Below are 49,159 nucleotides of genomic sequence, written 5' to 3' on the forward strand. Positions count from 1 at the left end.
GGGCGACGACCCCCGTGCGCCGTCCGGCCCGGGCGGGTCCTCACTCGCCCAGGTTCGGGATGCGCCAGTCCACCGGGTCGTGGCCCTGTGCCTTGAGCGCCTCGTCGATCTGGGTGAAGGGGCGGCTGCCGAGGAAGAGCTTGGCCGACAGGGGCGAGGGGTGGGCGCCCTGGACGACCGCGTGCCGCTCGGTGTCGATCAGCGGCAGCTTCTTCTTGGCGTAGTTGCCCCACAGGACGAAGACCGCCGGCTCGGGCCGGGCGGCGACGGCCCTGATGACCGCGTCGGTGAACTTCTCCCAGCCCTTGCCCTTGTGCGAGTTGGCCTCGGCCTCGCGCACCGTCAGCACCGCGTTGAGCAGCAGCACGCCCTGCTCGGCCCACGGCATCAGGTAGCCGTTGTCCGGGATCGGGTAGCCGTACTCCTCCTTCATCTCCTTGAAGATGTTCCGCAGCGACGGCGGCGTCCTGACGCCCGGCTGCACGGAGAAGCACAGCCCGTGCCCCTGGCCCTCGCCGTGGTACGGGTCCTGGCCGAGGACCAGCACCTTCACCTTGTCGTAGGGAGTGGCCTCCAGGGCCGCGAAGACCTGCTCGCGCGGCGGGAAGACCTTGTGCTTCCCACGCTCCTCCTCGACGAACCCGGTGAGCTGGGTGAAGTAGGGCTTCTCCAGCTCCTCACCGAGGACGGCCTGCCAGGACTCGGGCAGCGTGATGGGCACGACGGGAACCTCCGGTACGCGATCCGTTACTGGGGACGAACGTACCGTCCCGCACCGACAATCCGCCCGGCCGGGTGTCAGGCGGCGTCCAGCCGGGCGCGCAGCTCCGGTGCGAGCACCAGGTCGGCCGCGGGCAGGAGTTCGTCGAGCTGGGCGACGCTGCTGACCCCGAGCACCGGCAGGACGGGCACGTCACCGCCCAGCAGCCAGGCCGGCACGACCTGGTGGGGGGTGGCCCCGGTCTCCCGAGCCACCTCCCGCAGGACGCGCAGCCGGCGCCGCGTTCCCTCGTGCCGGTACTGCTCGGGCAGTTCCTTGTCGTCCCGGGTGCAGGCGCCGTGGACGAGCGTGGAGTACGCCGTCACGTCGAGGTCGGCCGCCCCGCCCGCGTAGGCGAGGAGTCCGGCGTCGGCGTGCCGCTGCACGCCGAAGCGCGCGCCCGGCCGCGGCCGCAGGTAGGTGTGCCGCTGCTGCACCACCCGGTAGCCGGGCAGCCCGCGTCCGGCGGCGATCCGGCGGGCCTCGGCGATGCGGCGGTGGCGTGGTTGCTGACGCCGAGCGCGCCGGCCGAACCGTCGGCGACGAGGCCGGCGAAGGCCTCGACGGTCTCCTCCAGCGGCACCCGCGGGTCGTCGACGTGGGCGTAGTGGACGTCCACGCGGTCGGTGCCGAGCCGGCGCAGGCTGTCCCGCAGGCCCGCGCGGACGACGTGCCCGGCCAGACCCTCGGCGCTGCCGAGTTCGCCGTCGTCGCCGCTCCACCGCGTGCCGCGCGCGGGGTCGGGCCGGGCGCCGACCTTGGTGGCGAGCACGACCCGGTCCCTCGCCCGGCGGCTGCGCAGCCAGCGGCCGAGCAGCAGTTCGCTCTCGTCGCCGGTGGCGCCGTCCACCCAGCAGGCGTAGTTGTTCGCGGTGTCGACGAAGGTGCCGCCGGCCTCCGTGAAGCGGTCGAGGATCGCGAAGGAGGTCTCCTCGTCGACCGTGGTGCCGAAGGGCAGGGCGCCCAGGCACAGGGTGCTGACCTTCGGTCCGGCGCCGCCGGCCAGTGTGCGGTACCGCATGGTGCGCACTCCTCGGATGCGGGAAGTCCCTGGTGCCGGCCGCCTTCTCGGCGGCCGGCCCCAGGGACTGTGCACGTTGGAGTGAGGACGAGCGCAAGCCTCAGGCGCCGACGCTCGCGTTGAGGAAGATGCCGCCGTCCACGACCAGCGTCTGGCCGGTGATCCAGGCCGCCGCGTCCGAGAGCAGGAAGGCGGCGGCGCCGCCGATGTCCTCGGGCACGCCGAGCCGCCCCAGCGGGTACGCGGACGCGGCCTGCTCCTCCCGGCCCTCGTACAGGGCCGAGGCGAACCTGGTCTTGACCACGGCCGGGGCGATGGCGTTGGCGCGGACGCCGGGCGCCATCTCGGAGGCGAGCTGCAGCGTGAGGTTGACCATGGCGGCCTTGCTCATGCCGTACGCGCCGATGAACGGGGAGGCGCTGATGCCCGCCACGGAGGCGATGTTGACGATCGCGCCGCCGTTCTCCTTCATCCACGCCCGGTAGGTCTGCTGGGCGAAGCCGAGCGCGGAGATGACGTTGGTCTCGAAGACCTTGCGGGCGACACCGAGGTCGAGTTCGGCGAGGGGGCCGAAGACCGGGTTGGTGCCGGCGTTGTTGGCGAGGTAGTCGACGCGGCCGAAGGCCTCCATCGTGCGCTCGACGACCTCGGCCTGGTGCGCCTCGTCGTGGGCCTTGCCGGCCACGCCGAGGGCCCGGTCGGCGCCGAGCCGTTCGACGGCCTCCTTCAGCGCCTCCTCGTTGCGGCCGGTGATGACGACGCGGTCGCCGCGGGCGACCAGGGCCTCGGCGATGCCGTAGCCGATGCCGCGGCTGGCGCCGGTGACGATCGCGACGCGGCCGTCTTCGGGCTGGGTGCTCATGATGCGGGTCTCCTGTCGCGGGTCAGTCGAGCGGGCCGCCGGCCACGTACAGCACCTGGCCGGAGACAAAGCCCGCGGCGTCGCCGGTGAAGAAGGCGATGGCGTTGGCGACGTCGTCCGGGTTGCCGACGCGCTGCACCGGGATCTGGGTGGCGGCCGCGGCCTGGAACTCCTCGAAGCCCATGCCGATGCGGGCGGCGGTGGCGGCGGTCATGTCGGTGGCGATGAAGCCGGGGGCGACGGCGTTGGCGGTGACGCCGAACTTGCCGAGCTCGTGCGCGAGGGTCTTGGTGAAGCCCTGCAGGCCGGCCTTGGCGGCGGAGTAGTTGGCCTGGCCGCGGTTGCCGAGGGCGGAGGACGAGGACAGGTTGACCACGCGGCCGAACTTCGCGTCCACCATGTGCTTCTGGACGGCGCGGGTCATCAGGAAGGCGCCGCGCAGGTGCACGTTCATGACCGTGTCCCAGTCAGCCGCGCTCATCTTGAACAGCAGGTTGTCGCGGAGCACGCCCGCGTTGTTGACGAGGATCGTCGGCGCCCCGAGCTCCTCGGCGACGCGTGCGACCGCGGCCGCGACCTGCTCCTCGTCGGAGACGTCGGCGCCGACGGCGACGGCCCGGCCGCCCGCCTTGGTGATCTGCTCGACGGTGTCCTTGCACGCGGTCTCGTCGAGGTCCAGCACGGCCACGGCGCGGCCCTCGGCGGCCAGGCGCACTGCGGTGGCGGCGCCGATGCCGCGCGCCGCCCCCGTCACGATCGCTACGCGCTGCTCGGTGGTCGACATCTGCTCTCCTCAGCCCTGTGGGGAGCGGTCGCGCAGGTGAGCGACCGCTTAGTACGTCCCGTAGCCGAAACCGTAGGAGTGCAGTGACCCTGTGTCAACGCCCACCGCGCCGATGTGGCTCAGCGCACCAGAAGATCCAGCAGACGGTCCACCTCGGCCTCGGGGTCCTCCGTCAGCCCGGTGTGGATCGGGCCCGGCTGCACGATGGTGCTGCGCGGCGCCGTCAGCCACCGGAAGCGCCGCCCGGGATCGTCCTCCGCCGCCTGCCCGGCCCGCGCACCGCCCGCGCAGATCCCCTCGTACCCGCGCAGCGCGGCCCGTACGCCGGCGACGTCAACCTCCGGGTCGAGGCAGCGCAGCCGGGTCTCGTCCAAGTGGACCCGGGCCCCCACGAAGGACTTGGCGCGGCAGTACACGAGCACGCCCGCGTTGATCAGCTCACCGCGCTCGATCCGGGGCATCACACGCACCAGCGCGTACTCGAACACATCGCGCCCGCTCGCCGTGCTCACTTGGCGGCCTTCCCCTCGACCCAGGTGCGCAGCCACTCCGGCGGCGCCTGCTTCTCCTGCTGCTTCGGGGCCAGGACGATCCGCTCCCCCACGGTGCCGGCACGCGCCAGCAGCACCCGCTCGTACGCGCGCCGCACCTCGTCGGGGTCCGCGAAACCGGGCTCGTCCACCAGCCACTCGTCGGGGACCTGCGCGGTCACCTCGCGCAGCAGCGCCTCGTCCACCCGCGGGGCGAGGTCGCGGGCGGCGGCCTCGACGTCCGGCGCGAAGCGGGCGAGGGCGTGGTCCGCGGCGTCGTACGGCTTGTCGGCGGCCTGGTCGGCGCCCTTCCAGTTGTGGTGGAAGATCAGCGAAGCGCCGTGGTCGATCAGCCAGAGGTCCTGGTGCCAGACCAGCATGTTGGGGTTGCGCCACGAACGGTCGACGTTGCCGACGAGCGCGTCGAACCACACGATCCGCCCCGCCTCGCCGGACTCCACCTCGAAGACCAGCGGGTCGAAGCCGAGCGCGCCGGGCAGGAAGTCCATGCCGAGGTTGAGGCCGCCGCTGGCCTTCAACAGGTCCTGGATCTCCTGGTCCGGCTCACCGAGCCCGATCACCGGGTCGAACTGGAACCGCACCAGCACCGGCACCCGCAACCCCAGCCGCCGGGCCAGCTCCCCCGCGACCACCTCCGCCACCAGCGCCTTGCGGCCCTGTGCGGCACCCACGAACTTCACCACGTACGTCCCCAGGTCGTCGGCCTCGACGACACCGGGCACCGATCCGCCCTCACGCAACGGCGTGACATAGCGGATCCCGGTCACTTCCTCCATGGACGCATCCTAATGATCGGTGTCCCACGGCCATGCCACGCCGTCGCCTCCCGCCGGGAACGTGCCGACACGCCTCCGTCGACTGGAGGGTCGTCGAGGCGCCGCCTCCGTCAGCTCCGGAATCATCGGGATCCGATCGCCGATGCCGGCGACGTTCCTCTTGAGGCTCCGAGAGGTGACCGAGCCCCGGCCGTATCCGCGGGCCGGGGCTCCTCTTACGTCTGCGACGCGCTACTCCGACGCGGGCTCGCGCTCGTAGCGGACGTCGCGCTGGTGATCCCAGCGGTACGACCACTTCATCTCGCTCGTGACGCCCTTGACGCTTCCCTCCGGCAGTTGCTCCATGGCGGCCGCCACGGCTGCCTTCGCGGCGGCCTCGTACGCCGCCCGGACCCTCGGTGCTCCAACCGTCGACCCTGCGGTCTGGAGATCGAAGTCCAGTGTGATCGTCATGTGCTTGGGTACGGGCTCCTCGGCCATACGCCCCCCTAGGGTGATCGGCGGAGCCGCCAGTATCGGCCTCACTCCCGGCACACCGCCATCGTTCGGACGAAAACCCTCACGTAGGTGCTTCCAAGGATCTGTGGGCAACCTCGGCCAAAAATACCGGCCGGCCATCGTGCCGCACGCACCGCTCGCCCCGGCTCTCGGCGCTGCGCGCCGCCGCTGGCCGCGCCGGGTGATTTTCCGGGGGATGGTTGAACGGCTCACCCATCTCGTCCGTACGACTGGGCAGGGCGTGACCCACGCTCCCGGGCGCCTGTACGGCGGTCCGGAACGGACAAGGCAACAGGATGTGTGACGCATGGCCGAGACGACTGGCATCGCAGGAGCTCCGACCCGCCGCGCCGTGGTCGCGGGAGTGGGCGCGGCAGGGCTCGCGGCCGCGCTGGCCGCCTGCGGCGACTCCAACGACTCCGCGGGCGCCTACAGCCCGGCCGCGCCGCCGCAGGACGGCGGCGACCAGGGCACCGGGGGGTCGGCCCCGGCCGGCGGCGGGGCCGAGGCGGCGCTGGCCAAGACCTCGGAGATCCCGGTGGGCGGCGGCAAGATCTTCGCGGACAAGAAGGTCGTCGTCTGCCAGCCCGAGGCGGGCTCCTTCAAGGCCTTCTCCGCGATCTGCACCCACCAGGGCTGCGCCGTCAACGAGATCGCGGGCGGCACGATCAACTGCCCCTGCCACGGCAGCAAGTTCAGCATCAAGGACGGCAGCGTGGCCAACGGCCCGGCGACCCAGCCGCTGGCGGCGGCGAACATCAAGGTGGAGGGGGACTCAGTGGCCCTGGCCTGAGTCCGGACCCGGCCCGGACCGTTCCCAGCTGCCGATGACCTCGTCGGCGGTGGTGACCGTGGCGACGAGCGCGAGGGTGTGCCGCAACATGTCGGCGGTGTACGACTGCGGCACCCCCGCGATGGCGTCGCCGGGCACGACCGCCTCGTAGCCGAGGTTGACCGCGTCGAAGACGGCGTTGGGAACGGCCACGTTGGCCGACACCCCGGTGACGACGACCGTGCGCACGCCGAGGTTGCGCAGCACGGCGTCGAGGCCGGTGCCGGCGACCGGCGACAGCCCGTGCAGCCGTCGCACGACGAGGTCGCCGGCACCGACCGGTATCTCCTCGGCGAGCTCGACGGCCGGCGTGCCGGCGACCTGGAGGACGGGCAGCCGCTCGGCGGCGCGGAAGATCCGCGCGTTGCGGCTGGACCCGCGGCCGTCGGCGCGGCGTTCGGCGACCGCGTGCACCACGGTGGCGCCCGCCGCGTGGGCCGCGGCGACCAGCCGTGCGGTGGCGTCGAGCGCCCCGCCGTCGCGCACGGCGGCCGCGAGTTCCGGGAGCGCGCCGCCCGGGCCGACCACCCCGCGCTGGCACTCCACGGTGAGCACGGCGGTGGACCGCGGGGTCAGGAGCGCGTCGAGCCTCCGCTGCCGGTCGCCGTCCGCCATGCTTGCCCCCTCGCGCGCGGGTGCCCTACCGTCGTCCCGGGTGACCGTATCTGACGGAACGTCAGACTGGGAAGTGGGGGCGCGCATGACCGTCGCACAACGCCGCGGACGCCGGATCATGATGACCCCGGAGGAGGTCGACGCCTTCCTCGGCGAGCAGCGCACCTGCCGTGTCGCCACCGTCTCGCCCGACGGCCGCCCGCACGTGGGCGCGTTGTGGTTCGTCTGGGACGGGACGTCCCTGTGGCTGTACTCCATCGTCCGCAGCCGCCGCTGGGCCGACCTCCGGCGTGACCCGCGCGTCGCGGTCGTCGTCGACGACGGCACGGAGTACGGCGAACTGCGCGGCGTCGAGCTCTCCGGCACCGTCGAGTTCGTGGGCGAGGCGCCCCGCACCGGCGACCCCCACCCCGCGCTGGAGGTGCCCGAGCGGCTGTTCGCCGCCAAGAACTTCGGCCTGGAGTCCATGCCCCACGACGGCCGCCACGCCTGGCTCCGCCTGACCCCGGACTCCGTCGTCTCCTGGGACTTCCGCAAGATGCCGGGCCCCGGCTAGGGCACGCGCACGACCGCGTCCCCGAGGGCGGAACGCCGTCCTCGTGCGGCGTCGCGAAGTTCGGCGAGTGCCTGTTCACGGCCGACGACCGGGGTCGTGAAACGGCCGCCGGAGGCACGGACGTGCTCCTCCCAGCCGTCCGCCCAGAACTCGACCGTCCACCCCCGCCACCGCGAGGCCATCCGCGGCGCCCCGGCCTGGGCACCGAGCAGCCACCAGCCCACCCGCCGACGCTCCGGATCGAGGTGGATGCCCGAGTCCGCAGCGAGGACGCAGCGTCCGTGGTCGGGTGCCCGCACGAGCCGGTCGAGCAGCGCCGGGCCCTCTGCCACCGGGTGGTGGTTGGCGGAGGACAGCAGATGGCAGCGGTCGACGCCGACCGTGACGACCCGGATCATGGGATCGCGCTCGGCCAGTTCCCCGTCACCGGTCGCGAGGGCGTCGTCCGGGTACGTCGAGCCGCCGGCCTCCCGTACCGCCCCGGGATCCAGGCCGAGGTGGGTGCGCAGCGCGACGGGGCCGTCGTAGGTCCAGCGCAGCGCCCATCCCGGCCAGGCGCGCCGCAGCGCCTCCCACAGGACGGCCCGGTGCCGCAGTTCGGTGACGGGCCCCTCCCAGGCGAAGAACAGCAGCGTCCTGCGCCGCAGGTCGATCAGCGCCGCCGCCTGGCACCAGACCTCGTCGTGCCAGCCTTCGGCCTGGGGGCGGGCCCGCAGGACCCGCACCAGGACGTCGGGGCCGGCGAGCAGGTCGAGGTCGAGGCCGATCGCGCCGAAGCGCGCCTCGTACAGCTCGTGCCCGCCGTCCTCGCGCACGATGACGTACGTCGCCCAGTCAGCCATGCGGGGATGGTCTCAGACGTCTGCGGCCGCCACGTCCTCCCCCGCGCGGCGGAGGGCCTCGACGGCGGCGCGGATGGCGGGGCGGCGGTCGGCGTCGGAGCGCCAGACGGCGTAGATGTGGCGCTTCATGGTGTGGCGCACCGGGATGGCGCGGACGCCGGCCGGCAGGGGGCCGCGGCCCAGGCGCGGGACGACGGCGACGCCCAGGCCGGCGGCGACGAGGGCGAGGACCGTGGGGTGTTCCTCGGCGTGGTGGGCGATGCGGGGTTCCACGCCCTTGCCGCGCAGCGTGAACAGCAGCCACTCGTGGCAGAAGCCGCCGTCGGGCCAGGCGATCCAGTCGTCGTCGGCGAGTTCGCCGAGGTCGGCCTCGGCACGGCCGGCCAGGGGGTGGCCCTCGGGGACGACCACGTCGGCGATGTCGTCGAGCAGCGGCTCCTTGGCCAGACCGCCGGGCAGCGAGAGCGGCTTGTTGTACCAGTCGAGGACGACCGCCATGTCGATGTCGCCGCGGACGAGCCGGGCCAGCGCGTCCTGGGGCTCCATCTCGTGGACCATCGCGCGCAGCTTGGGGTGCTCGCGCCGCGTCGCGGCGAGCGCCTGCGGGAAGAGTCCGCGCACCGCGGTGGGGAAGGCCCCCATGCGCAGTTCGCCGACCGCGGCGCCGCGGTGGGCCTCCAGGTCGGAGTGGGCGAGCTCGACGAGGGAGAGGATGCGGCCCGCGTGCCCGGACAGCAGCCGGCCCGCGTCGGTGAGCCGGACCCCGCGGCCGTTCTTGGCGAGCAGGGTCTGCCCGGTCTCGCGTTCGAGCTTGCCCATCTGCTGGGAGACGGCCGAGGTCGTCACGTGCAGGACGTCCGCCGCGGCACTCACCGAGCCGTAGGTGGAGATCGCGTGCAGGACGCGCAGGCGCTCGAGGTTCAACATGTAAGCAACACTACGTGATCGCCGGGAGGTTTTCTCGCTTGTCCTAAGAGGTTCAATCCGTCATCGTGATGGCCATGAGCGCACCCAGCACCCGCCGCCCGGCCGCCGAGGCCGCCCCCTCCTCCGCCGACGCCCCACCCGCTCCCGCCGTCGTCGGCGCCGCCGCCCCGGCCACCGCCGGGCGCCGCCGTCGCGTCGTGGACTGGCGGGTCAGCTGGGCCGTGCTCGCGCTCATCTGGGGCTTCAGCTTCCTGTTCATCAAGGTGGGCACCGAGGCCTACGCCCCGCTGCAGGTCGCGCTCGGCCGCATGGCGTTCGGCACCGCGGTGCTGGCGGCGGCCTTCGCCGTGAAGCGGGAACGGCTGCCGCGCGGCGCTCGCGCCTGGGGGCACATGGCCGTGGCCGCGCTGCTGCTGAACACCCTGCCGTTCACGCTCTTCGCGTACGCGGAGCTGACCATCCCGTCGACGCTCGCGGGCATCTGCAACGCCACGACCCCGCTGTGGAGCATGGTGCTGTCGGTGGTGGCGCTCTCGGACGACAAGCCGACCCGGCAGCGGGTCGCGGGCGTGGGCATCGGCTTCGTCGGCGTGCTGACCGTGCTGGGCGCCTGGCAGGGCTTCTCCGGGACGGACCCCGCGGGCACCGCGATGGCGCTGGGCGCCTCGGCGAGCTACGCGGTGGGCTGGATATACGTGCGCCGCACGCTGAGCGGCAGCGGCAACTCGGCCCTGTCGATGTCCTCCGCGCAGCTCTTCCTCGGCACCGTCCAACTGGCCGTGCTGACCCCGCTGTTCACCTCGGCGCCCGGCTCGTTCCCGCTCTGGCCGACGCTGTCGGTGGTCGCGCTGGGCGCGCTGGGCACCGGGATCGCCTTCCTCCTCCAGTACGGGATCGTCGCGGAGAAGGGACCGACCATCGCCACGATGGTCACCTACCTGATCCCGGTCATCGCGACCGCGGCCGGTGTCGCGCTGCTGGACGAGCACCTGACGTGGAACGAGCCGGTCGGCGCCCTCGTGGTGCTCGCCGGCGCGGCGCTGACCCAGCGCCGCCCGGCGGGCTGAACCACCTTCGCCGTCAGCCGAAGCGCCCCGCGCGGTGCGGGCGGACCGCGGCGGCGACGGCGTCGGCCAGGGCCGGGACCTCGTCCGCGGTGACCGGCGAGATCGTGATGCGGATGCCCGGCGGTGACTGCAGCCGGAAGCGCGCGCCGGGCGCCACGGCCCAGCCCGCCTGCAGGAGCCGGGCCACCGCCCCGGTCTCGTCCGGCACCGGGACCCACACGTTCATGCCGCTGCGGCCGTGCGCCGCGACGCCGAGGCCGTCCAGCGCCCGCACCAGCGCGTCACGGCGCACGGCGTACGCGGCGGAGACGGCGGGGACGTCGACCGCGCCGGTGCGCCACAGGTGCGCGACGGTGCGCTGCAGGAGGTGGCTGACCCAGCCGGGCCCGAGCCGGTAGCGCCCGCGGACCCGGTCGACGGTGACCGGGTCGCCGGTGAGCACGGCCAGCCGCAGGTCGGGACCGTAGGCCTTCGCGGTGGAGCGGACCAGCATCCAGTGCGCGGTGCTGCCCGCGAGTGGGTGCAGCGGCAGTTCGGTCAGGCCGTTGACGTGGTCGTCGTCGATGACCAGCACCTGCGGGTGGCCGCCCAGGACGGCGCGCAGCGCGCCGGCGCGTGCCGCGGAGAGCGTGGCGCCGGTCGGGTTCTGGCCGCGGTCGGTGACGATCAGCGCCCGGGCGCCCTGCCGGAGGGCCGCGTCCACGTCCTGCGGCAGCGGGCCCTCGTCGTCCACGCCGACCGGGACGGCGCGCAGGCCCAGGGCCGGGACGAGGTCGAAGACGCTGCCCCAGCCGGGGTCCTCCACCGCCACGGCGTCCCCGGGCCGCAGGTGGGCGGTGAGCGCGCGCTCCATCGCGTCCAGCGAGCCGGAGGTGAGGCCGACCGGGCCGGCCGGCACGCCGTCGGCGTCGAAGGCGGCCCGCGCCAGGGCCGCGAGTTCCTCGTCGACCGGGGCGTGCCCGTACAGCATGGGCCGTTGCGCGTTCCGCGCGGCCGCCTCGGCCAGCGCCTCCCCGAGCGGGGGCAGCAGCGCGGTGTCCGGGTTGCCGGTGGACAGGTCCCGGACCCCCGGCGGCACTTCCAGGCGGAGCTCGTCCCGCGCGGTGGTCGCCGGACGCCGCCGCACCCGGCTGCCGCGCCGGCCCGCGGTCTCGATGACGCCGCGGTCGCGCAGCAGACGGTAGGCGGCGGCGACGGTGTTGGGGTTGACGCCGAGTCCGGCGGCGAGCTCCCGCAACGGCGGCAGCGCGGCACCGGGCGCGAGCGCGCCCTCCCCGATGGCCCGTTCGACGCTCGCCGCGATGTCCGCTGCGCCCCGGCCGGTGAACGTGTACTCTCCTAGCACAAAAAGCATTATGCACTAGTGCAAAGGATCGCGCCATGTCCGCCACGCCCTCCGCTGCCGATGCGTACGCTCCCACCGACCGCACCGTCCCCACCCGCAGCCGCGAGCGGGCCTCGTACGACCGCGACCTGGTGCACGCGATCCTCGACGCGGACTACCTCTGCCACCTCGGCTTCGTCCGCGACGGCGCGCCGGTCGTGCTGCCCACCCTCTACGCGCGCGTCGGCGAGCGGCTCTACGTGCACGGTTCCACCGGCTCCCGTCCGCTCCGCGGCGCCGGCGAGGACACCGGGCTCCCGGTCTGCCTGACCGTGACGCACCTGGACGGTCTCGTGCTGGCCCGGTCCGCCTTCCACCACTCGATCAACTACCGCTCGGTGGTGGTGCACGGCGTGGCCCGCCAGGTCACCGACCCCGCCGAGCGCTCCGCCGCCCTGGACGCCCTGGTCGACCACATCGTGCCCGGCCGCGCCGCCGACTCCCGCCCCGCCAACGCGAGGGAACTGGCCGCCACCGCCGTCATCGCCCTGGACCTGGACGAGGTCTCCGCCAAGGTGCGCACCGGCGGCCCCGGCGACGACCCCGAGGACCTGGCACTCCCCCACTGGACGGGCGTGCTCCCCGTCACCCGCGCCTACGGGACGCCCGAACCCGCCGACGACCTCGACCCGTCCATCGCCGTCCCCGGCTACCTCACCGCGCGCTGAAAGGAGCCCCGCACATGCTCGTCCACCCTTGGGACGCCGCCGTCGACGAGGCCGAGTGGCAGGACTGGCTCGCCGCACACGACTTCGGCCAGCTCGCCGTCAACGGCCTGGACGGCGAGCCGCCGTTCGTCCAGCCGCTGCACTTCGCCTACGACGCGGGACGGGGCGAGGCGGTCACCCACCTCGCCCGCCCCAACCCGCTGTGGCCCGCGCTGGAGGCGCACCCCCGGGTGACGCTCGGCGTCGTCGACGACTACACCTTCATCCCCGGCCCCTGGCACGCCCCGGAGGGCACCCCGCCCGAGCACGGGACGCCCACCAGCTACTACGCCGCCGTGCAACTGCGGTGCGTGGCCCACCTCGTGGACGACCCCCAGGAGAAGGCGGACCTGCTGCACCGGCAGCTCGCCCACTTCCAGCCGCGCGGCGACCACGCCCCCGTCGTCCCCGGCGAGGCGCCGTTCGGCCGGATGCTGCCCGGCATCCGCGGGATCCGGCTCGAGGTCACCGACGTCCGCGCCAAGTTCAAGTTCGGCGGGAACCGGCCGCGCGAGACGCAGTGGCGGGTCAACCGGCTGCTGGCCGAGCGGGGTGGTCCGGGCGACGAGGCCGCCCGGACCCGGCAGTCGCACCGCCTCGGGCAGCCCGGTCAGTCGTCGATCGCCGCGCCGAACCGGGCGTTCTGAGACGGCGCGCCGAGCGAACCCCCGCCGTACGTCCAGCTCCCCGGCAGCTTGAGGCCGCCGGCACCGGCCGAGAACACCCACACCACACCGTCGTCGGTGTTCTCGCCGGGGGCCGCGACGAGCAGACCGAAGTAGCCGTCGCGGTTGGGGTCGGTGAAGGAGACCTGGGCGCCGAACTTGTCCGCCTTCTCCGCGCCGCCCGGGACGCCCGTGGTGTTCTGGTTGACGTCCAGGACACCGGCGGTGGTCAGGCCCCGCGCCGAACCGCGCAGCACCCAGACGGCGCCGGCGTCGGCGACGCTGCCGATGTCCTCGCCGGAGGCGCCGATCGCGACGTCCGCGTAGCCGTCGCGGTTGACGTCGCCGACGGAGAGGTCGGAGCCGAAGCCGTCACCACGCTCGGAGACGCCCGGCACGCCGGGGTTGTCCTGGGTCCACCAGACGGGCGGGCTCCCGGGGCCCTCCTGCCCGGCCGGCCCGTCCGGGCTGCCGTAGTAGACGCCGACCATGCCGCCGGTCATCGACGCGCCGCCGTCGTCGGGGCTGTGCGGTTCGCCGGTGACCAGGTCGTCGAACCCGTCGCCGTTGACGTCGCCGGAGGCGACGACGGGGCCGCCGCGCAGGGCGGTGACGGGCAGCGGGTCGATGTCGTCGCTGAGGATGACGTACGACCAGCCGTGGCCCGGCTCGGCGCCCACGCTGCGGCCGGAGACCACGATGTCGGCCAGGCCGTTGTCGTCGTAGTCGCCGGTCGTCAGGGAGGTGGGCGCGATGCCGGGCCCTTCCGCCTGCCGGGCGAGCGGCGTGCGCCGCCGGTCCTTGAAGGGCGTGAAGGTCCCCGCGTCCCCGCCCTTGCGGGCGGCGGCCTGCGGCACGGACTCGTACTGGAAGATCGACAGCCCCACCTTGTCGATCACGGCGAGCAGGTCACCCGGGACGTAGGTGGTGAAGTGCCCGGCGGCCAGGGCGCTGCCGAACCGGTCGCCCTTCATAGCGCTGACGGACTGCAGCCAGTCGCTCGCGGCGCCGGACAGCCCCTTCGCCGACCCCCACAGGACCACGATGCCGCCCGCGTCGGCGCCGACGCCGTCCAGGTCCTCGCCGGGGATGCCGACGACGGCGTCGTCGTAACCGTCCCCGTCGAGGTCTCCGCTGGCCACGGCCTGGCCGAAGGCGTCCCCGGTCTCGGCGGCGCCGGGCACGCCGGAGGTGTTCTGGCTGAAGACCTTGGCGCTGGTGGTGACCCCCTTGGGGCCGCCGTACTGCACGGTGACGACACCGGCGCCGGAACGGCCGCCCACGGTGGCACCGGGCGCGCCGGTCAGCACGTCCTCGTACCCGTCGCCGTTGAAGTCCCGGTTGCGATCGCTCGCGTGGGTGCCGCCGGGGGTCCCGGCGAACGAGGCGGGCGCGGTGGCGACGGCCGCGCCCGTGATGAGGAGAAATGACGCCGCGGTGACCGCAGCCGAGCGGTTCTTGCGCATGAGCGGCTCCTTCGCTCAAGAACGACCGGGCGGTGCGGGGGTGTCCCGGAAAGAGCCCGTTTCCTTCTCCGGCATCGTCTTTGACACACCGTGGGAAGAAAGGGTTGTAGGGGAACGCGGGACAGGCGTCGGTCGGGTGGCGTGGTGACGGGGTGGAGGTGGGGGTGGGTGGGTGGGTGGGTGCGGGTTCGTCTCGCGCCCTGCGGGCGCACAGCGCTGGCTGCGGATGGGAGGGTGGCGGTCCGGCCTTGTTGGCAGTGCGCGGGTCGTAGGCGGCTGGGGTTCAGGCGCCGGAGCGGGTTGCCTCTCCGCTGTGTCGGTCTCGTTGCCGTCCGCGGGTATAGATGGCCGGTTGCCACGCCGACTGCCGACGGTGGGCGCGCCCGCCGTGACCCGCGACTGCGGGTGCTGCGAGGTGCTGCCGAGGAGCCGCGAGCGAGATCGGGGAAGCACCCGCAGACGCCGGTTACGGCGGGCGCGCCACCCACGAACAGTGGGCGTGGTCACCGGCCATCTGCACCCGCGGACGGCAACGAGACCCGAGCCAAAGGAACAACCCACCCCGCTCCGGCGCCTGAACCCCAGCCGCGCACCCACCCGCACACTGCGAACAAGGCGGCCCCCCACCCTCCCCTCCGCAGCCGGCGCAGTGCGCCCGAAGGGCGCGAGACGGCGCGACAGCCAAACCATCGCCCCCCGCCCCACCGGCGCAGCGCTACACCGGTTGCGTGCGGGGGTTCGTGGTGTCCGCGTCGGACGGGGTCCCGGAGGCGATGACCGTGGTCGTCCCCCGCTTCTTGGCGGTCTGGGCGACGAAGGCGCCCGCCAGCACGAGCGTGCCGCCGATGATCTGTGGGACGCCGAGGTGTTCGCCGAGCAGCACCCACGCGAACACGGTGCCGACCACCGCCTCCAGGCAGGCCACGACGCCGGCCACCTGCGGCGACAGCCGTCGCACGGCGACCACACCGGTCAGATAGGCGAGCACGGTGGCCACCAGCACGACCCAGCCCACAAGCAGGATCGCGGGCACGTCCGTCTCCCCGAGGGCCGCCTGCCGGGTGAGCACGGACCAGTCCATCGACCAGGGACGGGACACGGCGGTCAGCACGACGGCACCGATGGTCAGGCCGTACGCGATGACGGCGACCGGGTCCGGGGCGTCGTCGCCGTCGCTGCCGTGGTCGGCCAGCACGAAGTAGCTGACCTGGCAGCAGGCGGCGCCGAAGGCGAGCGCCAGGCCCAGCGGGTCGAAGGCGAGCCCGGACCACACCTCGACCACCGCCGCCATGCCCCCGACGGCCAGCACGACACCGATCGCGGCGGCCTTGCTGACGGCCTTGCGCTGGACGAAGCGCACCCAGCCGAGCAGCAGCGCCGGGCCGAGGAACTCCACGAGGATCGCGACGCCGACCGGGATCCGCGATATCGCCGCGAAGTAGAGGGTCTGGACTCCGGCGACGCCCAGCAGGCCGAAGCCGAGCAGCAGGCCGGGGCGGCGCAGCAGGAGCGCCCGGTGCCGCAGCACCACGGGGAGCATGATGAGCGTGGCGCCGGTCACCCGGAGCCACACGACGTGCAGCGGGTCGAGGCCCGCCTCGATCAGCGGCTTCGCCGCCACCCCCGAACCGCCGAACGCGAACGCGGAAACCAGCGCGAGCCAGAGCCCGGCGTTCCTCCCCTGAGAGACATGCATCGGGCCATGATGTCAGCTCGCGACAGGACCGTCATCCCGGTAGCGGCTGTCCTCCTCGCCGCTCGGCGACGGCGGGCGGACGGCCAGGACCCGCGGTTCGACCCCCGCCGACCTCAGCACCTGCGCGGCCCGGCTCCCCGCGTCGGCGACGAGCGCGGCGAGCAGGTCGGTGCCCTCCGCCCGTGACGCGCCCCGCTCCCCGGCCTGGACGGCGGCCGCGCGCAGCGCCGCGGCCGCGGCCGGGCTCCAGCCGGGCGCGGCCACGGCGGCCAGCACGGTCCCGGAGCCGGCGTCCTCCACCGTCTCCCGCCAGGCGATGCCGTAGCCGATGGTGCGTTGCGCGAGGTAGCCGAGGACGCGTGCCACCCGCCCGCCGCCGGCCGCTCCCGCCGCCCCGTCGACGGCGTCGCGCGTCCGCGGGTCGGCCTCGAGGAGGGAGTGCAGGAGGTGCGCGGTGTCGACCTGGCGGTCCCCGTCCCTCGTGGCGCGCCGCCGGGCCGCGGCGGTCACCGTGCGCAGCTCGGCCCCGAGCCGCGAGTCGTTCCAGTGCACGCCCTCCACCCCATCAGCCCGCACCGCCCCGCAGCATCGCCGCGCGGTACCGTTCCGGCGTCCTGCGCGGGTCGGGTGCGCCCGTACGCGGTGTCCTCCTCAGGGATGACGGCGGCCCCGGAACGGGTCCGGGTCCGGGCGCCGCACAAACGCTCAGTAGCGGACGTCGCTCTGCAGCAGCGGCGGGTACACCGCGGACGTCTCGCCGTCGACCGTGGTGCCCGCGAACTGCAGCATCGCCCGCATCGCCCCGTGCAGGGGCGCCGGGTAGCCCAGGACCGGGGCGGACACCTCGTCCAGGCGCCGCAGGTGCTCCGGCGCGAGGACGGTGTCGAGGCCGGCGAGGTTGTCCTCGAGGTGTTGCAGGCGCCGGGCGCCGACGATCGGCACGACGGTGCCCTCGCGGGCCCGCAGCCACGCCAGGGACACCGCGGCCGAGGTGGTACCGAGTTCGTCGGCGACGGCGGCGACCTCCTCGATGACGAGGTACTCGTCCTCCCCTGGGCCGCCCACGAACGCCGTGCGCGCGGAGTCGGCGACCGTGCCGCCGCGCCGGTACTTGCCCGACAGGAAGCCGTTCTTCAGCGGGCTCCACGGCACGAGCGCCATCCCCTGGTCGAGGGCGAGCGGGGCGAGTTCGCCCTCCACGGTGCGGGCGAGCAGCGAGTACTCGACCTGCAGCGCGATCAGCGGGGTCCAGCCCTTGAGCAGCGCGGTGGTCTGGGCCTGCGCGGTCAGCCAGGCGGGGGTGTTGGAGAAGCCGACGTAACGGATCCTGCCCGCGCGCACCAGGTCGTCGAGGGTGCGCATCGTCTCCTCGATCGGCGTGTGCCGGTCCCAGTTGTGCAGCCAGTACAGGTCCAGGTAGTCGGTCCGCAGCCGGCGCAGGGTCTCGTCGAGCTGGGCGACGATCGAACCGCGGCCCGCGCCGCCGCCGTTGGGGTCTCCGGGGAAGAGGTTGGTGAAGAACTTCGAGGCGAGCACGACGTGCTCGCGGCGTCCGGGGTGCGCGGCGAACCAGTCGCCGAGGATCCGCTCGGAGTGGCCGTTGGTGTAGAAGTTCGCGGTGTCCACGAAGTTGCCGCCGTGGTCCAGGTAGGTGGCCAGGATCTTCTCGGACTCCTCGACGCCGCACCCGGCGCCGCCGGGGTCCTCGCCGAAGGTCATCGCGCCGAGGGCGAAGGGGCTGACCCGCAGCCCGGACCGGCCGAGGGTGACGTAGTGGTCGAGCGGCATGTTCGTGCTCCCTTGTGCGTCGGATTCGGTGCTCTCCATGCAACGGGAGGCCGCTCCGCCGGGGTAGACCGATCCTCGCGGGCTCTTGCCCGATCCTGCCGACTTCGCCCGGATCGGGCTTGCCCGGCCGTGTCCGCGGGTGGTTCGGTGAGGGGGTGCGCACCCCTCCCGGACTCCTCCTGGCCGAGCTCCGCGACCTCATCGCGACGCACGCCCGGCCCTCCCTGCGGACCGCGGTCGACGGACTGCTGCTGTCCCGGGTCGCGACGGCCCCGCCGGACTACTCGCTGACCGAGCCGCTACTGGTCGTCATGGCCCGGGGTGGCAAGCGCCTGCTGCTCGGCGAGGAGGTGCACGACTACCGGGCGGGGCAGTACCTGCTGGTCACCGCTGTCCTGCCGGTCACCGGCCACTACCTGGACGTGAGCGCGCGGGACCCGGCACTGGGCATGGGGATGGTGCTGCGGGCGGCCGCCATCGCCCCGCTGCTGCTGGAGGCACCGCCCGGCCGCCGGGCCCGCGCCACGTCCGCCCCACCCGCGCTCGCCACCGGCGGGGCCGGACCGGAACTGCTCGACGCCGTCGTACGGCTGGTGCGGCTGCTCGACCATCCCGCGGACGCCCCCGTGCTCGCCCCGATGGTCGAGCGGGAGATCCTGTGGCGGCTGCTCACCGGGCCGCACGGCGCCATGGTCCGCGAGATCGGCCTGGCCGACAGCGGGCTGTCGCACGTCAGCCGGGCCATCCACTGGATCCGCGACAACTACGCGGAGCCCATGCGGGTCGACGACCTGGCCCGCCTCGCCGGCATGAGCCCGTCCGCCTTCCACCGGCACTTCCGCGCCGTGACGACGATGAGCCCGCTGCAGTTCCAGAAGCGCATCCGGCTGCAGGAGGCCCGTTCCCTCCTCGTGGCCCGCCCCGACGACGTCGCCGGCGTCGGCCACGTCGTCGGCTACTCCAGTCCCACCCAGTTCAACCGCGAGTACCGCCGTCTGTTCGGCGCCCCGCCGGGTCAGGACGCCGCCCGTGTCCGCGCCGTCGCCACCCCCGCGGGCGTGCGGCACCTGCCCTGAGGGGTCAGGGCCAGAGCAGACCGCGCGCCCAGCCGTCGGGGACGGCCGGGTCGCGGGTGTAGCGGAGGCGGACGTGGCCCTGCGCGGGGGCGGCCTGCCAGAACTCGGCCTCGTCGGCGACGAGGCGGTAGACGGTGTGGCCCTCGGGCACGTCGTCGGGGTGGGCGGCGACGTGCCCGGTGGCCCGGCGACGCGCCTCCTCGTACGCGGCGCGGCCCTCCAGCGGGGCGCTCATCGTGCCCGTGAAGCCGGCGACGCGGGAGGCCTCGCGGCGGCCGAGGAAGTCGCGGCGGGCGGCGGCGCGGTCCAGGGCCCCGACCGGTCCGGTCACCCGGATCTGCCGGCCGTGCCGCGGCCAGTACCAGCTGAGCGCGGCGTAGGGGCGGTCCGTCAGGTCGCGGCCCTTGCGGCTGCCCGCGTCGGAGGCGAAGTCGAAGGAGGGGCCGTCGAGGTCGACGCCGCGCAGCATGAGGACCCGCGCGGAGGGCCGGCCGCCGGCGTCCGCCGTGCTGAGCGTCATGACGTGCGGCTCGGGGACCCCGTCGTCGAGGGCGTACGCCAGCCAGCGGGCGAACAGCGGCCCCGGTGCCGGTCCTGCGGTGGCGGGGTCGAAGGCCGGGAGGGGCCCGGCGAGGACGGGCGCGGAGCGCATGCGTTCCCGGAGGGCTTCGGCGGTCACGGGTGCCTGGTCGTCGGTCACGTCCCGATCCTGGCATGCGGCCGCCCGGCGCGCCGCGGATCCGCGGTGCGCCGGGCGGCGGCGGTGGGGCCGTCAGGCCGGGAGGTGGAACTGCTGGTTGGTGCCGCCGGCGCAGGTCCAGATCTGCAGCCGGGCGCCGTTGGCGGTGGACTTGTCGGTGACGTCCAGGCACTTGCCGGAGACGGGGTTCACCAGGGTGTCCCCGCTGCCGCGCTGCCAGACCTGGGCGCCGGTGCCGTTGCAGTCGTAGAGCTGGACCTTGGTGCCGTTGACGGTGCCGGCGGCGGTGAGGTCCATGCACTTGCCGAGGGCGCGCAGGGTGCCGTCGGTGCCCACCGTCCACTGCTGCGCGGTGGTGCCGTTGCAGTCGTACATCTGGACGGCGGTGCCGTTGGCGCTGCTCGCGGCGGCGACGTCGACGCACTTGCCGCCGAGGCCGGTGACCTGGCCGGTGGAGCCGGTGGGCGGCGGGGTGGTGCCGCCTCCGGTCACGGTGTTGAAGACGGAGGAGAACTGCCAGGCGCTCTGCGGGGTGCCGCTGCAGCTGTCGGAGAGCTGGCCGTTGGTGGCGCAGGCCTTGTCGCGGCCGAGCGCCCAGAAGGCGAGTTCCTGGATGCCCTTGGACTTGGCGAAGTTGGCGAGCGTGGTGGCGTTGCCGGTGGTGAAGATCTCGCTGGTGTCGTCGTTGACCCCGATCATCGGGGTGTTGCCCTCCATCGCCCACAACTGGGCGTCGGACTTCTCCGGCCAGATCGCGCCGAGCTGGCCGCGCAGGGCGGTGGCGGCGTCGGTGGCCGCCTTGCCCATGTCGCGGGTCCCGTCGTAGTAGTCCATCGTCATGATGTTGACGAGGTTGACGTTCAGCCCGTTGCTCTTGGCGTTGGAGAGCAGCTTCGTCCCGTTGTCGTCCAGGCCGTTGGGCATGGACGGCAGGGTGTACTGGACGTCGAGCCTGCGCCCGGCGGCCGCGTACTCCTGCTGGAGCTGGGCGAGGGCCTTGTTGCGGCGGTCGTTGGCCGCGGTGTTGGCGATCGCGCTGCCCTCGATGTCGAGGTCGACGCGGGTGAGGTTGAGGGCGTCGACGACCTTCTTGTACTGGGCCTTGAGCGCGGACACGCTCGTACAGGAGAGGCCGATCTCGGTGCCGGAGGCCCCGCCGAAGGAGACGATGACGTCGCCGCCGGCGGCCCGCAGGGAGTTGACCGCGGAGGTCCAGCCGGCGTCGGTGACGGGCGTGTCGCCGTTGAACAGGGCGTTGCAGCCGCCGCCGTCGATGACGAAGGCGAGCGTGAAGTACTTCAGGCCCGTCGCGTTGCGGGCGCCTGTCATCGCCGAGGGCGAGTTCCAGGTCTCGACGTAGGGAGCGGCGTAGTGGGCGGGGAAGCCGGGGCCGGGGTTGGCGGCGGCGCTCGCGGAGCCGCCGGTGGCGACGACTGCGGTGGCGGCCAACGCGAGGACGGCGGGGGCGGCGGTGAGGGCTCTGACGGCGGATTTCAGCACGGGACGGCTCCTTCGTGTGCGCGACCTGAGTGCGCGTCGTGGGGGGCAAGCCGTTGGGGGGAGGAGCGGGGTGGGGGGCCTGGACAGCCATTCATGTAGGTGAACGTCGCCTCACTACATGAACAGCTGATGGCCGATGACGGTATGGACTAGACCAGCCTCACGTCAATACCCCTTGCGGCACCGGCTTGTTGGGAGCCGCGACGGCGGCCTGGGGGCGCGCGGGCATGCCTGGTGGCGGGGTCTCCGCCGCCCGCCGTGCGGACGGCGGCGACCCCGCCTGCTGTCGTCCGGCCGGGTCAGGGACCGGAGACGAGGTTGGCCACGTTGTTCGCGGAGTTGGACGGCCCCCCGCTGTTGTTGATGACGTGGCTGATCGTGCCCGTGCCGCCGAGGGAGACCGTCACCATGTCGTGGAAACGGACCCCGGACACCGCGGGCACCTCGAAGGCCCGGTCGGCGACGACGGACGGGTTGACGTTGAAGTAGCAGTAGCTGCCCAGGCCCCAGGCCTCGTGGCTGGTCACCGAGGGGCTGACCTTGTAGGCGTCGTAGCCCCTCGTGGAACCGTTCATCCAGGCCGCCTGGTTGGGCGGGTCGTACGGCATCTCGTTCTGGAAGAAGTACGTACGGCCGCCGTTGCCGTTCCAGATCACCTGGTGCTGCTGGTAGTGCTCCACGAACAGCCCGTACATCGTCACGTTCGTGCCGTTGACGATCAGGCCGTTGGCGGCGGTGTTGCTGTTCCAGCCCACCCCGCTGCCGTGGTCGGCGCGCCACAGCCACATGTGGTCGCCGATGACGTCCGAGCTGTTGACCACCAGGCTCTGGGAGGCCTTGCCGACGCCCGCGCCGCCGATGCGGAAGAAGACGTCGTGCAGCGAGGTCGGGTCGGCGGTGTGCCGCGCGGACGAGCCGGCGGGGCCGACCTGCATCAGCGTCTGCGAGTTGGTGGTGCCCGCGTCGATGAGGAGCCCGGCGATCTTGACGCCGTCGACGTCCGCGACGTTCACCGCGGTGATGCCGTTGTCCGGGATGACGGTCGCCAGGCCCAGGCCGAGGACGACGGTGCCGGCGCGGTTGACGTTCAGCGTCTGGTTCAGGTGGTAGACGCCGGGCGTGAAGAGCAGGTTCTTGCCCTGGGCGAGCGCGCCGTTGATGTCGGTGGCGGTGGCGCCGGGCTTGACGACGTAGAACTGGTCGATCGGCAGCGAGCTGCCCGCGGGGCTGCCGCCCGCCCAGGTCGTGCCCTGGGTGTTGGTGCGCAGCGCCGGGACGAAGACCTTGTACGCACCGGCCGGGTCCACGTACAGGAACGGCTTCTCGCGGGTCACCGGGGACTGCGCGACGGTGGTGTAGGGCGGGCTCGGGAAGGTGTTCGCGGGCGCGTTCACGTCACCGACGAAGACCATGTTCCAGTTGGAGCCGGTCCAGCTGCCCCACTGGCTGTTCCGCGACAGCCACTGCTGCTGCGAGCCGGAGCGCACCTGGCCGTCGATCTTGGAGTCGGCGATCAGTCCGCCGCTGGACCATCCGCCGTCGTCCAGCTGCAGGTTGCCGCGGACGTGCATCCGGCGGTACGGGGCGGCCTGCGAGACCGCCCAGCGGTCGATGCCGCCGGCCGGGTTGACGGAGAGGTTCTCGGCCGAACGCCAGAAGTTCTGGGTGGCGTTGCCCTGGAACCAGTCGGCCTCGGCGTGGACCGCGCCGTTGATCGTCACGTCGTCCGGCGAGAGGCCGAGGCCCGCGACCTGGGTGTAGAAGCCGACGTTGGCGTCCACGTTGTAGCTGCCGGGCTTGAAGAGCAGGGCGTAGCGCTGGGAGCCGAACTGGTTCGACTCCTGCTGCCCGAAGACCTGGTTGAGCCGGCCCTGGATGGCGGCCGAGGACATCGACGGGTCGAAGACCGAGACGTTCGGGCCGAGGTCGGGGGTGCCCGGCGGGTTCTGCGGGGCGTCGGTGGAGCCCAGGCTGAAGGACTGCGCGGCGGTGCCGTTGCAGGTGTACTGCTGCATGCGGGCGCCGTCGGCGACCGAGGCGGCGGGCACGTCGAGGCACTTGCCGCTGTTGCGGTTCACGAAGTGGTAGCTCCCGCCGGCCTCCTCGACCGGCAGCCACTGCTGGTTGGCGCCGTTCGAGTACGACCAGAGCTGGACGGGTGCGGCGTCCGTCGTGGAGACGTCGGTGACGTCCCAGGCCTTGCTCGCGTCGTTGCGGTTGTTGACGCGGACGTAGCCGTCGCTGGTCGCCTGGAACTGCCACTGCTGCGCGGTGGTGCCGTTGCACGCGTACTGCTGCACGGCGGTGCCGTCGGCGGTGGCCGCGGCCGCGGCGTCGACGCACTTGCCGCTGTGCTTGGCGGCGACGGTCACCCAGCCGGTGGGGAGGGTGGCGGCCTGCGCCTGCGGGGCGGTCAGCACGACGGCTGACAGGCCCGAGGCGAAGAGCGCGCCGAGCGCGAGCGGTACGACGCGGCGCCGGGCGCGACCGCGTCCGGGGACGCCGCGGGGCGGCGCTCCGAGGGTTCTCATGGATGACTCCTGTGCCGCGCGGGGCGCGGCGCCGTGGGGGGATGTGAGCGGGCATGCCGAAGCGTGCGGCGGCATGACGTGTCACGACGGGGTGGGGGGTGGCCCGGGCGCGGGCGCCCGGCCGTGCGACAGCAGCTCAAAGGTCGGAACGACCTTTCTTCACGGCGTGAAGTTAGGCTTCCGCAGCGGACACGTCAAGAGGTCGCGCTACGGATTTCGAACGCCGCAGGATTCGTGGTAATGCCTCAACTCGACGCGCGGGCAGGGTGTTTGTGCTGCTGGTGGCCGATGCGGGACGGCACGGCGGGGCGCGGCGGGCGGGCCCCGGCGCCTTTGGGCCGGACAACACTTGAACGCGCCCTGCCCGGTGGGCCACCCCACTGGGCCCGCCGGCCCTGACCACCCTTCAGGAAGTGCTGATCAACGGCGGCCACCTGCACGGACCGTACTGGTCTGTACCAGAGTCTTGACTGCACCCTTCCTTCACACCTTAAATCACGAGTTGACGAAGGCCTCCCCACCGCCTCCCCCCACCCCCCATCCCCCCACCGGCGCCCCCCACACGCGCCCGCCGACCGGGAAGGACCTCCCCCCATGACCCGTGCCACGAGCGCCGCGAGGCGCGCCGCCGCCCGCCTGTTACTGCTGCTCGCCGTCCTCCTGGGCGCCGTCGCGGCGCCCGCCACGTCCGCCCCCGCCGCCGCCCCCTTCAAGGTGCTGGCGTTCTACAACGGCACCTGGGACGCGGCCCACATCGACTTCGTCAAGGAAGCCAACCAGTGGTTCCCGCAGGCCGGGGCCGCCAACGGCTTCACGTACACCTCGACGACCAACTGGAACCTGCTGACCGACGCGGCCGCCCTGAAGCAGTACCAGGTCGTCCTCTTCCTCGACGACGCCCCGCAGAGCGCCGCCCAGCGCTCCGGCTTCGAGGCGTACATGCGCGGCGGCGGGGCCTGGCTGGGCTTCCACGTCTCGGCCTGGACCGACAACGCGCAGAGCTGGCCCTGGTACTACAACCAGTTCCTGGGCAGCGGCAACTTCCGCTCGAACACCTGGGGCCCCACCGCCGCCACGCTGCGCGTCGAGGACCGCGCCCACCCCGCCACCTCGCACCTGCCGGCGACGTTCACCTCGTCGGTGAGCGAGTGGTACAGCTGGAGCAACGACCTGCGCAACAACCCGGACATCGACGTCCTGGCGTCCGTCGACCCGGTCAGCTTCCCCCTGGGCACCGACCCCAACCAGTCCTGGTACAGCGGCTACTACCCGATCCTGTGGACCAACACCAAGTACCGCATGCTGTACGCCAACTTCGGCCACAACGCGATGAACTACGACACGAACACCCGGCTGTCGTCGACCTTCGCCAGCGCCACCCAGAACACCTTCCTGCTCGACGGGCTCAAGTGGCTCGGCACCGGCTCCACGGGCGACCCCGCCCCCACCGACCCGATCTCCGAGACGTCCTGGTACTCCCTGGTCAACGCCGGCAGCGGCCGCTGCGTGGACGCCCGGGCCGCCGCCGCGGCCAACGGGACCGTGATCCAGCAGTACACCTGCAACTCCACCACCGCGCAGGACTTCCGCGTGCTGTCCACCGACAGCGGGTACGCCCGCCTGGCCGCCCGGAACGACACCACCAAGGCCGTGGACGTCACGGACGTCTCCACCGCCGACAACGCCCCGCTCCAGCTCTGGACGTACGGCGGCGGCGGCAACCAGCAGTGGAGGCCGGTCGCCGAGTCCGGCGGCCGCTACCACTTCACCGCCCGCCACAGCGGCAAGTGCCTCACCGCCCCCACCGGCGACCCCAGCGGCACCCAACTCGTCCAGCGCACCTGCGACGGCTCGGCCGCGCAGTCCTTCCAGCTCGTCGTCCGTCCCTGACCCGGACGACGGGATCCCGGTGCCGCCCCGCCCCCACAAGGGCCGGGGCGGCACCTCCGTGTCCGGCCCGCCCCGGCACCGGCCCTCACCATTTCTGACAGGTCGTCAGTATTGAAACTTCCGGCCACGGCGGTTACGTTCCGCCCACTCGCCGACGCAAGGGAGTGTGGTCGTATGGCCGAGGTCTCCGCCCAGGCCCGCATCGCGGCACCGGCCGAGAAGGTCTGGCGCACCCTCACCGACTTCAGCTCGCACACGCAGTGGAGCACCACGCACACCGGGTTCCCCGACGGCGGTCCCCAGCCGCTGGAGACGGGCGCGACCTACCGGGAGAACATGAAGCTGATGGGGTTCCCCGCCGAGGTGAACTGGGAGGTCACCTCGTTGGACCCCGGGCGCGGGTTCGCGATCGCGGGCAAGGGCCCGATGGCCGTGGACCTGCTGACCCGATACAGCCTGACCCCGGACGGCGACCAGACCGACGTCCGCATCGACGGCTCCTTCAACGGCGCGGCCGTCGCCCTCATGGCGGGCAAGCTCAAGGACACCGCCACCGCGGCGCTCCACGAGTCGCTGCGCAAGCTCGCCGGCCTCGTCGAGTAGCCGGGGACCGGAGACACCGGACGGTCCGTGGGGCGGCCCCACGTCACTCGTCGCTGATTGCTCGTCACCCACACGTGGACGATGGGGCATTGATCCGATGTGCCCGGGTACGGTACCGCTTGCGCCGGCCGTGCCGTGCCGACGGACCGACAGGGGAGCCCCGCCCATGCAGATCGCCCGTACCGCCGCCGTACGCTCCGCCGCCGCCTTCGCACTCGCCGCCCTCGCGGGCGCGACGACGGCCTGCGCTCCCGCCGACGGCGGCGGCACCACGGGCGACGGACGGCCGGCCGCGAGCGCTCCCGCCACGGCCGGGCCGGCCGACCTGCCCTCGTTCGCCGGCATGGGTCTGCAGGCCGCCCAGGACAAGGCCCAGACGCTGGGCTTCTACCGCCTGGACTCGCACGACGCGCTGGGCCGGGGGCGTGACCAGATCTGGGACCGCGACTGGAAGGTCTGCTTCCAGCGCCCCGTCCCGGGCAGCCGGTCCACCACCGTCACCGTCGACTTCGGCACCGTGAAGCTCACGGAGTCCTGCCCCGCCCGGGACGCCTCCCCGCCGGCCGCGGCGGGCGCGACGATGCCCGACCTCACGGGCACCTCCGTGAAGGTGGCCCGCACGACGCTCACCGCCGCGACCAGCATCACGGCGGAGGACGCCTCCGGGCAGGACCGCTTCATCCTCATGGAGAGCAACTGGAAGGTGTGCTCGCAAGCGCCCGCCGCAGGCGCCGGGCTCACGGGGCAGCCGATCGCCTTCAAGGCCGTGAAGTTCGGCGAGGCCTGCCCGTAGAGGTCGCGTGCCGACGGGGGCGTGTTCGTCGTGGCGTGGGGATGCTCTCGATCGAAGGACGCCGGTGGCCCGGGACACGTGTGCGTCCCGGGCCACCGGCGTACAGAGGGCTGTCAGTCCTCGTCGGCGAGGATCAGGTAGAGCTTCTTGCGGGCCTCGTTGACCACGCCGAGCGCCTTGTCGCGCTGCTCGGGCGTACCGGTCGCCCAGACCTGCCGGAAGGCGTCGACCAGGCCGGCGCCCGCCTTGCGGATCTCGTTCATGGCCTCCCAGTCGATGCCGCGCCCGGCCTCTTCCCAGGGGGCGTCGGGCCCCGCCTCGGCCTCGGTACGGCCGGCCTCGGTGAGCGTGAAGAGCTTCTTGCCGCCCTCCGACGCGCTGCTGATCAGGCCCTCGTCCTCGAGCAGTTGCAGCGTCGGGTAGACCGAGCCGGGGCTCGGCTTCCACGCGCCGCCGCTGCGCTCGGCGATCTCCTGGATCATCTCGTAGCCGTGCATGGGCCGGTCCGCGAGCAGCGCCAGGATCGAGGCACGCACGTCGCCGCGCCTCGCCCGGCCCCGCGGGCCTCCCCTGCCGCCCCGCCCGCCGTGCCACGGCCCGGGCCCCCAGGGCCCCCCGCCGAACGGCGGTCCGAACGGCCCGAAGGCCGCACGCCGCCCTTCCTGCTCATGGTCGCCGCGGCCGTGATGGCCGGGCCCGAAGTGTCCATGTCCATGGGAACGCATGGTGACGCTCCTTCCATCGTCGTACGGTCGCGATGCTTCAACGATATATCGGCAACAGTCGCAGAGCAAGGCCCTCCCGCCTGCGGAACTGTCGTGTCCCAGCGCAGATGCACCGGTCTCACCGAAGATTGACGACTGGGCTGTCGGTAGTTGCGACGACGGGGCGCGGCCCCGCGAGTGCGGCACCCGGGTACGGCATAAGCTCGGCAGATGGCGAAGTACTTCGACGTGCACCCCGAGAACCCCCAGCCCCGCAGCATCGCCCAGGTCGCCGACGCCGTGCGGTCGGGAGCACTCATCGCATACCCCACCGACTCCTGTTACGCGCTGGGCTGCCGACTGGGCAGCAGGGACGGCATGGACCGGATCCGTTCGATCCGCCACCTCGACGACCGGCACCACTTCACCCTGGTGTGCCGGGACTTCGCGCAGCTGGGCCAGTTCGTGCAGGTGGACAATGACGTGTTCCGGGCCGTGAAGGCGTCCACACCCGGCAGCTACACCTTCATCCTCCCGGCCACCCGTGAGGTGCCGCGCAAGCTGCTGCACCCGAAGAAGAAGACCGTGGGTGTGCGCATCCCGGACCATGTGGTCACCCAGGCGCTGCTGGCCGAATTGGGCGAGCCGCTGCTGTCCAGCACACTGCTGCTGCCGGACGAGGAGGAGCCGATGACCCAGGGCTGGGAGATCAAGGATCGGCTCGATCACGCGGTGGACGCCGTGGTCGACTCCGGGGACTGCGGCACCGAGCCGACGACGGTGGTGGACTTCTCCGGCGGCGTTGCAGAGATCGTACGGCGGGGCGCGGGAGACACCTCGCGGTTCGAGTGAGGCCCCGCCGGTCGCCCTGCCCCTCGCAGCTTCGACAGCCGCGAAGGCAGGGCACCGGTCACACTTCATTGAGAACGCTCGAACTTCACTGAGACGGGACAGGAACTGTCGACCTGCGTCAGTGAGTGTTGATCGATTGCCAGCGAAGGCCGATCGACAGTGGAGGATGACCGCAGACGGCGACGATCCTCTGCTCGACGGGTCTGTAGTGTGCGGCAATGACAAGAAGTGAGCGGCTCGCCGAGCAGTTGGACTGGTACTGGCGCAAGAACCTGCGGCCACGGCTGGACGGTCTTACCGACGAGGAGTACTTCTGGGAGCCGGTGCGGGGCTGCTGGAGCATCCGCCCACGTGACACGTCGGCCGCACCGGTGCCGGAAGGTTCGGGGAAATGGACGATGGACTCCGCGTCCCCTGCCCCGGTGCCGGCGCCGGTGACCACGATTGCCTGGCGGCTGGCGCACATCATCGTCTCGTGCCTGGGCTATCGGGTCGGGTGGTACTTCGGCCGCCAGGACGTCGACTCCCGGACATTCGCCTACGCGGGGACCGCTGACGAGGCGCTGGAACAGCTCGATGAGATGTATGGGAGCTGGAACGCGGGGGTCCGCGAGCTCACGGACGCCGACCTGGACAATCCGCCCACGGTGGGTCCCGAGCGGTTTCCCATGGAGAACAGGGTCCTGCACGTCAACAGGGAGCTGATCCATCACGGCGCCGAGGTTTCCCTGCTGCGCGACCTCTACCGCCGGCAGGACGGAGCCGCACCGCGCCGAATATGACTCTCGGCAACCGGCGATCGAGCTTCGGAAACGTACGTGGACTCCCTGACGCTCCGTGGCTGCTGCCGCCGAGAGGCCTTTCCGGTGATGAGCCGGCCTGTGGCCGGAAGGTGCTTCGGGTTGCGGCGTGCGCCGCTGACGACCGGCCTGTGCGTCTCATCGAGGTTTCACCGGCTGGGGCCGACCAGTCGGGCGCTGAATGACGACGGCAGCGCGCCGCGAGCGACTGGACGGTCAAGGGCGACCCCCGTGCAGGGCTCGCTAGGCTCACGGCATGTCCAACGATCTCGGTTTCACGTGCTCGTGCTGCGGCGAGCGCCACGCAGAGCTCCCCATGAGCTACTCGACGATGGCCCCGGACGTGTGGGACCACAGCTTCGAGAGTGATCCGGACAGCATGCTGTCGTCCGACCAGTGCGTGATCAAGGGCCGGCACTTCTTCGTCAGGGGCCTGATCGAGATACCCGTGATCGGCAGCCAGGACGTCTTCTCCTGGGGCGTCTGGGTCTCACTGAGCAGGGACAACTTCGCCCGTGCCCTTGAGGTGTGGAACACGGAGGGCCGCGAGGCCGAGAAGCCGTATTTCGGCTGGCTCAGCACCGAGCTCGCGCTTTATCCCGAGAGCACGACCAACCTCAAGACGAACGCTCACACCCGACCGGTCGGCAAGCGGCCCTTCATCGAGTTGGAGCCCACCGACCACCCGCTCGCCGTCGAACAGCGCTCCGGAATCACGCAGGACCGCGTGCGTGAGATCGCCATGGCGGTGCTCCACCCGGCGTGACGGGCCGCGTCGGCCGAAGTTCACTGAGACTGGTCGAACTTCGCTGAGACAGGACAGCCGCGCGACAGTGCGGCCGGACCCGAACGCCGGGGCGAGTGTCGGGCGCACAGGCGGATCAGCCATACTGCCCGCCGTGGAGCAGAGCAGAGGTCCGAACATCCCGCTCGTACAGGCCGCCGGCATCGATCCGGCCTACGTCCCCGGCATCCTCGCGCCGGAACCGGGGGGCGACGACAGAACCGAGGCCGCCGCCTCCGAGACCGGAAGTGCGGCCGACGTGACGACCGGTGCCGCGCCGTCGCCCGCCGAGGCCGAAGCCGATGCCGAGGACGCGACCCCGGAGGAGTCCGCCACCGACACCGATGACGACGAGGTCGACGACGACGAAGGCACCGAAGGCTCCGGCGAGGAGCGGGTGTTCGAGGCGGCGGACCGCAGGGGGGCGATCCGGGCGGACCGGCATGGCCTCGCGTTCCGGCTGGACGACACCGAGGCCGAGTTCCGCTGGAAGGAGATCCGCGCGGTCGAGGTCGACCTCCCCAAGTGGGGGCACCGCTTCGGCGTCACGGTCTACCTGTCCGAGCGCCGCTGGTTCGAGACGTGGGTGGACGCGCCCAGCCGACGGCGGTTGCGGGCCTGGAACGATGAGTTCGACGCCGTCCTCGACGTCTACTTCGAAACCGGCACCGCGGAGCAGGATTCCGAGGAGCGCGACTCCGCGCAGCAGTAGGCGTCGACTCCAGCCGTCGGCCCGGTCGACGCCCGGGCCGCGGTGCGCCGCTTCGACGGCACGACGGCCAAGTCCGCCGAAGACAAAAGGCAAGGAGCGCCCGCTCCTTGCCACTCTCAAGCTATAGCGCACGGGGGGCCTTGCGGCAAGGCCCCCGTTGTGCCGCAGAATCACCGCCCTGAACCGGAAACCACGGGGTGGGGTGTGTTGATGATCGACGTCATCGTCGTCGGCGGCGGGCCGACCGGGCTGATGCTGGCGGCCGAGTTGCGGCTGCAGGGCGTACGGGTGCTCGTGCTGGAGCGGGACGCGGAGCCGAGCGTGCAGACCCGCTCGCGCGGCCTGCACGTCCGCAGCATCGAGGTGATGGACCAGCGGGGCCTGCTGGAGCGGTTCCTCGCGCACGGCAGGAAGGTCACGTCCGGCGGGTTCTTCGGCGGCCTCGGCAAGCACTGGCCCGAGGGGCTGGACACCGCCCATTCGTACGTCCTCGCCGTCCCGCAGCCGGTCACCGAACGCCTGCTGGCCGAGCACGCCGCCGGCCTCGGCGTCGAGATCCGGCGCGGCCGCGCACTGTCCGGGCTGAGCCAGGACGACGACGGGGTCACCGCCGAACTGGCCGACGGGACGCGGTTGCGCTCGCGCTACCTCGTCGGCTGTGACGGCGGACGCAGCACCGTGCGGAAGCTGCTCGGCGTCGGTTTCCCCGGCGAGCCCTCCAGGGTCGAGACGCTGATCGGCGAGATGGAGGTGGCCGCGCCGCCGGAGACGGTGGCCGCCGTGGTGGCCGAGGTCCGCAGGACGCGGGAGCGGTTCGGCGTCATCCCCGAACCGGACGGGCGGTACTGCGTGATCATGCCCGCCGAGGGTGTGGCCGAGGACCGCGCGGCACCGACCTGGGAGGAGTTCAAAGGACGGCTGCGGGCGATCGCCGGCACCGACTTCGGCGTGCATTCGCCGCGCTGGCTCTCCCGCTTCGGTGACGCCACCCGGCAGGCCGAGCGCTACCGGGTGGGGCGGGTGCTGCTCGCCGGCGACGCGGCGCACGTCCATCCGCCGACCGGGGGGCAGGGGCTCAACCTCGGCCTCCAGGACGCGTTCAACCTCGGCTGGAAGCTCGCGGCGGCGGTGCTCGGCCGGGCGCCCGAGGGGCTGCTGGACAGCTACCACGCCGAACGGCACCCCGTGGCCGCCGACGTGCTGGAGAACACCCGCGCGCAGATGCACCTGCTGTCCGCCGAGCCGGGGCCGCGGGCGGTGCGCGGACTGCTGGCGGAGCTGATGGGTTTCGAGGAGGTGAACCGGCACCTGATCGGGAAGATCACCGGGATCGCGGTCCGCTACGACCTCGGCGAGGGCCACGAACTGCTCGGCCGCCGGCTGCGGGACGTGGAGCTGAAGCAGGGACGGCTGTACGCGCTGATGCACGCCGGCCGCGGCCTGCTGCTCGACCGTACGGGCGGCGCGCTGTCCGCGGCGGGCTGGGAGGACCGGGTCGACCACGTCGTCGACGCCGGTGGGGAGCCGGACGTCCCCGCGGTCCTGCTGCGCCCCGACGGCCACGTCGCCTGGGTCGGCGCGGACCGGCAGGATCTCCTCGCCGCCCTCGCCCGCTGGTTCGGCACTCCCACCGGCTGACCAGGGGATATCACCCTCCGCCGGACGGGAGTTGCCCACGGTGACCATGCGGCCGAGTGGCATTCGCGGCGTCCGGGGCCGAGACTGCGAGTACGACACAAAGATCCCCCAATGCCGGACACAGGGCACACCCACCGCTTCCGGATCGCCCGCCCGGACGCCGGCCGAGGCGTGCCGCCTCGGTGGCCGGCCCGAGGGCGGGTGGTCCGTACCCCACTTGGAGCCGCCATGGCGGACATCCCGGTCGACGTCCTGACCCCTGATCCCGACCCTGATCCCGATACCGGCCCTGATGGCGACACGTTCGCCGCCACCGGCCGCGAACGGGTGATCGCCGAAGTCCTGGCCCCGGTCGTGCAGGCGGAGCGGGTCCCGCTCGACAGCAACTTCTTCACGGACCTCGGCGCGGACTCCATGGTCATGGCCCGCTTCTGCGCGCGGCTCAGGAAGCGCGAGGACGTGCCGCCCGTCTCGATCAAGGACGTCTACCGTCACCCCACCGTCAGGAGCCTGGCGGCGGCCCTCGCGGAGGTCGTCCCGCCCCCGGCACCCGCGCCGGCTCTCGCGGCGTCCCCCGCGACGGGCACGGCGCCGTACGGACCGGGCACGCCGGGCACGCCAAGTGGCCCGTCGGGCACGCCGCGTTACGCGCTGTGCGCGACGCTCCAACTGCTGTTCTTCCTCGCGTACTCCTTCGCGGCGGCCCTCGTCCTCACGGCCGGCGTGGAGTGGATCGCGGACGGTTCGGGTCTGCTCGGCACCTACCTGCGTGCGGTCCTCTTCGGTGCCGTGGTCTTCCTCGGGGTCTGCGTACTGCCGATCCTGGGCAAGTGGGTGCTCGTCGGCCGGTGGCGCCCGCGGGAGATCCGGCTGTGGAGCCTGGCGTACGTCCGCTTCTGGTGCGCCAAGACGCTGATCCGGGCGAATCCGCTGGCGCTGTTCGCGGGTTCCCCCGTCTACTCCCTCTACCTGCGGGCGCTGGGCGCGAGGATCGGCCGGCGGGTGACGGTCTTCACCCGCCACGTGCCGGTCTGCACCGACCTGCTCACCGTCGGCGACGACACCGTCATCCGCAAGGACGCCTTCCTCAACTGCTACCGGGCGCAGTCCGGGGTGATCAGGACCGGCCCGGTCACGCTCGGCCGGGACGTGCTGATCGGCGAGGCGACGGTGCTCGACATCGGGACCTCCATGGGCGACGGCACCCAGCTCGGCCACTCCTCCTCGCTGCACGCCGGCCAGTCCGTGCCCGCCGGCGAACGCTGGCACGGCTCCCCGGCCCAGCCCACCGACGTCGACTACCGCCGCGCGACCGGCCCCGCCCGCTGCGGCACCCTGCGCAGGACGGCGTACGCGTCGACGCAGGTGCTGACGGCCCTGGTCCTGTACGTGCCCCTGGCCGTCGGCGGCGCGGCCCTGCTGACGGCCGCGGTCCCGCAATTCCGCGCGCTGCTGGCCCCCGGGCCCACGGCGCCGGCCGGCTGGACGTTCTACGCCGACGCCCTGGCCGCCTCCGCGATCTTCTTCTTCGGCGCCGTCGTCGTGGGCGCCCTGCTCTCGGTGACCGTCCCGCGCGTGCTGGGTCCCGTCGTACGGCCGGGCCGGGACTACCCCCTGTACGGTTTCCGCTACGGGGTGCACCGGGCGGTCGGCTTCCTCACCAACCGGCGCTTCCACAAGGTCCTGTTCGGCGACAGCTCGGCGATCGTCGGCTACCTGGGCCGTCTCGGGTACGACCTGGGCGAGGTCGAGCAGACCGGCTCCAACTTCGGCCTCACGGTGCGGCAGGACACCCCGCGCCTGACCAGCGTCGGCCGGGGGACGATGGTCGCCGACGGGCTGTCGGTCATCAACACCGACTACACCGGCACCTCCTTCCGCACGTCCGAGGTGACGATCGGCCCGCACAACTTCCTGGGCAACTACATCGCGTTCCCCGCCGGGGCCAGGACCGGCGACAACTGCCTGCTGGCGACCAAGGTGATGGTGCCGCTCGACGGGGAGGTACGGGAGGGCGTCGGCCTCCTCGGTTCTCCGAGCTTCGAGATCCCCCGGTCCGTCCTGCGCGACAGCAGGTTCGACCACCTCGTCCGGGACCGCGTGGCGTTCCGGCGCCGCCTGGCGGCCAAGAACCGGCACAACGCCGCCACCATGGCCCTGCACCTGGGCTCGCGGTGGCTGTTCTTCTTCGCGGTCGCCCTGGTCGTGTCGGCGGCCGCGGACCTCTACGGCACGTTCGGTCCGGCCGTGATCGCGCTCGCCAACGTCCTCACCGTGCTGTTCGCCGTCGCCGGCATGGTGCTGACGGAACGCGCCACCGCGGGCCGGCACGGCCTGCGGCCGCTGTACTGCTCGATCTACGAACGCCCCTTCTGGCGGCACGAGCGCTACTGGAAGATCACCAACCCGACCGAGGCGATCGCGGTGTTCAACGGCACGCCCTTCAAGACGGTCGTCTGGCGGCTGCTCGGCGTCCGCATCGGCAGCCGGGTCTTCGACGACGGCTGCTACGTGCCGGAACGGTCCCTGGTCAGCATCGGCGACGAGTGCGTCCTCAACGAGGGCACCCGGATCCAGTGCCACTCGCAGGAGGACGGCACCTTCAAGTCGGACCGCACCACGCTGGGCAGCCGCTGCACCGTCGGCGTGGGCGCCCTCGTCCACTACGGCGTGACGATGGGCGACGGGGCGGTCCTGGCGCCCGACTCCTTCCTGATGAAGGGCGAGGAGGTGCCGGAGCGGGCCCGCTGGGGCGGCAACCCGGCCCGGGAGATGCGGGACACCGCGGCGGGCGCGCCCGGCACGCCCGGCACGCCCGGCTGAGGCCGCCCGGTCGAAGCCGCCCCGCGGGGAACCTTCTTGGGCCGGCTCCCGTTTCTACAGCGCTGTAGTAAACGCGGGAGCCCGTCCGGGAGGCGGTCCGGGCTCCGCCGAGACCTGGAGCGTTTATGCCCCTGTGGGACCGCATCAAGGAATCCGCCGCCACCATGCAGACGCAACTCGTGGCCAAGAAGAACGACCTCAAGAGCGGTGCCTTCCGTGACGCCGCCATGGCGATGTGCGCGCTCGTCGCCGCGGCCGACGGCACCATCGACCCGTCCGAACGGCGCCGGGTCGCCCAGCTCATCGCCACCAACGAGGTCCTGCAGAACTTCGACGCGACGGACCTCCAGCGCCGTTTCGACGCCAACCTCGCCAAGCTCACCTCGGACTTCGACTTCGGCAAGGTCAGCGTGCTGCAGGAGATCGCCAAGGCCGCCAAGAAGCCCGCCGAGGCCCGCGCCGTCGTCCAGATCGGCATCGTCATCGGCGGCGCCGACGGCGACTTCGACAAGACCGAGCAGGCCGTCGTCCGCGAGGCCTGCCACACCCTCGGCCTGCCGCCGCACGAGTTCGACCTCTAGGGCGCAGGCGCCTCGCCACCGGGACGGGCCGGGACCGGCGGGACGACCGGGTGCTGCCGTCCGCCCCGGCGGCAGCACCCCCGGCCGGCGGCCTACAGCGGGGTGGCCGCGTGCAGGACGAGGAACAGGGTGACCGCGGCGTTCGCCGAGGAGAGCGCCGAGGCGGCGGTGCCCGCGGCGGCGCCCCAGGCGGCCAGGCCCACCGCCGTGCAGACCGGCGGCCATACGCGCCCGGCGGGGGCGGGCGCCAGCAGGGCGGCGACACGGCGCGGCACCGGGCCCGTCGTCGCGAACCCGGCGAGCCCGGTGATCCCCTCGAAACCGGCGGAGCCGGCGAAACCGGGGGACCCCACGAAGCCCGAGAGGCCCGCGAGGCCCGCACCCGGAGCCCCCGCGGAGACGAGTGCGGCCCGGCCGATGGCCAGCGCGACGGTACGACGGCTGCCGACGGTACGGGCGGCCTCCTCGTCCGCCCACCGTTCGGTCGTGTAGGAGACCGCGGAACGCAGCGGCCGCAGGAAGGGGTTGGCCCGCGCCGCCAGGTGCACGGCCAGCAGGAACCGGTGGTGGCGGCGGGCGAGGTGGGACCGTTCGTGGGCGAACAGGGCGCGGCGCTCGCCGGCGGTCAGCCGGCCCAGCATCCCCGTGCTGACCACGATCCGGGGCCGGCGGCCCGGCAGCGCGTACGCGTAGGGCGTGCCGTCGGGCAGCACCGCGACCGGGCCCGCCGGCAGGCCCTCCAGCGCGCGCCGCGCCCGGGCGTGGACCGCGCGGTGCCGCCACACCGCCCGCGCGCACGCGCCGAGCACGACGGCGAGGCCCGGTATGGCCGCCTTGCCGGCGATCTCGTCGTACGGAACCGCCGCACGCACCTGCGGGTCCGACCAGCCGTCCGGCAGCGGGTTGCCCGGCAGTTGAGCGGTGCCGACCACCATCAGCAGGGCCAGGCAGAGCGTGCTGCACAGCGCGAGCACCCCGGCCAACGCCGACAGGAGCCAGGTCGCCGTGCGGGGGTGCAGGTGCTGCGCCGCCAGCCGGGCGACGGGCCACGCCGTCAGGGGCAGGACCAGCGGAAGGAAGACGAAGACCCCCATGGCCCGCCCTACTCCTCGGATTCCCCGGCCTGTTCCAGCAGTTCGCGCAGCATCTGCTCGTCCTGCGGCAGCAGTCCGGTCACGAAGCTGGCCAGGACGGCCTGCCGGTCCCGCTCCCCGTCCAGCACCTTGCGCATGCGGAGCGCCGCCAGGTCCGCCTGGTCGGCGGTCGGGGTCCACACGAATGACCGGCCGGCCCGCTCCCGTGTCACCGCGCCCTTGGCGAGCAGCCGCGTCAGGATGGTCACCACCGTGGTGTAGGCGAGGGCGCAGTCCAGCTCCTCCTGCACCTTCGCCGCACTCGCCGGCCCCGGCGCCGCGCGCAGCGCCGCCAGCACCTCGGCCTCCAACTCGCCCTGACCGCGCCGCCTGCCGTGCACCCGGTCCCTCACCCCGTCTCCCTCCAGCCGGCCGCGGCACCCGCCGTGGCCGGGGCGGTTCATCGTAGCCATCGGCGGCCGTGCGCCCTGGCCCACGCCTACTACAGTGCTGTAGTTTCAAAGGGTCGTCACTTCGGGCGCCGCGCGCCCCGTCCAGCCGGAGGGAATCCGCACGATGTTCGGCCTCAGCGAACTCGCCCTGCTGCTCATCGTGGTCGTGGTCGTGATCGGCATCAGAAAGCTGCCGGACCTCGTCCGCTCCGCCGGCAAGGCCACCCGCATCCTCAAGAGCGAGGCCGCGGCCATGAAGGCGGACGAAGACCCGGCGGCCGAGCGGCCCGCCCCGCGGGTCATCCGGGCGGCTCCCGGGGACGTGACCCGCACGTCCGACGAGCCCGGCGGCTCCGGCCGCTGAAACCTCCCCGGCCACCCGGCCGAAGGGCCGTCGCGCCGCCCGCGTGACGTCCCCCGGCGGGCGGCCGTCGGGCGGCCCGCCGGGGGAGGGACGGATCAGGCCGGCTCCTCGACCTCCTTGGCGGGGCCGACGAGTTCCTCGAGGACGTCCTCCATGGTGACGTAGCCGAGCAGCGTGCCGTCGTCCGCGGTGACCGCGGCCAGGTGGGTGCCCGCGGCCCGCAGGGCGGTGAGCGTGTCGTCCAGCGGGGTGGTGGGGCGCAGCTTGATGACGGGGCGGAGGGCGCTCCCGGGGAAGGGCCGGTCGCGCTCGGCGACGCCGAGGGTGTCCTTGATGTGGAGGAAGCCCAGGACACCCCCGTCGGGGCCGGTGACCGGCAGGCGCGAGTAGCCGGAGGCGGTGGCGGTCCGCTCCAGCTCGTCCGGGGTTACCCGCTCGCCGACGGTGACCATGCGGGCGGCCGGCACGAGGATCTCCCCCACCGGGCGGCTGCCCAGTTCCAGGGCGTCGCGCAGGCGCTCGCCGCCCGTGGCGTCGAGCAGTCCGGCGGCGCTGGAGTCCTGGACCAGGCGGGCCAGTTCGTCGTCGGTGAAGACGGCGGCGACCTCGTTCCTGGGCTCGACGCGCAGCAGCCGCAGCAGGGCGTTGGCGAAGGCGTTGATGCCGAAGACCACCGGCCGCAGCGCGCGTGTGACGGCCACCAGGGGCGGGCCGAGCAGCAGCGCGGAGCGCTCGGGCGCGGCGAGCGCGATGTTCTTGGGCACCATCTCGCCGACCAGCATGTGCAGGTAGGTGGCCGCCGTCAGGGCGATCACGAACGAGATCGGGTGCACCAGCCCGTGCGGGACGTGCGCGGCCTCGAAGCCCGGCTCCAGCAGGTGCGCGATGGCGGGCTCGGCGACCGCGCCCAGCACCAGCGAGGAGACGGTGATGCCCAGTTGCGCGGTGGCCAGCAGGGCGGACAGGTGCTGCAGGCCCCACAGCACGGTGCGGGCGCGCCGGTCGCCTCCTTGTGCGCGCGGCTCGATCTGGCTGCGGCGTACGGAGATCAGGGCGAATTCACCGCCCACGAAGAAGGCGTTGGTCAGCAGGGTGAGGGCGCCGACGGCGAGCTGCAGCGCGGTCATCGGGCGTCCTCCGCGATGCGTGCGACGCGAACCCGCTCGGCCACGTGGTGGTCGACGCTGAGCACGGTCAGCCGCCAGCCGTCGTGATCGATGCTGTCCCCGGGGGCGGGGATGCGGGCCAGCTCCGTCGAGACGAGGCCGGCGACGGTCTCGTACGGGCCGTCGGACGCGGTCAGGCCGATGCCGGCCAGCTGGTCCATGCGGACGTTGCCGTCGGCCTCCCAGGAACCGTCGTCCGCGGGGGCGAGGTCGGGCCGCCGCTGGGGGTCGTGCTCGTCGCGCACGTCGCCGACGACCTCCTCCACGACGTCCTCGACGGTGACGACACCGGCGGTGCCGCCGTACTCGTCGATGACGACGGCCATGGTGCGGCGGCTGCGCAGCCGGTCCAGCAGCCGGTTCACCGGCAGGCTGTCGGGGACGAGCAGCGGGGCGGTGGCCAGTGCCTCCACGGGCGTGGTGGCGTGCTCCCCGGCCGGGAGGGCCAGCACGTCTCGGATGTGGACGGTGCCCATGACCTCGTCCAGGCCGTCCCGGTGGACGGGGAAGCGGGACAGGCCGGTGGCCAGCGAGAGCGCCACGGCGTCGGCGGCGGTCGCGTGGGCCTCCAGGGCCCGTACGTCCACGCGCGGGGTCATGACGTTCTCCGCGGTCAGCTCGCTCAGGTGGAGGGTGCGGACGAAGAGCTCGGCGGAGTCGGGTTCCAGCACGCCCGCGGCGGCGGAGTGCCGGGCCAGGGCCCGCAGCTCGTCCGGTGTGCGGGCGGAGGCCAGTTCCTCGGCCGGTTCCAGGCCGAAGCGGCGCACCAGACGGTTCGCGGTGTCGTTGAGGTGGTGGATCAGGGGTGAGAAGGCCGCGGTGAAGCCGCGCTGCGGCCCGGCCACCACCTTGGCGACGGCCAGCGGGCTGGAGATCGCCCAGTTCTTGGGGACCAGCTCGCCGATCACCATCAGCACGACGGTCGAGACGAACACGCCGAGGACGGTCCCGGTCACGGACGCGGCGCCCTCGGGCAGGCCGACGGCCTGGAGGGGGCCGCTCAGCAGGACCGCCAGGGACGGCTCGGCAAGCATGCCGATGATCAGTGAGGTCACCGTGATGCCGAGCTGCGCGCCGGACAGCTGGAGGGTCAGCCGCCGCACGGCCTCGAGGGCGCCGTCCGCGCCGCGCTCGCCGGCGGCGGCGGATCGTTCCAGCTCGCCGCGCTCGACCGTGGTCAGGGAGAACTCCGCCGCGACGAACACCGCGCAGGCCAGGGTCAGCACCAGGGCCAGCAGGAGGAGCAGCACTTCGGTCACCGTGTCACCTCCGTTCCCACGCTTCGGCGGGTCTGTCGGGGGGTGACACGGTCGGTACTCGGTGGATGGTCCATCGCGGGAACCGCGGCTCCTTCTTCGTGCTCGGTACGGCGGGTTTCCCCCATGGTAAAGGAAGCGCAAAGGAGGCCGTCAATGGAGACGGCCCTTCTGTGGCACGGGCGACCCGACCGCACGACCGGCGGGATTCCGCTCGGCCATGTGGGTGTCTTGGGAACTTCTTTACCTGACGCGGTAGTTCTGCGGGTGGCCCGCAGGGGCCGACGGAACCACAGGAGTGAACGCACGGCCCGCTCCACCGCGGGCCGCACCCCCTCCCGTCCGGCCACCCGCACCGCCACCGCCCCACGACCGCCGTACGACCTCATGTCGCGCACCTCACCCGAGCGGCTCCGTCCGCCGGGCCGTGCCGACCCGACCATCCGTGGAGTCACCCCCCGATGTCCTGGTTCGAAGCCGCCGTCCTCGGCCTGCTGCAGGGGCTCACCGAGTTCCTGCCCGTCTCCTCCAGCGCCCACCTGCGCGTGTTCTCCGCCCTGGCCGGCTGGAAGGACCCCGGTTCCGCCTTCACCGCGGTGACGCAGCTGGGCACCGAGACGGCGGTGCTGATCTACTTCCGCCGCGACATCGTCTCGATCGTCAAGGCCTGGACGACGTCCCTCTTCGTGCCCGACCGGCGCAAGGACCCCGACGCCCGCATGGGCTGGTTCGTCATCATCGGGACGGTCCCCATCGCGGTGCTCGGCGCCGTCTTCCAGCACAGCATCGAGACGTCCCTGCGCGACCTGCGGATCACCGGCGCCGTGCTGATCCTCTTCGGACTGGTCCTCGCCGTGGCCGACCGGACCCGGGCGATCCGCAAGGCCAAGCCCATCAGCGAGCTGACCCTCCCGCACGCCCTCGGGTACGGCTTCGCGCAGTCGCTCGCCCTCATCCCCGGTGTCTCCCGCTCCGGCGGCACGATCAGCGCGGGGCTCTTCCTCGGCTACAGCCGTGAGGCGGCCGCCCGCTACTCGTTCCTGCTGGCCATCCCGGCGGTGCTCGCCTCCGGCACGCTGGAGCTGTTCAAGATCGGCGACGGGTCCGCCCCCGCCTGGGGGCCGACGCTGCTCGCCACCGGGATCGCCTTCGCCGTGGGCTACGCGGCCATCGCCTGGTTCCTCAAGTACGTCTCCACGCACAGCTTCACGCCGTTCGTGGTCTACCGCGTGCTGCTCGGCGTGCTGATCCTGGGGCTCGTCGCGGCGGGTGCCGTCGCGCCGGGCGCGGGCGGCGTGGGCTGACCACCGGGGGCTCAGTCCTCGTCCTGTGACTCGTCACCCCGGTCGTCGCCCTGGTCGTCGTCACCCTGACCGCCGCCCTGGCCGGCGGACGGCGTGAGCGACCCGGGCGAGGACCCGCTCCCCTCGGTCGACGTCGCGCTCGGACCGTCGGTGGGGGTCTTCGCGGAACTGCTGTCCGGCGAGAACCAGACCATGCCGAGGATCACGGCCACCACGAAGGCCACCACCCCGGCGATGGCGCTCGCGACGCGGGGCCGGTAGCGGATGAACTCACGGGGGGTGCGTCGCTGCGCCGGCGCGGCCCGCCGCCTGGACGCCGACGCCGCCGAACGGGCGCTGCGTGCCGAGCGCGTCGCCGGCGGCCGGACCAGCGCCGCCGTACCGGCCTCGTGCCCGGCCCCGCCCGGGGCGCCGTGCGGCGGCACGGTGGCCGGCGACGGGACGGAGTGCGCGCGCCACGCGTCCGTACGGAACCAGTCGGCGACGTCCTGGGCCGTCGGCCGCTCCTCGGGCTGCTTGGCCAGGAGCCCGAGCAGGTAGTCCTCGAAGGCGGAGGGCAGGTCGGCGCCCAGCTGGGAGGGCGGCACGGGCGCACTGTCGATGTGCTGGTAGAGCAGCGCCGTCGCGCTGTCGCCCTGGAAGGGCGCGCGGCCCGTCAGCAGTTGGTAGAGGACGCAGCCGAGCGCGTACACGTCGGAGGCGGGTCCCGCCGTCCGGCCCAGGGCCCGTTCGGGCGCGAGGTAGAGGCTGGTGCCGACGATCTGCCCGGTCATGGTGAGCCCGGCGGCGGGGTCGTCGACGAACCGGGCTATCCCGAAGTCGCCGATCTTGAGCGATCCCGCGGCGTCGAGCATCAGGTTGCCCGGTTTGATGTCGCGGTGGACGATGCCCTGCTGGTGGGCGGCCGCCAGTCCCGCGGCGGCCTGCGCGGCGACGACCGCGACGTGATCGGCGGTCAGCAGATGCCCGGCCTCCAGCAACTGGGCGAGGCTGTCGCCTTCGACCAGTTCCATGACGAGGAAGAACCGCCCGTCCCAGGCCCCGAAGTCGAAGACCGCCACGACGTGCGGGTGCCCCAGACGCGCGGCCGTCTGCGCCTCCAGCCGGAACCGCGCGGCCGCCGAGGGGTCGGAACCGTCGCCCAGTAGCAGCTTGACCGCGACGGAACGTCCCAGCACCTCGTCGGTCGCCCGCCACACCTCGCCCATGCCGCCGCGGCCGATGGGCGCGTCCAAGCGATACCGATCCGCCACCAGCACGTCGTACGACCTCGATCCCGCGAGCCAAACCAGACCCCCCTTAAGGTACTTCACCCGCGCACCCGCGGTGACCTGCGGCCGCAACCGCCGGGGGCTCACACCTCGCCGAGGAACCCCGGGTCGGCCGGGCCCGTCCGCCGGGCGAAGTCGGCGGCGGTGCCCAGGAGTTCGCGCATCGGGACCGCCGTCCGGGTCGTCGCCGCGAGGTCGGCGTGCGCCTCCTCGGACCACAGGAACGGGTACACGGCGAGCCCTTGCGAGGGGGCGAGTGCCGCGGCGTCCTCGCGCCACGCCGGCGGGCGCAGCCCCTCGTAGAACATCGCCGTCCGCCCCGAGAGCAGCCAGGCGACCCACTCGGCGTAACCCATGTCCATCGCCTCCCAGGCGAGGGTGTCGGGCGCGAAGTACGTCATCCGGCCGGGCGCGCCGGGGCGTCCCACGGCCGCGGGATCGTGGCCGTTGAGTGCGAACACCCCGCCCAGCACGTCCTGGCCGACGACGAGCCCGGTGCCGGGGTGCCAGGACGGGTCGAAGGCCGCCGGGAAGCGGTTGACCCGCCCCAGGCTCGGCAGGCCCCCCTCGGCCGTCCCGCCGCCGCCGAACACCCGCACCCATCCGTCGTCCAGGAGCAGCCCGCCGGTGTTCAGCACCAGGGCGCCCAGGGCCGACCGGGCCGTCACCTGCAACTGCAGCAGGCACCGGCGCCCTTCGCCGGGATCCGCGGGCAGCACCCGGACGGGCACGGGGGCGGCGGTGAGCATGGTCTCCAGCTCCGGCCAGGCCGGGGCGTCCACGTCGGTCAACTCGTCGATCTGGCGCATCCGAGGATGATCCCAGCCGGGCCCCGGCCCGCCGGACTCAGCCCCGCCGGTCCCAGGCGGCGTTGTGCAGGAAGTGGGTGTCGTACCGTTCCTGCACCTCCAGCAGGCTCTCCGGGGTGGCCTCGCCCAGGGCGATCCGCTGCAAGTGGCGGAAGTATTCGAAGCGTTCGACGCCCGGGGTGATGACGATGAGCATGTCGGCGTCGCAGCCGGGCGCCGCGGCGAAGGCGTGCGGGCGGCCGGGCGGGACGACGACCAGGTCGCCGGCTCCGGCCGTGACGACCTCGTCCCCGGACAGGAACCGGGCCTCGCCGTCCAGCATGTAGAACATCTCGGCCGACCTGTCGTGCCGGTGCGGCCGGGCGCCGTCGGCGCCGCCGGTCAGGGTCACGCGCTGGGTGGAGAGCGCGCCGCCCGTCGCACTGCTGTCGGCGAGCAGCCGGACGGTGGTGGGGGCGCGGCCGATGACCTCGGCCTCGGTGGAGCGGACGATCACGGAAGCGTCGAAGTCGGACACGATCAATGACATGGCGGGCTCCTTGTCCGGGTGGTGCCGGGTCGTGACGGATCTTGCCGGGGCCTGACGGGCCGTGACGGGTCTTCGGGAACGCCGGTTCACACCGCGAAGAGCAGGGCGGCGCTGACGAGGACGGCGACCGCGGTGGCGAAGTGGATGCCGAACGCGACCGCCTTGGTGCCGCCGTGGCGCAGGACTATCCAGGTGTCGCCGAGCGGGGCGAGCGCCACGACCAGCATGAACCAGGCCTCGGCGTGGGCGCCGGCGAGGGCTAGCAGGGCCAGGCCCATCACGCCGAAGGTCGCGTCCCGCACCCCCTTGACGGCGAGGTAGGCGCCGGCCCCGTCCCCCTCGGCGGGCACGCCGTACGCGGCGGCCGCGGGGCGGGGCTGAAACAAGAACCGGGCTCCGACGAAGAGCACCAGCAGGTCGAGCACGACGGCGAGGGCGTACGCGGTGACGGTCATCTCCGGAACTCCTTGCTAGCAGCGCTAGGGGCAAGAGCGAAGCTAGCAGAGCATCGACAGAAGGTCTAGCAATGCTAGAATCCCGTCATGACGATCCGGACGCGCCGGGAGCGCGAGCGAGCCGACCGCGAGCAGCTGATCATCACGGCCGCGCGGGAGCTGGCCGAGGCCGAGGGCTGGGACGCGGTCACCACACGGCGGCTGGCCGCCGAGATCGAGTACAGCCAGCCCGTCCTGTACAGCCACTTCAAGGGCAAGGACGCCATCATGGCCGCCGTCGCGGTGCAGGGCTTCGCGGAACTCGCCGCCGATCTGCGCCGCGCGCGCACCGAGGCGCCGGGCCCACGCGAGACCTTCGCCGCGGTGGGCGAGGCGTACACGGACTTCGCGCGGCGGCGGCCGGCCCTCTACGACGCGATGTTCACCCACCACGTCGGCCTGCCGTTCGCCACGCCCGAGGCCCCGGCGGCCCTGCGCGAGGCGTTCGGCGAACTGCTGCGGGCCGTCGAGCCGGTCGCGGGTGCCGGCGACGCACCGGACCTCCTCACGGAGACCTACTGGGCCGCCCTGCACGGCCTGGTCACCCTGATGCGCAGCGGACGGCTGCCGGAGGCGGCGCACGGGCGCCGGCTCGCCCTGCTGAACGCCCGCTTCACCGGCGGCGGTTGAACCCGCCGCCGGTGGCATCCGGGTCCCTCAGGGGACGAGGACGGTGAGTGAGGTGTCGGTGACGGCGAACCCGAGCCGCTCGTACAGCCGGCGGGCGGGGTTGGCGTCGCTCACCGCCAGGCCGATCCGCGGCAGACCGCTCGCCGCCGCGTCCGCCAGCACCCGGCGCAGCAGCCGCGAACCGAGACCGGCGTAGCGGGAATCCGGCTGCCGGAAGACCGTCGTGACCCACGGGAGGCCGTCCCGGTCCGTCACGACGACCCCCGCGACCACCTGGTCGGCCTCGTCGACGGCCAGGGTGCTGCACGGCAGGACGGGCCCGAGCACGGCGCCCGCCAGCAGCGGGGCCAGCTGGCTGTCGAGGGCCTCCTCGTCGCCGCCCTGGACGTGGTCGGGATGACCGGGGCCGAAGGCGGCGCGCCAGGCGGGGAACAGCTCCCGGGCCCCGCGGTCGCAGGGCACCGCGCGCAGCCCGTCCGGCAGGGGCGAGGTGGCCCACTCGCGCGGCGGGGGGTCGGCGACGAGGTCCCGCGCCATTCCGTGCGCGTGCCGGAGCACCCGGGCACCGTGCCGTACGAGCTGCTCGCCGAGTTCGACGGAACCCGACACGGCCCAGCCCCGCATGCCCGCGAGCACGGCCGGGACGGGGTCGGGCCCCACCGCCTGGGCGAGGTCGGCCCACGGGCGGCCGTCCCGGACCCCCTCGACGTACGTCAGCTCCGGCAGTCCCCCGGGCCCGCGCAGGACCAGGCGCTCTTCCTCGTGCACGGTCACTCAGTACCCGCCCGCCGGCGTCGGCATCGCTCTCATGCGGCCCATGCTGCGGGCCGCCCGCCGGTGCGCGCAAACGAATTGCGGCCGGGGCCGCGGCGGCGCACCGGCGCGCCGGACCGTCAGGCCCGCGGGGCCGGGTAGGTCGGGTACTCGACCTCGGAGACGTGCTGGACGACCCGGATGACCTGGCAGGAGTAGCCGAACTCGTTGTCGTACCAGAGGTAGAGGATGGCGTTGTCACCGTCGACCTTGGTGGCGCCGGCGTCGACGATCGAGGCGTGCCGCGAGCCGACGAAGTCGCTGGAGACGGCGTCGGGCGCGCTGATGAAGTCGATCTGGCGCTTGAGCGGCGAGGTCAGCGACACCTCGCGGAGGTGGTCGAGGACCTCCTCGCGGGTGGTCTCGCGGCCGAGCTGCAGGCTGAGGATCGCGATCGAGACGTCCGGTACGGGCACGCGGATCGAACTGCCGGTGATCTTCGCCTTGAGGTCGGGCAGCGCCTTGGCGACGGCCGAGGCGGCGCCGGTCTCGGTGATGACCATGTTGAGCGCCGCCGAGCGGCCACGGCGGTCGGAGCCGTGGTAGTTGTCCAGCAGGTTCTGGTCGTTGGTGAAGGAGTGGACCGTCTCGACGTGGCCGCGCAGGACGCCGTACTCGTCGGCCATCGCCTTCAGCGGCGGCACGATGGCGTTGGTGGTGCAGGAGGCGCAGGACAGGATCCGCTCGTCCGGCTTGATCATGTCGTGGTTGACGCCGTGGACGACGTTGGGCACGTCCCCCTTGCCCGGCGCGGTCAGGACGACCTTGTCGACACCGGGCCGCAGGTGCTGCGACAGTCCCTCGCGGTCGCGCCACCGGCCGGTGTTGTCGATGAGGATGGCGTCCTTGATGCCGTGCGCGGTGTAGTCGACCGACGCCGGGTCGTCGGCGTAGATCACCTTGATGACGTTGCCGTTGGCGATGATGGTGCCGTTCGCCTCGTCCACGGTGATGGTGCCCTGGAACTGGCCGTGGACGGAGTCGCGGCGCAGCAGCGAGGCGCGCTTGACGAGATCCTGCCCGGAGCCCCTGCGGACGACGACGGCACGCAGCCGCAGGCCGTTGCCGGACCCGGCCTTCTCGATCAGCAGCCGGGCCAGGAGACGGCCGATGCGGCCGAAGCCGTAGAGGACGACGTCGCGCGGCTCCCGGCGCTCGATCTTGCCGTCACCCGTGGCGCCCGCGACGGCCTGCGCGGTGAACTCCTCGACAGACAGCCCGCGGTCGTCGTCCCGGTAGCCCGCGGCGAGCATCCCGAGGTCGATCTGGGAGGGTCCGAGGTCGAGCGTGGTGAGGGCCCGCAGGAACGGCAGCGTCTCGGTGACCGACAGCTCCTCCCCGGCGATCTGCCGGACGAACCGGTGGGCCTTGAGGATGCTGATCACCGACGTGTTCACCAGGGAGCGGCTGTGCAGCAGGACGGTCACGTCCCGCTCCCTGTGCAGCTTCCCGATGATCGGGATCATCGATTCCGCGATCTCCTCGCGGTGCTTCCAGTCGGTGAACGAGTCGTCATTGACAGTCACAGGCTTATCTTTCGAGCTAGGCGGTGCTCATATGTTAACCACACCGCCATCTCGTGCTTCCCTGCGGGTCCCGCCGCCCACTGCCTTCAGGAGACCGCGACGACCCCGACAGCCGCCGAACCGGTCCGCGCGCGCAGGAGGACGTCGTAGAGGAACCGGTCGCCGGCCCGCGGCGCCACGACCGCCCGGGCACCGGTCGGCAGCGCGCGGGACACGCTCTCGTGCCGCTCCCCCGGCACCGAGCCGCTGACCGCCACCAGTCGCACCGAGGTCCTGCCGATGTTCTCGAACGTCACGGAACGGGTCCGGGGACAGGGGCCGTCGTGCTCGCCCGCGCAGTGGAAGCGGACGTCGCCGAGCTCCACCAGCCCGCACGAGACGTCGGTGGCGAACGCGAAGTGGGAGGAGCAGACGGCCCCGACCCGCAGTTCCTGCGCGGGCGCCTCGGCGGCCGTGCCGCCGGGACGGGGGTCGTCACCGGTGCGTGGCGCGTCCGCGCAGGAGACGGCGGACACCCCCAGGGCGGCGGTGGCGAGGGCTGCGGGCAGGAGTGCTGTGCGCACCTGTGGCTCCAGAAGTGGTGCGGTCGGCGAGCCGGCGCTCGCCGCGCTGCCGGACCGGTCGCCGGCCGGAGGGCGGGATGGGGGGAGGACCGGGGGCCCGGACGCGGGTGGGGCCCGGAAGCCGTGGCTCACGGGCCCCACCCTCACTGCGTCGTACGCGTGTCAGCCGTTGTGCGCGGGGCGCTGCGTGGCGATGACGTCGTTCGCGTACACCAGGGCGGTGCGGTGGTTGAACTGGATGGTGTACATCTTCTTGGCGCCGAAGACGACCTTGCCGTCGGCCTTGAAGTAGTCGTCGGTCAGGGCCGGCGCCGCGGTGGCGACGTAGGCCTGGCCGGACGGGATCGAGTACATGCTCAGCGGGGCCTGGGTGGAGGCGCCGTAGCCGGCCGGGTACTCCGCGGCGTCCGGGTAGCTGGAGCCGTACACCTTGGCGGGCGGCGTGGCGGGGGTGACGCCGGCCTTGATCAGGGTGTAACCACCGCGCGCCACGAGGGTGTTGGCACCCTTCGGGTTGTGGAACCACACCTTCGCGCCGCTGAACCAGATCGCGGTCCAGGGGCCCTCCTTGCCGGCGACCACGAACTGCTGGCCGGCCTGCACGGTGTTGCCCCAGTCGTTGATCCGGTCGGTGCCGTCGCCACCGGAGTGGATCGCCTGGTCACCGAAGAGGGGCGCGGTGTCGCTGGGGGCGGTGCGCACGAACAGGGAGTTCGACGGCTGCGTCACCTTGGTGCACTCGGGGGTGGCACCGGTCGGGTCGTCGCTCGGGCAGATCTCGACGGTCTGCTCGTTGTGCTCGAACCCGGGGGCGATGGTCACCACCGAGCCGACGTCGCCGACCCCGCGCTTGCCCTCGGCGGGCGCGCCGACCAGGTCCATGAAGTGCTCCCAGTTCCACCGCGGACCCGGGTCCCAGTGCATGCCGGACACGGTCGCCGACGACGGGCCGACAACGTTGTCGTGGCCGACGATGTGCTGCCGGTCCAGCGGGATGTCGAAGCGTTCGGCCAGGTACTTCACCAGCTCCGCGGTGGCCTCGTACTGCGCCTCGGTGTACCAGTCGGCCCCGTGCGCGGCGAAGCCCTCGTGCTCGATGCCGATGGAGTGCATGTTGGACGAGTA

Annotated in this window: 49 protein-coding genes and 1 pseudogene; 19 read left to right on the top strand and 31 right to left on the bottom strand. The window is 73.0% G+C overall.

Features of this window, described 5'->3' with window-relative positions; translation table 11 throughout:
- Window positions 1–40 precede the first annotated feature (40 nt).
- The 7 genes and pseudogenes from ACZ7MY_RS10215 to ACZ7MY_RS10245 all read right to left on the bottom strand — a co-directional run bounded on the left by ACZ7MY_RS10215 (window position 41) and on the right by ACZ7MY_RS10245 (window position 5,207).
- On the bottom strand, window positions 41–721 hold the full coding sequence (locus tag ACZ7MY_RS10215) for a uracil-DNA glycosylase (RefSeq protein ID WP_499600864.1): 681 nt from the start codon (window positions 719–721) through the stop codon (window positions 41–43).
- Between the two features lie 77 nt (window positions 722–798).
- Window positions 799–1,781: pseudogene (locus ACZ7MY_RS10220) on the bottom strand (aldo/keto reductase).
- 100 nt (window positions 1,782–1,881) lie between these two features.
- On the bottom strand, window positions 1,882–2,643 hold the full coding sequence (locus ACZ7MY_RS10225) for an SDR family oxidoreductase (protein ID WP_499600865.1): 762 nt from the start codon (window positions 2,641–2,643) through the stop codon (window positions 1,882–1,884).
- A 22-nt stretch (window positions 2,644–2,665) separates the two neighbouring features.
- On the bottom strand, window positions 2,666–3,427 hold the full coding sequence (gene fabG, locus ACZ7MY_RS10230; protein ID WP_018558636.1) for a 3-oxoacyl-ACP reductase FabG: 762 nt from the start codon (window positions 3,425–3,427) through the stop codon (window positions 2,666–2,668).
- Between the two features lie 119 nt (window positions 3,428–3,546).
- Window positions 3,547–3,939, bottom strand: coding sequence for a DUF3037 domain-containing protein (locus tag ACZ7MY_RS10235; RefSeq protein WP_499600866.1), 393 nt, complete (start codon window positions 3,937–3,939; stop codon window positions 3,547–3,549).
- Window positions 3,936–4,754: a HipA family kinase gene (locus ACZ7MY_RS10240; protein ID WP_499600867.1), complete on the bottom strand. Its 819-nt coding sequence runs from the start codon at window positions 4,752–4,754 to the stop codon at window positions 3,936–3,938. The genes ACZ7MY_RS10235 and ACZ7MY_RS10240 overlap by 4 nt, the downstream gene beginning before the upstream one ends.
- A gap of 231 nt (window positions 4,755–4,985) precedes the next feature.
- Window positions 4,986–5,207: a hypothetical protein gene (locus ACZ7MY_RS10245; RefSeq protein WP_499600868.1), complete on the bottom strand. Its 222-nt coding sequence runs from the start codon at window positions 5,205–5,207 to the stop codon at window positions 4,986–4,988.
- Between the two features lie 352 nt (window positions 5,208–5,559).
- Here ACZ7MY_RS10245 and ACZ7MY_RS10250 point away from each other — a divergent pair, with 352 nt between their 5' ends.
- Window positions 5,560–6,045: a Rieske (2Fe-2S) protein gene (locus ACZ7MY_RS10250; protein ID WP_499600869.1), complete on the top strand. Its 486-nt coding sequence runs from the start codon at window positions 5,560–5,562 to the stop codon at window positions 6,043–6,045.
- Here ACZ7MY_RS10250 and ACZ7MY_RS10255 read toward each other — a convergent pair.
- Complete coding sequence (locus ACZ7MY_RS10255; RefSeq protein WP_499600870.1) at window positions 6,028–6,699, bottom strand: isochorismatase family protein; 672 nt, start codon at window positions 6,697–6,699, stop codon at window positions 6,028–6,030. The two genes, ACZ7MY_RS10250 and ACZ7MY_RS10255, sit on opposite strands and share 18 nt — an antisense overlap.
- A gap of 85 nt (window positions 6,700–6,784) precedes the next feature.
- Here ACZ7MY_RS10255 and ACZ7MY_RS10260 point away from each other — a divergent pair, with 85 nt between their 5' ends.
- Window positions 6,785–7,255, top strand: coding sequence for a pyridoxamine 5'-phosphate oxidase family protein (locus ACZ7MY_RS10260; RefSeq protein ID WP_499600871.1), 471 nt, complete (start codon window positions 6,785–6,787; stop codon window positions 7,253–7,255).
- Here the strand turns inward: ACZ7MY_RS10260 and ACZ7MY_RS10265 are convergent.
- Together ACZ7MY_RS10265 and ACZ7MY_RS10270 are read right to left on the bottom strand one after the other, a co-directional pair.
- On the bottom strand, window positions 7,252–8,097 hold the full coding sequence (locus ACZ7MY_RS10265) for a hypothetical protein (RefSeq protein ID WP_499600872.1): 846 nt from the start codon (window positions 8,095–8,097) through the stop codon (window positions 7,252–7,254). The two genes, ACZ7MY_RS10260 and ACZ7MY_RS10265, sit on opposite strands and share 4 nt — an antisense overlap.
- 12 nt (window positions 8,098–8,109) lie before the next feature.
- Complete coding sequence (locus ACZ7MY_RS10270; protein WP_499600873.1) at window positions 8,110–9,024, bottom strand: LysR family transcriptional regulator; 915 nt, start codon at window positions 9,022–9,024, stop codon at window positions 8,110–8,112.
- 74 nt (window positions 9,025–9,098) lie between these two features.
- Between ACZ7MY_RS10270 and ACZ7MY_RS10275 the strand changes: the two genes are divergently transcribed.
- Entirely contained in the window at window positions 9,099–10,091 is a 993-nt protein-coding gene (locus tag ACZ7MY_RS10275) for a DMT family transporter (protein WP_499600874.1), read from the top strand.
- Window positions 10,092–10,104: 13 nt separating this feature from the next.
- On the opposite strand, the gene ACZ7MY_RS10280 is transcribed toward ACZ7MY_RS10275, so the two are convergent.
- On the bottom strand, window positions 10,105–11,436 hold the full coding sequence (locus ACZ7MY_RS10280; RefSeq protein WP_499600875.1) for an aminotransferase class I/II-fold pyridoxal phosphate-dependent enzyme: 1,332 nt from the start codon (window positions 11,434–11,436) through the stop codon (window positions 10,105–10,107).
- A 35-nt stretch (window positions 11,437–11,471) separates the two neighbouring features.
- Between ACZ7MY_RS10280 and ACZ7MY_RS10285 the strand changes: the two genes are divergently transcribed.
- Complete coding sequence (locus ACZ7MY_RS10285) at window positions 11,472–12,143, top strand: pyridoxamine 5'-phosphate oxidase family protein (RefSeq protein WP_499600876.1); 672 nt, start codon at window positions 11,472–11,474, stop codon at window positions 12,141–12,143.
- 14 nt (window positions 12,144–12,157) lie between these two features.
- A complete protein-coding gene (locus ACZ7MY_RS10290) occupies window positions 12,158–12,829 on the top strand; it encodes an FMN-binding negative transcriptional regulator (protein ID WP_499600877.1) in 672 nt (223 codons plus the stop codon).
- On the opposite strand, the gene ACZ7MY_RS10295 is transcribed toward ACZ7MY_RS10290, so the two are convergent.
- The 4 genes from ACZ7MY_RS10295 to ACZ7MY_RS10310 all read right to left on the bottom strand — a co-directional run bounded on the left by ACZ7MY_RS10295 (window position 12,793) and on the right by ACZ7MY_RS10310 (window position 17,797).
- On the bottom strand, window positions 12,793–14,313 hold the full coding sequence (locus ACZ7MY_RS10295; RefSeq protein ID WP_499600878.1) for an FG-GAP repeat protein: 1,521 nt from the start codon (window positions 14,311–14,313) through the stop codon (window positions 12,793–12,795). The two genes, ACZ7MY_RS10290 and ACZ7MY_RS10295, sit on opposite strands and share 37 nt — an antisense overlap.
- 715 nt (window positions 14,314–15,028) lie before the next feature.
- A complete protein-coding gene (locus tag ACZ7MY_RS10300; protein WP_499600879.1) occupies window positions 15,029–16,009 on the bottom strand; it encodes an EamA family transporter in 981 nt (326 codons plus the stop codon).
- Between the two features lie 12 nt (window positions 16,010–16,021).
- Window positions 16,022–16,561, bottom strand: coding sequence for a peptidase (locus tag ACZ7MY_RS10305; RefSeq protein ID WP_499600880.1), 540 nt, complete (start codon window positions 16,559–16,561; stop codon window positions 16,022–16,024).
- A gap of 153 nt (window positions 16,562–16,714) precedes the next feature.
- On the bottom strand, window positions 16,715–17,797 hold the full coding sequence (locus ACZ7MY_RS10310) for an aldo/keto reductase (RefSeq protein ID WP_499600882.1): 1,083 nt from the start codon (window positions 17,795–17,797) through the stop codon (window positions 16,715–16,717).
- Window positions 17,798–17,952: 155 nt separating this feature from the next.
- Between ACZ7MY_RS10310 and ACZ7MY_RS10315 the strand changes: the two genes are divergently transcribed.
- Window positions 17,953–18,873 carry an AraC family transcriptional regulator gene (locus tag ACZ7MY_RS10315; protein WP_499600884.1) on the top strand — a complete coding sequence of 307 codons (921 nt, stop codon included), beginning with the start codon at window positions 17,953–17,955 and terminating at the stop codon, window positions 18,871–18,873.
- Between the two features lie 4 nt (window positions 18,874–18,877).
- Here ACZ7MY_RS10315 and ACZ7MY_RS10320 read toward each other — a convergent pair whose 3' ends face one another.
- The 3 genes from ACZ7MY_RS10320 to ACZ7MY_RS10330 form a co-directional block, all read right to left on the bottom strand.
- Window positions 18,878–19,573, bottom strand: coding sequence for a pyridoxine/pyridoxamine 5'-phosphate oxidase (locus ACZ7MY_RS10320; protein WP_499600885.1), 696 nt, complete (start codon window positions 19,571–19,573; stop codon window positions 18,878–18,880).
- 72 nt (window positions 19,574–19,645) lie between these two features.
- Window positions 19,646–21,073 carry an RICIN domain-containing protein gene (locus ACZ7MY_RS10325; RefSeq protein WP_499600886.1) on the bottom strand — a complete coding sequence of 476 codons (1,428 nt, stop codon included), beginning with the start codon at window positions 21,071–21,073 and terminating at the stop codon, window positions 19,646–19,648.
- A 299-nt stretch (window positions 21,074–21,372) separates the two neighbouring features.
- Entirely contained in the window at window positions 21,373–23,604 is a 2,232-nt protein-coding gene (locus ACZ7MY_RS10330; protein WP_499600887.1) for a pectate lyase-like domain-containing protein, read from the bottom strand.
- Between the two features lie 594 nt (window positions 23,605–24,198).
- Between ACZ7MY_RS10330 and ACZ7MY_RS10335 the strand changes: the two genes are divergently transcribed.
- From ACZ7MY_RS10335 to ACZ7MY_RS10345, 3 genes are all read left to right on the top strand, one after another.
- Window positions 24,199–25,494, top strand: a complete 1,296-nt coding sequence (locus ACZ7MY_RS10335) for a ThuA domain-containing protein (protein WP_499600888.1) — start codon at window positions 24,199–24,201, stop codon at window positions 25,492–25,494.
- A gap of 174 nt (window positions 25,495–25,668) precedes the next feature.
- Window positions 25,669–26,097 (top strand): type II toxin-antitoxin system Rv0910 family toxin, encoded by a 429-nt coding sequence (locus ACZ7MY_RS10340; protein WP_499600889.1) that lies wholly within the window; start codon window positions 25,669–25,671, stop codon window positions 26,095–26,097.
- A gap of 166 nt (window positions 26,098–26,263) precedes the next feature.
- Window positions 26,264–26,890: a hypothetical protein gene (locus ACZ7MY_RS10345; protein ID WP_499600890.1), complete on the top strand. Its 627-nt coding sequence runs from the start codon at window positions 26,264–26,266 to the stop codon at window positions 26,888–26,890.
- Window positions 26,891–27,003: 113 nt separating this feature from the next.
- Here ACZ7MY_RS10345 and ACZ7MY_RS10350 read toward each other — a convergent pair whose 3' ends face one another.
- The gene (locus tag ACZ7MY_RS10350) at window positions 27,004–27,615 is read right to left on the bottom strand and encodes a PadR family transcriptional regulator (protein ID WP_499600891.1); all 612 of its coding nucleotides are present in this window, start codon (window positions 27,613–27,615) and stop codon (window positions 27,004–27,006) included.
- A gap of 210 nt (window positions 27,616–27,825) precedes the next feature.
- On the opposite strand from ACZ7MY_RS10350, the gene ACZ7MY_RS10355 reads away from it, so the two are divergent.
- The 7 genes from ACZ7MY_RS10355 to ACZ7MY_RS10385 all read left to right on the top strand — a co-directional run bounded on the left by ACZ7MY_RS10355 (window position 27,826) and on the right by ACZ7MY_RS10385 (window position 35,784).
- Window positions 27,826–28,446, top strand: a complete 621-nt coding sequence (locus ACZ7MY_RS10355) for an L-threonylcarbamoyladenylate synthase (protein WP_499600892.1) — start codon at window positions 27,826–27,828, stop codon at window positions 28,444–28,446.
- Between the two features lie 218 nt (window positions 28,447–28,664).
- Window positions 28,665–29,228, top strand: a complete 564-nt coding sequence (locus ACZ7MY_RS10360; protein WP_499600893.1) for a DinB family protein — start codon at window positions 28,665–28,667, stop codon at window positions 29,226–29,228.
- Window positions 29,229–29,562: 334 nt separating this feature from the next.
- Window positions 29,563–30,012 carry a DUF2199 domain-containing protein gene (locus ACZ7MY_RS10365; protein WP_499600940.1) on the top strand — a complete coding sequence of 150 codons (450 nt, stop codon included), beginning with the start codon at window positions 29,563–29,565 and terminating at the stop codon, window positions 30,010–30,012.
- 133 nt (window positions 30,013–30,145) lie between these two features.
- Window positions 30,146–30,742 (top strand): hypothetical protein, encoded by a 597-nt coding sequence (locus ACZ7MY_RS10370; RefSeq protein ID WP_499600894.1) that lies wholly within the window; start codon window positions 30,146–30,148, stop codon window positions 30,740–30,742.
- A gap of 210 nt (window positions 30,743–30,952) precedes the next feature.
- Entirely contained in the window at window positions 30,953–32,380 is a 1,428-nt protein-coding gene (gene rox / locus ACZ7MY_RS10375; protein WP_499600896.1) for a rifampin monooxygenase, read from the top strand.
- A gap of 228 nt (window positions 32,381–32,608) precedes the next feature.
- Window positions 32,609–35,203 carry a Pls/PosA family non-ribosomal peptide synthetase gene (locus ACZ7MY_RS10380; RefSeq protein WP_499600897.1) on the top strand — a complete coding sequence of 865 codons (2,595 nt, stop codon included), beginning with the start codon at window positions 32,609–32,611 and terminating at the stop codon, window positions 35,201–35,203.
- A gap of 125 nt (window positions 35,204–35,328) precedes the next feature.
- Window positions 35,329–35,784: a tellurite resistance TerB family protein gene (locus ACZ7MY_RS10385; RefSeq protein ID WP_499600898.1), complete on the top strand. Its 456-nt coding sequence runs from the start codon at window positions 35,329–35,331 to the stop codon at window positions 35,782–35,784.
- Between the two features lie 92 nt (window positions 35,785–35,876).
- Here ACZ7MY_RS10385 and ACZ7MY_RS10390 read toward each other — a convergent pair whose 3' ends face one another.
- Entirely contained in the window at window positions 35,877–36,878 is a 1,002-nt protein-coding gene (locus ACZ7MY_RS10390) for a M56 family metallopeptidase (RefSeq protein ID WP_499600899.1), read from the bottom strand.
- An 8-nt stretch (window positions 36,879–36,886) separates the two neighbouring features.
- A complete protein-coding gene (locus ACZ7MY_RS10395) occupies window positions 36,887–37,270 on the bottom strand; it encodes a BlaI/MecI/CopY family transcriptional regulator (protein WP_499600900.1) in 384 nt (127 codons plus the stop codon).
- A gap of 163 nt (window positions 37,271–37,433) precedes the next feature.
- Here ACZ7MY_RS10395 and ACZ7MY_RS10400 point away from each other — a divergent pair, with 163 nt between their 5' ends.
- Complete coding sequence (locus tag ACZ7MY_RS10400; RefSeq protein ID WP_499600901.1) at window positions 37,434–37,673, top strand: twin-arginine translocase TatA/TatE family subunit; 240 nt, start codon at window positions 37,434–37,436, stop codon at window positions 37,671–37,673.
- Between the two features lie 95 nt (window positions 37,674–37,768).
- Here the strand turns inward: ACZ7MY_RS10400 and ACZ7MY_RS10405 are convergent, their stop codons facing one another.
- A complete protein-coding gene (locus tag ACZ7MY_RS10405; protein ID WP_499600903.1) occupies window positions 37,769–38,800 on the bottom strand; it encodes a hemolysin family protein in 1,032 nt (343 codons plus the stop codon).
- Window positions 38,797–40,098 carry a hemolysin family protein gene (locus tag ACZ7MY_RS10410; RefSeq protein WP_499600904.1) on the bottom strand — a complete coding sequence of 434 codons (1,302 nt, stop codon included), beginning with the start codon at window positions 40,096–40,098 and terminating at the stop codon, window positions 38,797–38,799. The genes ACZ7MY_RS10405 and ACZ7MY_RS10410 overlap by 4 nt, the downstream gene beginning before the upstream one ends.
- 458 nt (window positions 40,099–40,556) lie before the next feature.
- Here ACZ7MY_RS10410 and ACZ7MY_RS10415 point away from each other — a divergent pair, with 458 nt between their 5' ends.
- Entirely contained in the window at window positions 40,557–41,399 is an 843-nt protein-coding gene (locus ACZ7MY_RS10415) for an undecaprenyl-diphosphate phosphatase (RefSeq protein WP_499600906.1), read from the top strand.
- Window positions 41,400–41,410: 11 nt separating this feature from the next.
- On the opposite strand, the gene ACZ7MY_RS10420 is transcribed toward ACZ7MY_RS10415, so the two are convergent.
- The 4 genes from ACZ7MY_RS10420 to ACZ7MY_RS10435 all read right to left on the bottom strand — a co-directional run bounded on the left by ACZ7MY_RS10420 (window position 41,411) and on the right by ACZ7MY_RS10435 (window position 44,463).
- Window positions 41,411–42,652 carry a serine/threonine-protein kinase gene (locus tag ACZ7MY_RS10420; protein WP_499600908.1) on the bottom strand — a complete coding sequence of 414 codons (1,242 nt, stop codon included), beginning with the start codon at window positions 42,650–42,652 and terminating at the stop codon, window positions 41,411–41,413.
- A gap of 101 nt (window positions 42,653–42,753) precedes the next feature.
- Complete coding sequence (locus tag ACZ7MY_RS10425) at window positions 42,754–43,479, bottom strand: DUF2625 family protein (RefSeq protein WP_499600909.1); 726 nt, start codon at window positions 43,477–43,479, stop codon at window positions 42,754–42,756.
- A gap of 37 nt (window positions 43,480–43,516) precedes the next feature.
- A complete protein-coding gene (locus ACZ7MY_RS10430) occupies window positions 43,517–44,008 on the bottom strand; it encodes a cupin domain-containing protein (RefSeq protein WP_499600910.1) in 492 nt (163 codons plus the stop codon).
- Between the two features lie 86 nt (window positions 44,009–44,094).
- Window positions 44,095–44,463 (bottom strand): DUF4267 domain-containing protein, encoded by a 369-nt coding sequence (locus ACZ7MY_RS10435; RefSeq protein ID WP_499600911.1) that lies wholly within the window; start codon window positions 44,461–44,463, stop codon window positions 44,095–44,097.
- Between the two features lie 87 nt (window positions 44,464–44,550).
- On the opposite strand from ACZ7MY_RS10435, the gene ACZ7MY_RS10440 reads away from it, so the two are divergent.
- Window positions 44,551–45,132 carry a TetR/AcrR family transcriptional regulator gene (locus tag ACZ7MY_RS10440; protein ID WP_499600913.1) on the top strand — a complete coding sequence of 194 codons (582 nt, stop codon included), beginning with the start codon at window positions 44,551–44,553 and terminating at the stop codon, window positions 45,130–45,132.
- Window positions 45,133–45,159: 27 nt separating this feature from the next.
- On the opposite strand, the gene ACZ7MY_RS10445 is transcribed toward ACZ7MY_RS10440, so the two are convergent.
- The 4 genes from ACZ7MY_RS10445 to ACZ7MY_RS10460 form a co-directional block, all read right to left on the bottom strand.
- Window positions 45,160–45,900 carry a GNAT family N-acetyltransferase gene (locus ACZ7MY_RS10445; protein WP_499600915.1) on the bottom strand — a complete coding sequence of 247 codons (741 nt, stop codon included), beginning with the start codon at window positions 45,898–45,900 and terminating at the stop codon, window positions 45,160–45,162.
- Window positions 45,901–46,025: 125 nt separating this feature from the next.
- The gene (locus ACZ7MY_RS10450) at window positions 46,026–47,471 is read right to left on the bottom strand and encodes a glyceraldehyde-3-phosphate dehydrogenase (protein ID WP_499600917.1); all 1,446 of its coding nucleotides are present in this window, start codon (window positions 47,469–47,471) and stop codon (window positions 46,026–46,028) included.
- Window positions 47,472–47,557: 86 nt separating this feature from the next.
- Window positions 47,558–48,034, bottom strand: coding sequence for a hypothetical protein (locus ACZ7MY_RS10455; protein WP_499600918.1), 477 nt, complete (start codon window positions 48,032–48,034; stop codon window positions 47,558–47,560).
- Between the two features lie 162 nt (window positions 48,035–48,196).
- Window positions 48,197–49,159: N-acetylmuramoyl-L-alanine amidase (locus tag ACZ7MY_RS10460; RefSeq protein WP_499600919.1), on the bottom strand; the 963-nt coding region annotated here is incomplete at its 5' end.

The organism is Streptomyces sp. NPDC111520 (genome assembly GCF_055635295.1).

Excerpts from the sequence above, each read along its gene's own strand:
- ACZ7MY_RS10285 (WP_499600876.1), top strand. The coding sequence starts at position 11,472 with ATGTCCGCCACGCCCTCCGCTGCCGATGCGTACGCTCCCACCGACCGC.
- ACZ7MY_RS10340 (WP_499600889.1), top strand. The coding sequence starts at position 25,669 with ATGGCCGAGGTCTCCGCCCAGGCCCGCATCGCGGCACCGGCCGAGAAG.
- ACZ7MY_RS10290 (WP_499600877.1), top strand. The coding sequence starts at position 12,158 with ATGCTCGTCCACCCTTGGGACGCCGCCGTCGACGAGGCCGAGTGGCAG.
- ACZ7MY_RS10400 (WP_499600901.1), top strand. The coding sequence starts at position 37,434 with ATGTTCGGCCTCAGCGAACTCGCCCTGCTGCTCATCGTGGTCGTGGTC.
- ACZ7MY_RS10240 (WP_499600867.1), bottom strand. The coding sequence starts at position 4,754 with ATGGAGGAAGTGACCGGGATCCGCTATGTCACGCCGTTGCGTGAGGGC.
- ACZ7MY_RS10390 (WP_499600899.1), bottom strand. The coding sequence starts at position 36,878 with ATGGGGGTCTTCGTCTTCCTTCCGCTGGTCCTGCCCCTGACGGCGTGG.
- ACZ7MY_RS10345 (WP_499600890.1), top strand. The coding sequence starts at position 26,264 with ATGCAGATCGCCCGTACCGCCGCCGTACGCTCCGCCGCCGCCTTCGCA.
- ACZ7MY_RS10250 (WP_499600869.1), top strand. The coding sequence starts at position 5,560 with ATGGCCGAGACGACTGGCATCGCAGGAGCTCCGACCCGCCGCGCCGTG.
- fabG (WP_018558636.1), bottom strand. The coding sequence starts at position 3,427 with ATGTCGACCACCGAGCAGCGCGTAGCGATCGTGACGGGGGCGGCGCGC.
- ACZ7MY_RS10385 (WP_499600898.1), top strand. The coding sequence starts at position 35,329 with ATGCCCCTGTGGGACCGCATCAAGGAATCCGCCGCCACCATGCAGACG.
- ACZ7MY_RS10360 (WP_499600893.1), top strand. The coding sequence starts at position 28,665 with ATGACAAGAAGTGAGCGGCTCGCCGAGCAGTTGGACTGGTACTGGCGC.
- ACZ7MY_RS10405 (WP_499600903.1), bottom strand. The coding sequence starts at position 38,800 with ATGACCGCGCTGCAGCTCGCCGTCGGCGCCCTCACCCTGCTGACCAAC.
- ACZ7MY_RS10245 (WP_499600868.1), bottom strand. The coding sequence starts at position 5,207 with ATGACGATCACACTGGACTTCGATCTCCAGACCGCAGGGTCGACGGTT.
- ACZ7MY_RS10350 (WP_499600891.1), bottom strand. The coding sequence starts at position 27,615 with ATGCGTTCCCATGGACATGGACACTTCGGGCCCGGCCATCACGGCCGC.
- ACZ7MY_RS10380 (WP_499600897.1), top strand. The coding sequence starts at position 32,609 with ATGGCGGACATCCCGGTCGACGTCCTGACCCCTGATCCCGACCCTGAT.
- ACZ7MY_RS10415 (WP_499600906.1), top strand. The coding sequence starts at position 40,557 with ATGTCCTGGTTCGAAGCCGCCGTCCTCGGCCTGCTGCAGGGGCTCACC.
- rox (WP_499600896.1), top strand. The coding sequence starts at position 30,953 with ATGATCGACGTCATCGTCGTCGGCGGCGGGCCGACCGGGCTGATGCTG.
- ACZ7MY_RS10335 (WP_499600888.1), top strand. The coding sequence starts at position 24,199 with ATGACCCGTGCCACGAGCGCCGCGAGGCGCGCCGCCGCCCGCCTGTTA.
- ACZ7MY_RS10255 (WP_499600870.1), bottom strand. The coding sequence starts at position 6,699 with ATGGCGGACGGCGACCGGCAGCGGAGGCTCGACGCGCTCCTGACCCCG.
- ACZ7MY_RS10425 (WP_499600909.1), bottom strand. The coding sequence starts at position 43,479 with ATGCGCCAGATCGACGAGTTGACCGACGTGGACGCCCCGGCCTGGCCG.
- ACZ7MY_RS10310 (WP_499600882.1), bottom strand. The coding sequence starts at position 17,797 with ATGCCGCTCGACCACTACGTCACCCTCGGCCGGTCCGGGCTGCGGGTC.
- ACZ7MY_RS10275 (WP_499600874.1), top strand. The coding sequence starts at position 9,099 with ATGAGCGCACCCAGCACCCGCCGCCCGGCCGCCGAGGCCGCCCCCTCC.
- ACZ7MY_RS10265 (WP_499600872.1), bottom strand. The coding sequence starts at position 8,097 with ATGGCTGACTGGGCGACGTACGTCATCGTGCGCGAGGACGGCGGGCAC.
- ACZ7MY_RS10440 (WP_499600913.1), top strand. The coding sequence starts at position 44,551 with ATGACGATCCGGACGCGCCGGGAGCGCGAGCGAGCCGACCGCGAGCAG.
- ACZ7MY_RS10260 (WP_499600871.1), top strand. The coding sequence starts at position 6,785 with ATGACCGTCGCACAACGCCGCGGACGCCGGATCATGATGACCCCGGAG.
- ACZ7MY_RS10430 (WP_499600910.1), bottom strand. The coding sequence starts at position 44,008 with ATGTCATTGATCGTGTCCGACTTCGACGCTTCCGTGATCGTCCGCTCC.
- ACZ7MY_RS10225 (WP_499600865.1), bottom strand. The coding sequence starts at position 2,643 with ATGAGCACCCAGCCCGAAGACGGCCGCGTCGCGATCGTCACCGGCGCC.
- ACZ7MY_RS10300 (WP_499600879.1), bottom strand. The coding sequence starts at position 16,009 with ATGCATGTCTCTCAGGGGAGGAACGCCGGGCTCTGGCTCGCGCTGGTT.
- ACZ7MY_RS10365 (WP_499600940.1), top strand. The coding sequence starts at position 29,563 with ATGAGCTACTCGACGATGGCCCCGGACGTGTGGGACCACAGCTTCGAG.
- ACZ7MY_RS10295 (WP_499600878.1), bottom strand. The coding sequence starts at position 14,313 with ATGCGCAAGAACCGCTCGGCTGCGGTCACCGCGGCGTCATTTCTCCTC.
- ACZ7MY_RS10330 (WP_499600887.1), bottom strand. The coding sequence starts at position 23,604 with ATGAGAACCCTCGGAGCGCCGCCCCGCGGCGTCCCCGGACGCGGTCGC.
- ACZ7MY_RS10435 (WP_499600911.1), bottom strand. The coding sequence starts at position 44,463 with ATGACCGTCACCGCGTACGCCCTCGCCGTCGTGCTCGACCTGCTGGTG.
- ACZ7MY_RS10270 (WP_499600873.1), bottom strand. The coding sequence starts at position 9,024 with ATGTTGAACCTCGAGCGCCTGCGCGTCCTGCACGCGATCTCCACCTAC.
- ACZ7MY_RS10355 (WP_499600892.1), top strand. The coding sequence starts at position 27,826 with ATGGCGAAGTACTTCGACGTGCACCCCGAGAACCCCCAGCCCCGCAGC.